General features: G+C 61.6%; 58 protein-coding genes and 2 tRNA genes (1 of these 60 cut by a window edge). 28 read left to right on the top strand and 32 right to left on the bottom strand.

What is annotated here, in order from left to right; translation table 11 throughout:
- The 5 genes from KBX14_RS02480 to KBX14_RS02460 form a co-directional block, all read left to right on the top strand.
- Nucleotides 1-714, top strand: the 3' portion of a protein-coding gene (locus KBX14_RS02480; RefSeq protein WP_070362799.1) for a hemin ABC transporter substrate-binding protein. The gene continues 354 nt to the left of window position 1, outside the view; 714 of the gene's 1068 nt are visible here — the last part of the coding sequence; the start codon falls outside the window, past its left edge; the stop codon is at nucleotides 712-714.
- Nucleotides 711-1754, top strand: coding sequence for an iron ABC transporter permease (locus KBX14_RS02475; RefSeq protein WP_256041783.1), 1044 nt, complete (start codon nucleotides 711-713; stop codon nucleotides 1752-1754). The genes KBX14_RS02480 and KBX14_RS02475 overlap by 4 nt, the downstream gene beginning before the upstream one ends.
- Nucleotides 1751-2530, top strand: coding sequence for a heme ABC transporter ATP-binding protein (locus tag KBX14_RS02470; protein WP_256041782.1), 780 nt, complete (start codon nucleotides 1751-1753; stop codon nucleotides 2528-2530). Before KBX14_RS02475 ends, KBX14_RS02470 begins: the two co-directional genes overlap by 4 nt.
- Nucleotides 2531-2629: 99 nt before the next feature.
- Nucleotides 2630-3418, top strand: coding sequence for an HtaA domain-containing protein (locus KBX14_RS02465; RefSeq protein ID WP_070362802.1), 789 nt, complete (start codon nucleotides 2630-2632; stop codon nucleotides 3416-3418).
- Entirely contained in the window at nucleotides 3415-3558 is a 144-nt protein-coding gene (locus KBX14_RS02460; protein ID WP_168156192.1) for a hypothetical protein, read from the top strand. Before KBX14_RS02465 ends, KBX14_RS02460 begins: the two co-directional genes overlap by 4 nt.
- 85 nt (nucleotides 3559-3643) lie before the next feature.
- Here the strand turns inward: KBX14_RS02460 and ppk2 are convergent, their stop codons facing one another.
- Together ppk2 and KBX14_RS02450 are read right to left on the bottom strand one after the other, a co-directional pair.
- On the bottom strand, nucleotides 3644-4510 hold the full coding sequence (ppk2, locus tag KBX14_RS02455; protein ID WP_070362803.1) for a polyphosphate kinase 2: 867 nt from the start codon (nucleotides 4508-4510) through the stop codon (nucleotides 3644-3646).
- A 47-nt stretch (nucleotides 4511-4557) separates the two neighbouring features.
- A complete protein-coding gene (locus KBX14_RS02450; protein WP_070362804.1) occupies nucleotides 4558-4881 on the bottom strand; it encodes a putative quinol monooxygenase in 324 nt (107 codons plus the stop codon).
- A gap of 171 nt (nucleotides 4882-5052) precedes the next feature.
- Between KBX14_RS02450 and KBX14_RS02445 the strand changes: the two genes are divergently transcribed.
- A complete protein-coding gene (locus KBX14_RS02445) occupies nucleotides 5053-5694 on the top strand; it encodes a GntR family transcriptional regulator (RefSeq protein WP_070362805.1) in 642 nt (213 codons plus the stop codon).
- Here KBX14_RS02445 and KBX14_RS02440 read toward each other — a convergent pair.
- The 5 genes from KBX14_RS02440 to KBX14_RS02420 form a co-directional block, all read right to left on the bottom strand.
- Nucleotides 5691-7505 (bottom strand): ABC-F family ATP-binding cassette domain-containing protein, encoded by a 1815-nt coding sequence (locus tag KBX14_RS02440; RefSeq protein WP_256041781.1) that lies wholly within the window; start codon nucleotides 7503-7505, stop codon nucleotides 5691-5693. The two genes, KBX14_RS02445 and KBX14_RS02440, sit on opposite strands and share 4 nt — an antisense overlap.
- 17 nt (nucleotides 7506-7522) lie before the next feature.
- Nucleotides 7523-8515 carry a 4-(cytidine 5'-diphospho)-2-C-methyl-D-erythritol kinase gene (locus KBX14_RS02435; RefSeq protein ID WP_071573230.1) on the bottom strand — a complete coding sequence of 331 codons (993 nt, stop codon included), beginning with the start codon at nucleotides 8513-8515 and terminating at the stop codon, nucleotides 7523-7525.
- On the bottom strand, nucleotides 8512-9357 hold the full coding sequence (gene rsmA / locus KBX14_RS02430) for a 16S rRNA (adenine(1518)-N(6)/adenine(1519)-N(6))-dimethyltransferase RsmA (RefSeq protein WP_071573229.1): 846 nt from the start codon (nucleotides 9355-9357) through the stop codon (nucleotides 8512-8514). Before rsmA ends, KBX14_RS02435 begins: the two co-directional genes overlap by 4 nt.
- Before the next feature lie 11 nt (nucleotides 9358-9368).
- Entirely contained in the window at nucleotides 9369-10487 is a 1119-nt protein-coding gene (locus tag KBX14_RS02425) for a resuscitation-promoting factor (RefSeq protein ID WP_256041780.1), read from the bottom strand.
- Between the two features lie 188 nt (nucleotides 10488-10675).
- Nucleotides 10676-11515: a TatD family hydrolase gene (locus KBX14_RS02420; RefSeq protein ID WP_256041779.1), complete on the bottom strand. Its 840-nt coding sequence runs from the start codon at nucleotides 11513-11515 to the stop codon at nucleotides 10676-10678.
- Nucleotides 11516-11527: 12 nt separating this feature from the next.
- On the opposite strand from KBX14_RS02420, the gene KBX14_RS02415 reads away from it, so the two are divergent.
- Nucleotides 11528-11938, top strand: a complete 411-nt coding sequence (locus tag KBX14_RS02415; RefSeq protein WP_070362810.1) for a DUF3806 domain-containing protein — start codon at nucleotides 11528-11530, stop codon at nucleotides 11936-11938.
- Here the strand turns inward: KBX14_RS02415 and KBX14_RS02410 are convergent.
- The 4 genes from KBX14_RS02410 to rsmI all read right to left on the bottom strand — a co-directional run bounded on the left by KBX14_RS02410 (nucleotide 11919) and on the right by rsmI (nucleotide 17884).
- Entirely contained in the window at nucleotides 11919-13112 is a 1194-nt protein-coding gene (locus KBX14_RS02410) for an MFS transporter (RefSeq protein ID WP_256041778.1), read from the bottom strand. The genes KBX14_RS02415 and KBX14_RS02410 overlap by 20 nt on opposite strands.
- 27 nt (nucleotides 13113-13139) lie before the next feature.
- Nucleotides 13140-14984: a methionine--tRNA ligase gene (gene metG / locus KBX14_RS02405; protein WP_070363552.1), complete on the bottom strand. Its 1845-nt coding sequence runs from the start codon at nucleotides 14982-14984 to the stop codon at nucleotides 13140-13142.
- 89 nt (nucleotides 14985-15073) lie between these two features.
- Nucleotides 15074-16891 carry a BCCT family transporter gene (locus tag KBX14_RS02400; protein ID WP_256041777.1) on the bottom strand — a complete coding sequence of 606 codons (1818 nt, stop codon included), beginning with the start codon at nucleotides 16889-16891 and terminating at the stop codon, nucleotides 15074-15076.
- Nucleotides 16892-17008: 117 nt separating this feature from the next.
- Nucleotides 17009-17884 carry a 16S rRNA (cytidine(1402)-2'-O)-methyltransferase gene (rsmI, locus tag KBX14_RS02395; protein WP_256041776.1) on the bottom strand — a complete coding sequence of 292 codons (876 nt, stop codon included), beginning with the start codon at nucleotides 17882-17884 and terminating at the stop codon, nucleotides 17009-17011.
- 118 nt (nucleotides 17885-18002) lie between these two features.
- Here rsmI and KBX14_RS02390 point away from each other — a divergent pair, with 118 nt between their 5' ends.
- Nucleotides 18003-19559, top strand: coding sequence for a dolichyl-phosphate-mannose--protein mannosyltransferase (locus tag KBX14_RS02390; RefSeq protein ID WP_070479350.1), 1557 nt, complete (start codon nucleotides 18003-18005; stop codon nucleotides 19557-19559).
- Nucleotides 19560-19563: 4 nt separating this feature from the next.
- On the opposite strand, the gene KBX14_RS02385 is transcribed toward KBX14_RS02390, so the two are convergent.
- Both KBX14_RS02385 and KBX14_RS02380 read right to left on the bottom strand, forming a co-directional pair.
- A complete protein-coding gene (locus KBX14_RS02385) occupies nucleotides 19564-20232 on the bottom strand; it encodes a zf-HC2 domain-containing protein (RefSeq protein ID WP_070479267.1) in 669 nt (222 codons plus the stop codon).
- Nucleotides 20225-20632 (bottom strand): DoxX family protein, encoded by a 408-nt coding sequence (locus KBX14_RS02380; RefSeq protein ID WP_070976133.1) that lies wholly within the window; start codon nucleotides 20630-20632, stop codon nucleotides 20225-20227. Before KBX14_RS02380 ends, KBX14_RS02385 begins: the two co-directional genes overlap by 8 nt.
- Before the next feature lie 53 nt (nucleotides 20633-20685).
- On the opposite strand from KBX14_RS02380, the gene KBX14_RS02375 reads away from it, so the two are divergent.
- Nucleotides 20686-21291, top strand: a complete 606-nt coding sequence (locus KBX14_RS02375; RefSeq protein ID WP_070976131.1) for a DNA-3-methyladenine glycosylase I — start codon at nucleotides 20686-20688, stop codon at nucleotides 21289-21291.
- Here the strand turns inward: KBX14_RS02375 and KBX14_RS02370 are convergent.
- From KBX14_RS02370 to KBX14_RS02345, 6 genes are all read right to left on the bottom strand, one after another.
- Nucleotides 21288-21896: a cation transporter gene (locus KBX14_RS02370; protein WP_256041775.1), complete on the bottom strand. Its 609-nt coding sequence runs from the start codon at nucleotides 21894-21896 to the stop codon at nucleotides 21288-21290. The genes KBX14_RS02375 and KBX14_RS02370 overlap by 4 nt on opposite strands.
- Nucleotides 21897-22126: 230 nt before the next feature.
- Nucleotides 22127-22199: transfer RNA gene (locus KBX14_RS02365), tRNA-Ala, on the bottom strand.
- Nucleotides 22200-22262: 63 nt separating this feature from the next.
- Nucleotides 22263-23432: a gephyrin-like molybdotransferase receptor GlpR gene (gene glpR / locus KBX14_RS02360; protein ID WP_256041774.1), complete on the bottom strand. Its 1170-nt coding sequence runs from the start codon at nucleotides 23430-23432 to the stop codon at nucleotides 22263-22265.
- 94 nt (nucleotides 23433-23526) lie between these two features.
- Nucleotides 23527-24192 carry a GNAT family protein gene (locus KBX14_RS02355; protein WP_336621661.1) on the bottom strand — a complete coding sequence of 222 codons (666 nt, stop codon included), beginning with the start codon at nucleotides 24190-24192 and terminating at the stop codon, nucleotides 23527-23529.
- Nucleotides 24193-24195: 3 nt separating this feature from the next.
- Nucleotides 24196-25497, bottom strand: coding sequence for a gephyrin-like molybdotransferase Glp (gene glp / locus KBX14_RS02350; RefSeq protein WP_256041773.1), 1302 nt, complete (start codon nucleotides 25495-25497; stop codon nucleotides 24196-24198).
- A 26-nt stretch (nucleotides 25498-25523) separates the two neighbouring features.
- The gene (locus KBX14_RS02345; RefSeq protein WP_070362819.1) at nucleotides 25524-26495 is read right to left on the bottom strand and encodes a UTP--glucose-1-phosphate uridylyltransferase; all 972 of its coding nucleotides are present in this window, start codon (nucleotides 26493-26495) and stop codon (nucleotides 25524-25526) included.
- Nucleotides 26496-26559: 64 nt separating this feature from the next.
- Here KBX14_RS02345 and KBX14_RS02340 point away from each other — a divergent pair, with 64 nt between their 5' ends.
- The 3 genes from KBX14_RS02340 to mscL are packed head-to-tail and all read left to right on the top strand — an operon-like array spanning nucleotide 26560 to nucleotide 28234.
- A complete protein-coding gene (locus KBX14_RS02340) occupies nucleotides 26560-27135 on the top strand; it encodes a 5-formyltetrahydrofolate cyclo-ligase (RefSeq protein WP_070976122.1) in 576 nt (191 codons plus the stop codon).
- Nucleotides 27136-27170: 35 nt separating this feature from the next.
- Nucleotides 27171-27776 (top strand): SAF domain-containing protein, encoded by a 606-nt coding sequence (locus tag KBX14_RS02335; RefSeq protein ID WP_070362821.1) that lies wholly within the window; start codon nucleotides 27171-27173, stop codon nucleotides 27774-27776.
- 53 nt (nucleotides 27777-27829) lie between these two features.
- Complete coding sequence (mscL, locus tag KBX14_RS02330; protein ID WP_070362822.1) at nucleotides 27830-28234, top strand: large-conductance mechanosensitive channel protein MscL; 405 nt, start codon at nucleotides 27830-27832, stop codon at nucleotides 28232-28234.
- Nucleotides 28235-28239: 5 nt separating this feature from the next.
- Here mscL and KBX14_RS02325 read toward each other — a convergent pair whose 3' ends face one another.
- The 7 genes from KBX14_RS02325 to KBX14_RS02295 form a co-directional block, all read right to left on the bottom strand.
- Nucleotides 28240-28425 (bottom strand): hypothetical protein, encoded by a 186-nt coding sequence (locus KBX14_RS02325; protein ID WP_141742264.1) that lies wholly within the window; start codon nucleotides 28423-28425, stop codon nucleotides 28240-28242.
- A 48-nt stretch (nucleotides 28426-28473) separates the two neighbouring features.
- Nucleotides 28474-29043 (bottom strand): molybdenum cofactor biosynthesis protein B, encoded by a 570-nt coding sequence (locus tag KBX14_RS02320; RefSeq protein ID WP_070976120.1) that lies wholly within the window; start codon nucleotides 29041-29043, stop codon nucleotides 28474-28476.
- A gap of 64 nt (nucleotides 29044-29107) precedes the next feature.
- On the bottom strand, nucleotides 29108-30316 hold the full coding sequence (locus tag KBX14_RS02315; protein WP_083329488.1) for a S1C family serine protease: 1209 nt from the start codon (nucleotides 30314-30316) through the stop codon (nucleotides 29108-29110).
- Nucleotides 30317-30399: 83 nt separating this feature from the next.
- A complete protein-coding gene (locus KBX14_RS02310) occupies nucleotides 30400-31983 on the bottom strand; it encodes a HAMP domain-containing sensor histidine kinase (protein WP_071573787.1) in 1584 nt (527 codons plus the stop codon).
- A complete protein-coding gene (locus tag KBX14_RS02305) occupies nucleotides 31980-32678 on the bottom strand; it encodes a response regulator transcription factor (protein WP_070362825.1) in 699 nt (232 codons plus the stop codon). The genes KBX14_RS02310 and KBX14_RS02305 overlap by 4 nt, the downstream gene beginning before the upstream one ends.
- A gap of 102 nt (nucleotides 32679-32780) precedes the next feature.
- A complete protein-coding gene (gene rpmF / locus KBX14_RS02300; protein WP_070362826.1) occupies nucleotides 32781-32954 on the bottom strand; it encodes a 50S ribosomal protein L32 in 174 nt (57 codons plus the stop codon).
- A gap of 19 nt (nucleotides 32955-32973) precedes the next feature.
- Nucleotides 32974-33246 carry a type B 50S ribosomal protein L31 gene (locus KBX14_RS02295; RefSeq protein ID WP_038589209.1) on the bottom strand — a complete coding sequence of 91 codons (273 nt, stop codon included), beginning with the start codon at nucleotides 33244-33246 and terminating at the stop codon, nucleotides 32974-32976.
- Nucleotides 33247-33620: 374 nt separating this feature from the next.
- On the opposite strand from KBX14_RS02295, the gene rpmB reads away from it, so the two are divergent.
- From rpmB to rpsR, 4 genes are read left to right on the top strand one after another with little or no spacing between them, the layout of a single operon-like run.
- Nucleotides 33621-33857 carry a 50S ribosomal protein L28 gene (gene rpmB / locus KBX14_RS02290; protein WP_070362827.1) on the top strand — a complete coding sequence of 79 codons (237 nt, stop codon included), beginning with the start codon at nucleotides 33621-33623 and terminating at the stop codon, nucleotides 33855-33857.
- On the top strand, nucleotides 33857-34021 hold the full coding sequence (gene rpmG, locus KBX14_RS02285; RefSeq protein WP_070362828.1) for a 50S ribosomal protein L33: 165 nt from the start codon (nucleotides 33857-33859) through the stop codon (nucleotides 34019-34021). The genes rpmB and rpmG overlap by 1 nt, the downstream gene beginning before the upstream one ends.
- A gap of 3 nt (nucleotides 34022-34024) precedes the next feature.
- Entirely contained in the window at nucleotides 34025-34330 is a 306-nt protein-coding gene (gene rpsN, locus KBX14_RS02280; protein ID WP_070362829.1) for a 30S ribosomal protein S14, read from the top strand.
- 12 nt (nucleotides 34331-34342) lie between these two features.
- Nucleotides 34343-34594, top strand: coding sequence for a 30S ribosomal protein S18 (gene rpsR, locus KBX14_RS02275; protein WP_070362830.1), 252 nt, complete (start codon nucleotides 34343-34345; stop codon nucleotides 34592-34594).
- Between the two features lie 159 nt (nucleotides 34595-34753).
- On the opposite strand, the gene purH is transcribed toward rpsR, so the two are convergent.
- From purH to KBX14_RS02260, 3 genes are read right to left on the bottom strand one after another with little or no spacing between them, the layout of a single operon-like run.
- Nucleotides 34754-36280 (bottom strand): bifunctional phosphoribosylaminoimidazolecarboxamide formyltransferase/IMP cyclohydrolase, encoded by a 1527-nt coding sequence (gene purH / locus KBX14_RS02270; protein ID WP_070362831.1) that lies wholly within the window; start codon nucleotides 36278-36280, stop codon nucleotides 34754-34756.
- Nucleotides 36277-36870, bottom strand: a complete 594-nt coding sequence (purN, locus tag KBX14_RS02265) for a phosphoribosylglycinamide formyltransferase (RefSeq protein WP_070976117.1) — start codon at nucleotides 36868-36870, stop codon at nucleotides 36277-36279. Before purN ends, purH begins: the two co-directional genes overlap by 4 nt.
- Nucleotides 36871-36885: 15 nt before the next feature.
- Complete coding sequence (locus tag KBX14_RS02260; protein ID WP_256000364.1) at nucleotides 36886-38151, bottom strand: DUF6350 family protein; 1266 nt, start codon at nucleotides 38149-38151, stop codon at nucleotides 36886-36888.
- Between the two features lie 232 nt (nucleotides 38152-38383).
- Between KBX14_RS02260 and KBX14_RS02255 the strand changes: the two genes are divergently transcribed.
- Together KBX14_RS02255 and KBX14_RS02250 are read left to right on the top strand one after the other, a co-directional pair.
- The gene (locus tag KBX14_RS02255) at nucleotides 38384-39100 is read left to right on the top strand and encodes a M23 family metallopeptidase (protein ID WP_256041772.1); all 717 of its coding nucleotides are present in this window, start codon (nucleotides 38384-38386) and stop codon (nucleotides 39098-39100) included.
- Nucleotides 39101-39408: 308 nt separating this feature from the next.
- Entirely contained in the window at nucleotides 39409-40098 is a 690-nt protein-coding gene (locus KBX14_RS02250; RefSeq protein WP_070362835.1) for a M23 family metallopeptidase, read from the top strand.
- Here KBX14_RS02250 and pcrA read toward each other — a convergent pair whose 3' ends face one another.
- A complete protein-coding gene (pcrA, locus tag KBX14_RS02245) occupies nucleotides 40099-42429 on the bottom strand; it encodes a DNA helicase PcrA (RefSeq protein ID WP_256041771.1) in 2331 nt (776 codons plus the stop codon). It lies immediately after the preceding gene.
- A gap of 61 nt (nucleotides 42430-42490) precedes the next feature.
- Here pcrA and KBX14_RS02240 point away from each other — a divergent pair, with 61 nt between their 5' ends.
- The 3 genes from KBX14_RS02240 (at nucleotide 42491) to KBX14_RS02230 (ending at nucleotide 45203) form a co-directional block, all read left to right on the top strand.
- Nucleotides 42491-42784 carry a chorismate mutase gene (locus KBX14_RS02240; protein ID WP_070362837.1) on the top strand — a complete coding sequence of 98 codons (294 nt, stop codon included), beginning with the start codon at nucleotides 42491-42493 and terminating at the stop codon, nucleotides 42782-42784.
- A 72-nt stretch (nucleotides 42785-42856) separates the two neighbouring features.
- Nucleotides 42857-44497, top strand: coding sequence for a glucose-6-phosphate isomerase (gene pgi / locus KBX14_RS02235; protein WP_070362838.1), 1641 nt, complete (start codon nucleotides 42857-42859; stop codon nucleotides 44495-44497).
- A gap of 67 nt (nucleotides 44498-44564) precedes the next feature.
- The gene (locus KBX14_RS02230) at nucleotides 44565-45203 is read left to right on the top strand and encodes a DedA family protein (RefSeq protein WP_141742262.1); all 639 of its coding nucleotides are present in this window, start codon (nucleotides 44565-44567) and stop codon (nucleotides 45201-45203) included.
- On the opposite strand, the gene KBX14_RS02225 is transcribed toward KBX14_RS02230, so the two are convergent.
- Nucleotides 45148-45975, bottom strand: coding sequence for a DNA-formamidopyrimidine glycosylase family protein (locus tag KBX14_RS02225; protein ID WP_256041851.1), 828 nt, complete (start codon nucleotides 45973-45975; stop codon nucleotides 45148-45150). The genes KBX14_RS02230 and KBX14_RS02225 overlap by 56 nt on opposite strands.
- Before the next feature lie 10 nt (nucleotides 45976-45985).
- Between KBX14_RS02225 and KBX14_RS02220 the strand changes: the two genes are divergently transcribed.
- Both KBX14_RS02220 and KBX14_RS02215 read left to right on the top strand, forming a co-directional pair.
- Nucleotides 45986-46213, top strand: a complete 228-nt coding sequence (locus KBX14_RS02220; RefSeq protein WP_070362839.1) for a hypothetical protein — start codon at nucleotides 45986-45988, stop codon at nucleotides 46211-46213.
- Nucleotides 46214-46288: 75 nt separating this feature from the next.
- Nucleotides 46289-47719, top strand: a complete 1431-nt coding sequence (locus KBX14_RS02215; RefSeq protein WP_256041770.1) for an HNH endonuclease signature motif containing protein — start codon at nucleotides 46289-46291, stop codon at nucleotides 47717-47719.
- 14 nt (nucleotides 47720-47733) lie between these two features.
- Here the strand turns inward: KBX14_RS02215 and KBX14_RS02210 are convergent, their stop codons facing one another.
- Nucleotides 47734-52365 (bottom strand): ATP-dependent helicase, encoded by a 4632-nt coding sequence (locus KBX14_RS02210; protein WP_256041769.1) that lies wholly within the window; start codon nucleotides 52363-52365, stop codon nucleotides 47734-47736.
- 77 nt (nucleotides 52366-52442) lie between these two features.
- On the opposite strand from KBX14_RS02210, the gene KBX14_RS02205 reads away from it, so the two are divergent.
- From KBX14_RS02205 to KBX14_RS02185, 5 genes are all read left to right on the top strand, one after another.
- Nucleotides 52443-53219, top strand: a complete 777-nt coding sequence (locus KBX14_RS02205; RefSeq protein ID WP_070362842.1) for a 3'(2'),5'-bisphosphate nucleotidase CysQ — start codon at nucleotides 52443-52445, stop codon at nucleotides 53217-53219.
- Complete coding sequence (locus KBX14_RS02200; protein ID WP_070362843.1) at nucleotides 53216-54016, top strand: thymidylate synthase; 801 nt, start codon at nucleotides 53216-53218, stop codon at nucleotides 54014-54016. Before KBX14_RS02205 ends, KBX14_RS02200 begins: the two co-directional genes overlap by 4 nt.
- On the top strand, nucleotides 54016-54507 hold the full coding sequence (locus tag KBX14_RS02195; RefSeq protein ID WP_070976102.1) for a dihydrofolate reductase: 492 nt from the start codon (nucleotides 54016-54018) through the stop codon (nucleotides 54505-54507). The genes KBX14_RS02200 and KBX14_RS02195 overlap by 1 nt, the downstream gene beginning before the upstream one ends.
- Complete coding sequence (locus KBX14_RS02190) at nucleotides 54504-54785, top strand: mycoredoxin (protein WP_256041768.1); 282 nt, start codon at nucleotides 54504-54506, stop codon at nucleotides 54783-54785. Before KBX14_RS02195 ends, KBX14_RS02190 begins: the two co-directional genes overlap by 4 nt.
- Before the next feature lie 80 nt (nucleotides 54786-54865).
- Nucleotides 54866-54938: transfer RNA gene (locus tag KBX14_RS02185), tRNA-Arg, on the top strand.
- Nucleotides 54939-55117 lie beyond the last annotated feature (179 nt).

The raw sequence follows: 55117 nt of genomic DNA, 5'->3' as shown, positions 1-55117 counted from the left end.
ACCGTAAGTTCCTCGGAGCCGTCGCTTGCGCATCTGCCCGTAGTCACGGAAAACGGGCATTCGCTCAACGTCGAGGCCATTCTGAATCTTCGTCCCACCTTGGTGCTTGTCGACCGCTCAGTAGGACCAGTTGAGGCGATCGACCAGCTACGGGCAGCCGGTATCACCACTGTGATGCTGGAGCCGACGCGTTCGCTGGCCTCGATCGCGGAGGACATCACTAATGTGGCAACCCTCGTCGGTGAGCCTGAGGCAGGCCGCCTCCTCGCCGAACGCAGCGAGAAAGAAGTCCAGCAAGCGCTCGACGCAATCGCTGCGGTGGCACCTGAAGAACCACTGCGAATGTCGTTTTTGTATGCTCGCGGCACCGGTGGCGTCTTCTATCTACTCGGGCGTGAAGAAGGAACTGAAGAACTCATCACTGCTCTAGGTGGCAGGGACGTCAATTCCGAGCACGGCATCGGTCAGCCTTCGCCTGCAAGCCCTGAGGCGCTCGCCGAGGTAAACCCCGAAGTGTTCGTCATGATGAACGGTGGGCTCCAGTCCACAGGCGATATTGAAGGCCTCCTCCAACGTCCCGGCGTCGCACAAACCACCGCGGGGCAGCACCGGCGAGTCCTGGCGCTTCCCGACGGTGACTCACTTGCGTTCGGACCTCAAACTGGCGAACTGCTGCTGCGCGCGGCGCACGCTCTCTACGGAGAGCAGCTATGAGCGAGCACCACGGAGCAATCCATGCACGACGCATTGGAAGAACTGTGCTTTTCGCAGCCACCGCTTCCCTGCTAGTGCTCACGGCCATTGCCTCTCTCGTTGTAGGCCAGTTTGAGTTTTCCCCCGGCGAGCTCTGGCCGATCCTTACCGCAGGGCCAATGTCAGCGTCCACACTCGAAGCATCAGTATTATGGCAGATCCGCATCCCGAGGCTCGTTCTAGGACTCTGCGTCGGCGCGGCACTGGGAACAGGCGGGGCGCTCATGCAGTCCGTATTTGCCAACCCCCTAGCAGAACCAAGCGTCGTTGGCGTCAGCACCGGGGCAGGTGTAGGCGCAGCTATCGCCACCGTATTCGGCATCACCACATTCGGAACGATGACCGTGCCGATCTTCGCGTTCGCAACGGGCATATTCGTCACCGTGGTGGTGTACCAGCTGGCGCGTTCAGGTGGCAGAGTCCGCGTCCTGAACCTGGTGCTAGTAGGCATCGCAGCGAACGCTATCTGCGGCGCATGCATTTCAGCACTCACATTCATCGCCCCTACCACGGCGCGGGAGCAGATCGTTTTCTGGCAGATGGGCAGCCTCGCTGGGGCGAGTTGGGCGCAAACTGGGGTGGTAGCTGCCGTCGTCACCTTCGCATTGGCATGTGCCATGTGTTTTGTGCGCAAGCTCGACATCCTCGCTTTGGGCGACCAAGCTGCATTCCATGTAGGCATCAACGTCGCACGCCTGCGCATGTTGGCGATCGCGCTATCGACATTGCTTACGGCCGCAGCGGTCTCCTTCGCTGGGTTGATCGGGTTCGTAGGACTCGTCGTCCCACATATCGTGCGCACTGCGGTCGGCCCGTCCAATACGGTGCTTGTTCCGGCTTCTGCACTCGGAGGAGCGCTCTTGATCGGTGCTGGCGATATTCTCTCCCGCACAATCATTCCATTCGCTGACCTGCCAATCGGTATTTTCACAGCTCTGATTGGCGGGCCGACCTTCTTCTTCCTGCTGCGGCAGATGATGCGAAAGGGCCATGCACAATGACAGTTACCGCTTCACATGTCACAGTCCATAGACAGGGGCGCGAAATACTCCACGATGTCAGCATGTCCGCGCAGAGTGGAGAGGTCACCGGCCTCATCGGCCCCAACGGAGCTGGCAAGTCTACATTGCTCGCTGCGCTCTCCGGCGATACATCCCTCTCGAGCGGAAGCGTCCAGCTTGTGGGTCAGGATGTATCTGGGTGCACCGCTCATCAACTCGCTCGGATGCGTGCCGTCATGCTTCAGGATGTCAGTGTCGCCTTTTCGTTCTTGGTGCGCGACGTCGTCGAGATGGGGCGCCATCCGTGGGGCACTCAGCCTGACGACGCCACCATCGTCAACCAAGCGCTCGCCGCGACGGGCATCACGCACCTCCAGGAACGAGAGATGTTCACGCTTTCCGGTGGTGAGCGCGCCCGTGTGGCCTTTGCCAGAGTCTTGGCACAGCGAACACCTGTGGTGTTTCTCGACGAACCAACTGCCGCGATGGACGTGCGCTTCCAAGAGCAGACGATGGGCGTCGCCCGCACCTTGGCACGTGATGGCGCGACCGTGATCGTCGTGCTCCACGATCTTCAGCTTGCTGCGCGGTACTGCGACCACGTGGTGTGCTTGAAGCAGGGGGCTGTTGCGGCAGCGGGGCCGGTGGCCGAGGTGTACCAGGACCACATTCTGAGCGAGATCTACGACTGGCCTATTACGGTCCTGCACGACGGAAATCGTGTTTTCATCGCGCCTCATGAGGCAAACTGCTCCCCTATGACAGGTGCGACCTAGCCCCATTACCCCCGGCCGTTGACCAAACCCCAACCAATATTTAAGGTTAGCCTAACCTCACCATTCGGTGTGGTTGCGATTACTCATGAAAGGACGTACATGTCTCGCTCCACCACTCTGGCAACCCTCACCGCTGCCTTCCTTGCTTCTACTGCCCTCGTCGCGCCGAGCGCATTCGCGGAAGCCCCAACGCTCGAGTCCGGGCACGCAAACTGGAACATCAAGGGATCATTCCTGAGCTACATCCAGAAGCCGTTTGCCGCAGCAACCATCACGGCGTCCGATGGGGCAGAAAAGGTACTTGACGCGAGCAAGCTGGTTGACTTCGCCTTGCCAGTAAATGCAAAGGAGTCCAAGCTCACGGCAACTGGCGAAGGGGTCATAGACCTCGACGGCGCTATCAGTATCAACGCACACCACGGTGCGATGGATATCCAGCTGTCTGATTTCAAGGTCGTCATCGAAGGGGCTAAAGGGTTCCTCCAGGCAGACTATGTCCGCAAGGGCGCTATGCCCGGTGCAGAGACCACCACGTTGACCGGCGACGATAAGCGCATCGTCGAGTTCGACGTCCAACAGCCGCTGAAGGCTAACAAGAACAACCAATTCGCTGCGACCTTCACCCCGACCAAACTGACAGAGGACGGCTCCGCGATCTTCGATAAGCAGTACAAGGCCGGTGAGCCTTTCGCGGATTCCAAGGTAGCCCTTGCACTGAAATTCAAGGATGCTCCCGCACAGACGACGCCCACTCCCACGCCGGAAGGATCAAGCCTTGGAACCGGCGCGATCGTCGGAATCGTGCTTGCCGCAATCGCGGCCCTCGGTGGCCTTGCATTTGCAGCGAGCCAGCCAGGTTTCCAGGCGATGCTCGGGAAGCTCGTATGAGCGCCGTCGATAACGTCGGCGGACACATCACCACGGTGATCACTTCACTCATGGCGATCGCTGGCGTCGTAATGACCGTCGCCGCACTCGCCCAGGGCGCAGGGACGATTCTCGGGATCCAGCTACCAACGATTCCTTGATATACAGAGATATACAGACCGCAAAACAAGAAACCCAGCCACCTCATGGTATGGCTGGGTTTCTCCATTTGGGCAACGCACCAAACTAGGAGTTCTTCTTGCCCTTCTTCTTTTTCTTGCTGCTCACCTTGGAGAGTTCCAGCTTTGCAGCAGCATCGGGCACGTAACGGAACTCGTCGCGCGGAGGTCGCTCGTAGTCAATAATCTCTGGGCGTTCAGGGATCTCTGGCAGATCAGGGTCAATGTGCTCGTAGGGGATCGTCGACAAGAGGTGAGAAATCACATTGATGCGCGAGCGCTTCTTATCCTCCGACTCAACCGTGTACCACGGCGCCGCAGGAATATCCGTGTGGATAAACATCTCATCCTTGGCTCGGGAGTAGTCCTCCCACTTTGTAATGGACTCGAGGTCCATTGGCGAGAGCTTCCACTGGCGCAGCGGGTCTTCCCGGCGGGATTGGAATCGCTTGTACTGCTCTTCATCCGATACAGAGAACCAGTACTTACGCAGCATGATGCCGTCCTCAACGAGGAGGCGTTCAAAGATCGGTGTCTGGTGTAGGAACCGACGGTATTCCTCCGTGGTGCAGAACCCCATCACGCGCTCAACGCCGGCGCGGTTGTACCAGGACCTGTCGAAGATGACGATCTCGCCTGCGGCGGGGAGCTTTTCGACGTAGCGCTGGAAGTACCACTGCGTCTGCTCGCGCTCAGTTGGCTTCGGCAGCGCCTCAATACGGCAGGTGCGCGGGTTCAGGTACTGGGTGATGCGCTTAATTGCGGAGCCTTTGCCTGCCGCGTCGCGCCCCTCCATCACGATGACAACACGCGCTCCGGTCTTGACGACCCACTGCTGCATTGCCACCAACTCAGCTTGAAGGCGTACGAGTTCTTTCTCGTACGCCTTCTTGGAAAGTTTCGGGGGCTTGGTGGAATTCTTCTCTTCACTCATAGGTACTAACCGTACCCATAAAGCGGGGAGAAATTAAGCCGATTCGGCTAGTCCACCTTGAATTCAGCCATGGTATCCCACTCGGTCTTACCCTCGATCAGGGTATTGATGATGGTCGGGGTTTCCTTCAGAATCTTCGGGAACAGCTCCTGGGCGGCGCGGAAATGATCGGAGTTCACGTGCGCTTCCGCGGCATCGTCGTGGAATGCCTCGATGAGCAGGTATTCGTTCTTATCCTCTTCACTGCGGTACCAGTCAAAGAAGATGCAGCCCGGCTCTGCGCGGGTTGCGTTGGTGAATTCCTCTACCTCTTGACGAAATGTCTCGACGTATTCTGGCAGTGGCTTGTAACGAACGTTGATCAAAATCATGCCACCACCCTACGCATATCTCGCATTGTTGTCAGCCGACGCTTTTGGCTACGAAGCTGCTCAGTTAATTGTTCAACAATAGATGCGTTATACTCGTAACAGTTGTCGGCCGATGGTTCTATTTACCATTGCTGACTAGCTTAAATAAATAGTTCTACACTTACGGATGCCATGCTTGCTCAAAACGTTGCCTCTGAGGTCCGCCGCGCGATTTCGCGTGGTGAGTTCTCCCCAGGCCAGAAGCTCAACGAGGTTGCCCTCGCTGAGCGTTTCGAGGTATCCAGAAATACCCTCCGCGAAGCATTTGCAATGCTTACGTCAGAAGGTCTTTGTGAGCGCATTCCGAACCGTGGCGTATTCCTCGCCACTCCTTCCCCGGACTTCGTCACTGACACCTACCGTGCGCGCGCCGCAATCGAGCCTGCGGCTCTCCTTTGGGGCGAAGAGCTCGATGTTGACCGTCTCGAAAAACTCAACACTGAAGCCCGCGAGGCAATCGCTCAGGACGACGATGACCTGCTGACGGCCGTGAACCAGGCTTTCCACCACGTGGTGCTCTCCGCAATGGGCTCGAAGACCCTCGGCGACACCATGGACCAGCTTGACGCGTTCATGCGCTTGGCAACGCTTCCGATTATTCAGCAGCAGCCGTCGTTTAACCGCCAGTTCATCTCCGTCAACGAGCACATTGTGGAGCTGCTGCGCAAAGAAAAGCGCCACGAGGCTTCCGACTACCTGCAGGAAGCACTCCTCGAGCAGGGTCGTATTGTGAACGACCTGATCGAGAAGATCAATAACGGGTACCCGATTTAGTGCTCGAGCTGCTCCCCAAGCTCAAGCCACTCCATCTCTAGCTCATCGCGGCCATCGTTGGTGCGCTGCAATTCCTGCGTCTTCGCGCCGATCGCTTCGAAATCCGGCGCGTCTTCACCCGACATGTCGGCAATCTGCGCTTCCAACTCCTTGGCACGTGTTTCCGCCGTCGCGATCTTGCGCTCAAGCGCTTTCATCCGCTTCCGGATCTCACGTTCTTCCTGCGATGACAGCCGCGGTTCCTCCACGGGGGCAGCTTTTTCGGAGTTTTCGGTCTTCTCCCCCAAATCGAGTGGACCCGTTTGGGTGTCCATGGCAGCTCGCTGCTCGAGGTACTGCGTGATCCCTCCGGGTAGGTTGCTCAGCGTGCCGTCGCCGAACAGTGCGTAGGTAGAGTCCGCGATGCGTTCAATCAGATAGCGGTCGTGCGAAATCACGACGAGCGTTCCTGGCCAGCCATCGAGTAAGTCTTCGAGTTCCTGCAGCGTATCGATGTCGAGGTCGTTGGTGGGCTCGTCGAGAAGCAATACGTTGGGCTCACTCATCAGCACACGCGTCAGTTGGAGCCGACGACGCTCACCGCCGGAGAGGTCCCCAACAGGTGTGCGCTGGCGCTTCGGGCTAAACCCGAGACGCTCCGCGAGCTGGGATGCCGAAACCTCCTTCTTACCCAACGTGATGTAGTGCGCGACGTCCTCCACAGAGTCGAGCACCGTCCTCGTTGGGTCGAGGTCGTCGAATTCCTGTCGCAGCCACCCAATCCGTGTGGTCAGGCCTTCGATGCGCTTGCCGACGGCAAGCGGGTAGTCACCGGCGAGCGTCCGCAGCAACGTCGTCTTTCCGGAACCGTTGACACCAACAAGACCGATGCGCTCGCCCGGCGCGAGCCGCCACGTGAGGTGGTCGACGAGCGTGCGCCCGTCAGGAGCGTCGATGCGGGCGTCCTCAAACTCGATGACGACGTTGCCCTGGCGTTGCTTGGAAAACGCCATCAGCTCGACCTTGTCGCGTGGTGGCGGGACATTTGCGATGAGAGCTTCGGCTGCTTCGATGCGGTAGCGCGGTTTTGACGTGCGTGCGGGGGCGCCTCGGCGCAGCCACGCGAGCTCTTTGCGCGCTAAGTTCTGACGACGCTGCTCGATGGCGTCGGCCTGGCGGGCACGCTCGGCGCGGGCGAACGTCCAGTCGTTGTAGCCACCCTCGTAGACGTCGACGGTGCCGTCGTGGACCTCCCAGGTCAGCGTAGCGACGGTATCGAGGAACCAGCGGTCGTGCGTAACCACCACGACTGCGAGTTTGCGCTGCATGAGGTGGGATGCCAGCCACTGCACGCCCTCGACGTCAAGGTGGTTCGTCGGCTCGTCAAGCACGACGAGATCTAAGTCCTGCACAAGGGCCGCGGCGAGGCTCACGCGGCGCCGCTCACCACCAGAAAGCTCCCCGACCGGGGTGTCCAGCCCGAGGGCAGCCACGCCTGTTCCTTGGAGAACCTCTCGCACCTTGCTATTCGACGCCCACTCGTACGTCTCGAGCCCCAAGGGTTTGACGACGACGTCGCCGACGGTGGCGTCGTCGTGAATTTCGAAGCGTTGTGTCACCACCGCCATGCGTAGGTCAGAGTTGTGCGACACGCGCCCGCTGTCCGGGGCTTCGATGCCGGTGAGCACCTCAAGCAACGTTGTTTTCCCGCCGCCGTTGACGCCCACGATGCCGATGCGATCGCCGGTCTGGATTCCGAGGGAGACACCGTCGAGCAGTGTTTTTAAGCCCCAGGTTTTGGATACGTTTTCGAGGTTGATCAGGTTCGCCATAGCAAACCCATCGTAGCCTACGCCTCGAGTTGCGCCCCCGCAGACGGGCCGGAAGTACAGAACACCTCGACGCCCTCGACGTTGTCACGAAGCACCGTTTCAAGCGCCCGCGCGGCTTCTTCGTCGAAGCACAGTGCGGCGATCGTCGGCCCGGACCCAGAAACAATCGCGCGGGCTACAAGTTCAGTTTCGGATTCGATGCGTGTGATCAGGGCTGCGATGCGTGGGCGCATCGCCACCGCTGCAGCTTCCAAATCGTTGTGCAGGTGCTTCGCTAGCTCGCGCGGGTCGCCCGTCACGAGTGCCTGCGACAGCGCGGCCGTGTCCAAATGCGGTACGAGTGCCGGGTTGTCGTGACGCAGGTCATCGAGTGTTTCGAAGGCCTTGCCCGTCGAAATCCCAATCTTCGGATTGCAAAACACCCACCAGTACGTGCCGCGCCCGAGGACCTCAACGAGGGCGTCGCCACGCCCGGTGCCAAGCGCTGTGTGTCCGTGGAGTGCAAACGGCACGTCCGCTCCCAGCCCGACTGCAAGGTCGTAGAGATCTTCTTCGCTGAGCCGCTCACCGCAGTACCGCTCCACGTAGGCGTTCGCCGCGACGAGCCCAGCCGCGGCATCTGCGGAACCGCCCGCCATCCCGCCTGCCACAAACACATGCTTGTCGACGACCAGCTTCGCCTTCGGCAACGACAATCCTTGCACGCCACTGCGGGCCCGGACGGCGTCGACGACGGCATCAACCGCACGCCACGTCAGGTTTCGAGGCGTATCGATATCCTCGTCTGGTACGTCCACGTGGAAGTGCGTCTGCATCCCAACGACCACGGAGCCAGATTCGACGCATGCCGACTCATCCTCGACGACGATGCGAACTCGCTCGCGGCGCTCGACGGCCTGGAAAACCGTTACCAACTCGTGGTAGCCGTCGGCACGCGCGTTGCCGACGCCGAGGTGTAGGTTCACTTTGCCGGGCGCTGATGCAACAAACTCCCGCGTGTTGCCGCTCATCGGGCCTCCCCTAGCCTGACAAAGTCCTCCACTCCAAGCTTCTCGCCACGCAGTCCAGGATCGATGCCGACCTCACGCAGGGCTGCCTCGGCCTCCACGGGGGAACCGTACACCGATGCGAGCGTTGAGCGCAGCGTCTTGCGGCGTTGGGCGAAGGCGGCGTCGATAAGTGGGAAAACCTTGTCGCGCACGCTGCGGTCGCGCCCCGGATCGACGTCGATGCGAACAAGCCCTGACTCGATATTCGGAGCCGGCCAGAAGACGTGCTTGCCGATGGTCCCTGCCTGCGACACCTCGCCATAAAACGCCGCTTTTACGCTAGGCACGCCGTAAATCTTCGTGCCTGGCTTCGCGGCAAGGCGGTCAGCGACCTCTTTCTGCACCATCACGAGCACGCGGCGAATGGAAGGGAACTCCGCAAGCAGGTGTAACAACACCGGCACCGAAACGTTGTACGGCAGGTTCGCAACGAGAGCCGTTGGCTCCCCGGGAACATCACGCTGCGTAGTCTTCAGCGCGTCCATGTGCACGATATCCAGCTTGTGCGCGGCCGAAGGTGCTCGAAGCTCCACCGTTTTACCCAGCTGCTGTGCCAGCCTGTCATCGATCTCAAGCGCTGTCACGTGCGCTGCCTCATCGAGCAGGCCAAGCGTCAGTGACCCGAGACCAGGACCGACCTCGACCACGCGGTCGTCTGGGGAAAGCTCCGCTGCGGCAACGATACGCCGCACGGTATTCGGGTCGTGCACGAAGTTCTGCCCCAGCCGTTTCGTTGGGGTGACACCTAGTGCAGCCGCAAGCTCACGGATTTCTACCGGGCCAAGCAGTTGGGTTTCGCTCATACCTGACGAGGTTAGCGCAACCCCATCCGTGCGGTACATGCAGGCCACGCACCCCACCCCTGGGATGCCTGCGTTTTCTGGGCGATTGCGATCTGCTGCTCGCGGGTCGCCTGGTCAGCGGTCGGCGCGTACTGGGTGCCGCCGTACGCTGCCCACGTCGACGCAGAGAACTGCAAGCCGCCGTGGTAGCCATTACCCGTGTTAATGGACCAGTTGCCGCCAGACTCACACTGCGCCAACGTGTCCCATACTGAACCAGCTGCAACAGCAGGAGCATTCGCCGACTCCTTGGTACCGCGTCGCACCTTCGCCGCCTTCGGCGCACGAACCTCGCGCTCACCTGCAATGCCCTCGGATTCAACCTTGCCATTGACCAGAACGGTCTCGTGGAGAATTTCCTTCTCCCCGTCCTTGCCTTCCTCCAGCACCTCTTCGTTGCCGGTTTCCAGCTCTTCATCATCGACGTACTCAACCGGTGCCTCGATTGGCAGGACCTCAGCACGCTTCACCACGTTGACGCGGTCGAGCACGATCTCCATGTTCGGGTACACCGCGGCATCAAGCGGGTGGTTCAAACGATCATCGGAGTCGAAGGTGATGCCACGGTCCGCGAGGAGCTCGCCTACGGTTTTCTTCGCAACCGACGCGTAGGTCACGTTCCCACCGTCATTGATCGCGATGATCTTCGGGGTGGTCACGTCGACATTGAGGCCGTCGACAAGCTTGGTGTCCTTGTTTAGGTCCGACGAGGAAGCCGGGGACACCCCGACCTCGTCCATGACTTCCCCAACAGTCAGCGCTGTCGAGGTGATTTCCTTTGCCACCCCGTCGACGACGACGGCGACTGGCTTCGCAGTACGAACGGTCACGGTATCGCCGTTCGACAGCTTCTCAGCAGGCGCCGGGTACACAACGTCACTGTCCTTGACCTCAACGCCCGCAGCCTGCAACGCACCCGCGACGTCACCCGAGAAGGTCTTCAGCGAGGTCGCCTCACCGTTGACGTCCACAGTGACGTCCTTCTGCGCGGCGAGCGCCGTGGTGGTACCGGCTGCAATGACAACACCTGCGAGTGCCCCGACGGCGATTCGCTTCGTTGCGGTGTTGTTGTGCTGGATACGCGAGCCCATAAAGCGTCATTCCCCTTCGTCACGAAATAATACTTCGATAACAATACGGTAACTTCTACCGTTTTACCAGCACATGTTTGCACACCATGGTGGACACGTTAACTCGCGCCACGCGATTCACACCACTCACAGCCGACCTGGGACAACGCTTACTTGCGCCCAGTGTGTTCCCGGACACGTGCACAGCATCATCCCAGACCATAGACGCGATCGAAGGTAGCGGATACCTCGCTCGCCAGCGTCTCGACGTCCACTCCCCGAGCTTGCGCAACCACGTGTGCCGTATGCCCAATCAGCGATGGCTCATTGCGCGAACCTCGAAACGGCTCCGGGGTCATATACGGCGCATCGGTTTCGATGAGCAGCTGGCCCACCGGCGCCAGAGCCGCCGCCTCCCGCAGCTCCTCATTGCGCTTAAACGTAACGTTGCCGGCAAAGGAGAGCACATAGCCACGCTCAATCGCCTCCCGCGCCACGTCAAGGGGTGAGGAGAAGCAGTGCAAAATCACATGCTCCGGTTTCGGCGCATCCGCGAGAATCCGCATCATGTCCGCATCCCCCTCACGGTTATGGATCATCAATGCCTTGCCGGAGTCCACGGCGAGCTGAATGTGCCAACGAAACGCTTCTTCTTGCGTGGCAAGGTCAGCGGTGTTCTCGGCGTCGTGGCGGATCCAATACGTATCGATGCCTGTCTCCCCCACCGCAACACACCGAGCGTCCGAGGCCATCTGCGTGAGCCGTTCCCGTGTCGCGTCGTCGAGCTCGGCGGCTCGCGTCGGATGGATCGCGCACGCTGCGAACACGCCCTCATGCATGTGCGCGGCAGCAAGCGCCTGCTCTGCTTCCGCGAGCCCATCGCCCACGGTGCATACCCGCTCCACACCGGCGCTCAACGCACGCTCCATAATCGCATCGATATCCGCCTGCGTGGTGGCTCCGGTAGAGGCCAGGTGGGTGTGGGCGTCGATAAGCCCTGGTATAGGGGCTGCTGGTACTGGTGTCGGGCGAGGTTTCTTTTTGCTCATACGATAGAGCCTATGACATTCCACGCGATTGACGCACAGACCCAAACCAGCATCGACAACGCACTCGCCGAGGCAGCGGCGCAGGGGCTCAATGGCCCTGCACGAGTAATCATCGAGCGGTTCGAAGGGTTACTCGAGGATTTCCTTGCACTTCCCCGCGACGCACAACGCAGCTACCCGCGCGGCGACACAGCCCGTATCGTCGGCACCGCCCTCGGCGACGCATTCGTCCGCGACTACGGATTTACCTGGAAACTCCTGAAAGATGACTACGGCACGGACCTCGTCGTCGTCCGCGATGCCGACACCAACTCCCCCAAATACACCGCCCCCATCATGGTTGTCGACGCCCGCTTCGACGACGACGCAACCGGCAAACTCACCACGTTCCTGGAACAGTTCCTCAGCGGCTTGCAGCACTAAGCTCGTCGTCAATAACGACGTGACGCGCCGCCACGATGCCAACAGCCCCCATGACCAACGCCATGATGACCAGCGCGATCAGGATCGGCTGGAACTCCCCGATCTGCCCATAGGCCACGCCAATGAGCAGCGGACCCGTTGCCGCGAGCACGTACCCGACCGGCTGCACAAAACCCGACAGCCGTGCAGTGACTAGCGGGTCGCGTGTGCGCGCCGGGATCAGTGCGATTGCTAGCGGGAAGCAGCACCCGCCGAAGCCCAGGAGGAGGCTCCAGCCCAGCGGTGATGCTGCCGGTGCGAAGTACAAGCCGAGATACCCAGTGGCCGTCGAGAGCGCAAACAGCACCACCAGCGGCGTCAGCGTCCGCGCGCGAGAGATGACCGTCGGCAGCACAAGCCCACCAACCATGCCTACCGCGCCAAGCAGCCCGAGTCCCGTGGCTGCGGTGGAAGGGGCAACCCCGGCGTCAATGAAAATGGCGGGCAACCACCCCATCTGGATATACGCGCTGGTTGACTGCAACCCGAAGAAGAGCATCAAGGCCACCGCAGTGAGCGACTTCCACACCGGCGCTTCTGGCGTAGCAACCGCGCCGTCCTGCGGGGTCGAAGCCTTGCTCCCGGGGATGTCCCTCCCGAATTTGAAGAGCACAAATACCCAAACCGCCAGCTGCACGACAGCCGTCACCTCCCACAGGCCGAGTGCCGACTGCCACGAGGGTGTCACCAACGCGCTGAGCGGGCCAGCCGCCGACGATAAGCCCAGGGTTACGGAGTACACCGTAGTCAGGGCGACGATGTAGCGCCCACCGTGCTGCTTGATCCACGCAGGCAGCAACACGTTCATAAGTGCGATGGCGCCGGCCGCGCCCACCGTCGCGAGTAAGAACATCGCGATATCGGGTGCGAAGGGGCGCAAGCCCAAGCCCGCGGTCAGCAACCCCGCAGCGCCCAGAATGACGGGGGTGAGGCCAAACCGCCGCGCAATCGGTACCGCACAGATACCGACCAGGAAGAAGAGCGTGCCGGGGATCGCCGTGATGACGCCACCGACCCATGCCGGGGCGTCATAGTATGCGATGACCTGGTCAAGTACAGACCCGACGGAGGCAATGCCCGCACGCAAATTCAGTGAGGCACTAATGACAGCGACGAAAAGTACAAGAGCAAACACTCGAAGCACTCTAGCGCTGCCGCAGCGTTACTGCACAGGCGCCCACTCCGGGCCGGTCTCCCCGAGCTCCGGATCGAGCTTCGCCACCAGTGGCTTCGGCTTCGACAGTGCCACGCCGGGCTCCATTGGCACGCGCTTCCATGTCGCCTGCTGCTCGGAGTAGTCGCCGGTGATGGTGAGGTAGGTCTGGCCGCGCTCCGGCAGGCCGACGCCGACGAGATCGTAGTCAGCGTCATCGCGAACCTCAACGATGGACGGCTCTGCCGCCCACACACCAGTCCGGCCGAGGGTCTCGTGTACCTTCTGCGCCGTGTGCGGCAGGAACGGGGTCAGCATCGCATTGCAGTCGCTGACCACCTGCAGTGCGGTCCACAGGACCGTCGCCAGACGAGTGCGCTGTTCCGGATCCTTCGCGAGCTTCCACGGCTCCTGGTCCGCGATGTACGCGTTGGTCTCCCCGACCACGTGCATGATCTTGGTGATCGCGCTCTTAAAGTGAGCCTCGGCCAAGTCCTTGCCTGCGGAAACAAACGTGGATTCCGCCAATTCAAGGATTTTCTCGTCCACTTCGGCGAGCTCTCCTGGTTCTGGAACCTCGCCGAAGTTCTTGTGCGCCATCGACACAGTGCGGTTGACCAGGTTGCCCCAGCCATTCGCCAGCTCGTTGTTCACGCGACGCACGAACTCGTCCCAGGTGAAGTCCGTGTCGTTGTTCTCCGGTCCGGCCACCGCAATGAAGTAGCGCAACGGGTCCGCACCGAACTCTTTCAGGAAGTCCTTGACATAGATGACTACGCCCTTCGAAGACGAGAACTTCGAACCGGACATGGTCAGGAACTCCGAGGACACAACCTCAGTCGGAAGATTCAGGGTGCCCAGCTCGTGTTCTTGCCCACCATGCGAGCCCTTGCCCGCGTAGCCGAGCAGCTCCGCTGGCCAGATCTGTGAGTGGAACGTGATGTTGTCCTTGCCCATGAAGTAGTAGCTCGCCGTTTCTGGGTCCTGCCAGAACGTCTTCCACGCATCCGGGTTGCCGCTTCGCTCCGCCCACTCAATCGAGGCAGACAAGTAGCCGACCACCGCGTCAAACCAAACATAGAGCTTCTTCGACGGGTTGTCCTGCCAGTCCTCGACCGGGATAGGGATGCCCCAGTCGATGTCACGCGTCATTGCGCGCGGACGCATGTCCTCCAAGAGGTTCAACGAGAACTTCAGCACGTTCGGGCGCCACTTCTCACGGGTGCTCAGCCACGTCTTCAACGCGTCGTGCAGCGCCGGGAGATCCAGCATGAAGTGCTCGGTCTCAACAAACTTCGGCGTCTCGCCGTTGATCTTGGAGACAGGGTTGATCAGGTCTGCTGGGTCGAGCTGGTTACCGCAGGTATCGCACTGGTCACCACGAGCGTCAGTCGCGCCGCAGATTGGGCAGGTGCCCTCAATGTAGCGGTCCGGCAGCGTACGGCCATTCGAAGGAGAGATCGCGCCCTGCGTCGTCTCCTTGATCATGTAACCGTTGGCGTACAGTCCCTTAAACAGCTGCTGCACCACGGCATAGTGGTTACGAGTCGACGTGCGAGTAAACAGGTCGTAGGACAGACCCAAACCGGCCAAGTCGTGCACGATCTGTTCGTTGTAGCGGTCTGCGAGCTCCTTGACGCTCACGCCTTCCTTGTCCGCCTGCACCAACAGCGGGGTCCCGTGTTCGTCGGTGCCGGAGACCATCAGGACGTTGTTGCCAGCCATACGCTGATAGCGCGCAAACACGTCAGAAGGTACCCCGAAACCAGCTACGTGGCCGATGTGGCGGGGGCCGTTCGCATATGGCCACGCAACGCACACAAGGATATTTTTTTGAGTCTTCGCAGAAGTCATGCCCTTAAGCATAAGTTATGGCCCCGACACAACCCATGTTTCGGGTCATATCGGGGCCATGAGCGGTATTCACCGCAGGATGTCAGAGCTTAGTTACGCGGACGCAACATGCGCTTGACCTGCTCCTTCTTCCTATCAAGCTCGAGCTGGTCGCGGTGCATACGGCGTTCAATAGCCAACTGGCGGTTGAAGCGATCCTGTTCCTTCTTGTCCAGGTAAATAGTGTCGTTGGACACGTCCTTCACAATCGCGAACATCAGCAAGATCAGGATGAGCAAGAACGGGGTTGCCGCAACAATCGTCACAGACTGCAGCGCGCCCAGTGCGTCAGAGCCGCCAGCGATCAGCAGCGTCAGGCCAACGAACGCGGTGCCAAGGCCCCAGACAGCTGCGATCCATGGGTTCGCATCCGATTTACCGTTCTGCGACATAGACGCCATCACGGTCGAAGCCGAGTCAGCCGAGGTGATGAAGAACGTACCCAGCAGGATCACCGCGAAAATACCAATGTAGAAGCCACCAGGCAGCTGGTGCAGCAGGTTGAAGAGCTGCTCTTCCGAGGTACCCTCGCCGTAAATGGAACGACCGTCCTGCTCGAACTTGATCGCGGTGCCGCCAAAGATGGCGAACCAGACGGTGGACAGGCCTGCTGGAATCAGCATGACGCCAAGGCAGAACTCGCGAATCGTGCGGCCACGGGAAATTCGTGCCAGGAAGGTGCCAACGAATGGTGACCAGGAGATCCACCATGCCCAGTAGAAGATGGTCCAACCGGACAGGAAGTCTCCTGCTTCACCGTTCTGGTTCTCAGCGGTACGGCCAGCCATCTCAAAAAACTGGGACAGGTATGCGCCGACGCCCGTCGGCAAGAAGTTCAGGGTGCTGACGGTTGGGCCGAAGACGAACACGAAAATAGCCAGCAACGCAGCAATCGCCATATTGAAGTTCGACAGCCACTGGATTCCCTTGCCGACGCCCGACATCGCGGACAGCAGGAATGCAAGAGTCAGGACGGACACGATGCCGACCGTCAGCTTCGTCGACGGCGAATCCACAAAGCCGGAAGCGTTCAGGCCCGAGCTAATCTGCATCGCGCCCAAGCCCAGCGAACATGCGGTACCGAAAATCGTTGCAAAAATTGCAAAACCATCAATGAGCTTGCCCCAGAAACCGTTCACGCCCTTTTCACCAATCAGCGGGATGAAGGCGCTAGAGAGCAGTTGCTTGCGGCCGAGGCGGAACGTCGAGTACGCGATCGCAAGGCCCAAGATCGCGTAAATCGCCCATGGGTGCAGGCTCCAGTGGAACATTGTCTGCGCGAGCGCAGTGCCCACTTCGTGTGGCTGGTGGCCAGGGACACCATCGCGGTACATCGCCAGCGGCTCAGACGCACCGTAGAACATCAGACCAATGCCCATGCCTGCCGCGAACATCATCGCAATCCATGACGACGTTCTAAACTCCGGTTGTTCGTCCGACTTGCCCAGGCGGATCGTACCGAAGTTCGAAAACGCGATTACCAAGACAAAGAACACAAAAATCGTGCCGAAGAGCACGAACGCCCAGCCAAGGTTGTTAATCACCCAGCTGAAGGACGTATCAGCAAAGCTCGAGAAACTATCTGTTGCTAACAGGCCCCAAGCGACGACGGCCGCCACCACGACGAGAAGCGGAACAACGATGCTCCAGTCAATCTTCGCGTTTTCGTCCTCCGCAGCAAGCTCAACCTGCTCCTCTGCGTCGACCGATTCTTTACGCTCCCCGCGCCGCTCTGCAACGATGAGCTCGGCAAGCTCGCTCGTCGCAGACGGTGCGGCAATTTCGGTTTCATCGGAATTTATCTGTTCAGTACTCCGAGTGTCTGCATCAGGATCATGCGGATCCTGGGTCAGGTCTCCCTGAGACATGAAAAATTCTCCTCAATTCCATAGAAAATAAGAAAGCTTTAGCAGGTTAACTGAATTCGGCTGCTATATCTAATCCAATTCGTCCACGTAGTGCCCATTTTCAGCCAAAAAGTCTGACTATTCCGCGCTGCGAGCTTCCTGAGCGAGGTCATATAATTCGCCCGATTTCACCCCGTGCTGCTTCGCGATAGTCTTCACTGCATCCTTCATCCGCATACCCCCGCTTACCAGCTCTAAGACGAGTTCCACAAGGTCTTCGGGCTCCGCTGTTGCGGCGTCACCGCCCTCGATGACAACGGTGACTTCTCCCCTCACTCCGTCCTTGGCCCACTCGGCGAGTTCACCAAGTGTCGCGCGCTTTACTTCTTCGTACGTTTTTGTCAGTTCGCGGCACACCGCTGCACGTCGATCGCGGCCGAGGACCGAAGCGGCGTCGGCAAGCGTCTGTGCCAGTCGGTGCGGTGATTCGAAGAAGCACACGGCGCGCGGTTGGTGCACAAGCTCCTTGAGCCAGGCTTCCCGCGCGCCTGCCTTGCGTGGAGCAAAGCCATCGAAGATGAAGTGCCCTACATGCAGGCCCGAGAGCGCAAGCGCCGTCGTGACAGCAGAGGGACCAGGCAGGCAAGTCACGGGGACGCCGGCATCGTGTGCCGCTGCAACGAGTGAAAGGCCGGGGTCGGACACAATCGGCATGCCGGCGTCCGTCACCACGAGCACAACGCCATTGCGAGCAGCCACGAGCAACTCGGCCCGCCGCTGCTCTTCGTTGTGGTCAAAATTCGAGATGATCTTCCCACGCGGTTCCACCCCCAAGGCTGCCGCTAGCGCGCGGGTGCGCCGCGTATCCTCCGCCGCAATCACGTCTGCGTTCGCGAGTGCGTGCTGAAGCCGCTGCGAGGCGTCATCAATATTGCCGAGCGGCGTAGCGGCCAGCACTACCCCACGTGTTGGAAACTGGTGTTGCAACGTCGCTTGAGTGTCTGCACTATCCATGCATTAGATACTAGGTGCAGCTACAGATAATGCGGCGAACACAGTAGTATCCATTCACGTGAATACCAATGCGCCCATCGATACCGTCCAGAGTGAAGCGTCGCCAACGCCCGCGTTGATGAAGCCTGGCAGGCCCCAGCCGGGAGCACCAGTCAGTGTGCCATGGCATCGCAGGGACACCGTGACGCTGACGGTACTGACGGTCCTCGCGCTGTTCACGCGCTTCCTCGGGCTGGTGCAGCCGACGTCTTCTGGCACCCCGGTCTTCGATGAGAAGCATTACGTGCCGCAGGGCTGGGACATGGTGCGCAGTTCCTTTAACCCAGTGCTGGGCGGTATCGAGTCCAACCCCGGCTATGGGCTGGTGGTGCACCCGCCGCTGGGCAAACAGCTCCTCGCGCTTGGTGAAACCGTCTTCGGCTACACCCCGATGGGTTGGCGCATCATGACAGCGCTCTTTGGTACCGCAGTCATCGTGTTCACGTTCCTGCTCGCCCGACGCGTGAGCCAGTCGACGTCGATCGCAGCCATCGCAGGCGTCATCGCGCTTTTCGACGGCGTGCTGCTGGTCGCAGCCAAATTCGGCATGCTGGACATCTTCCAGGTGCTGTTCATCGTCGCCGCCGCGTGGACGCTCGCAGGTGACATGCGCCAGGTACACCAGCGTTGGCACGACGCCTGGCTATCAGGTGCTGTGCAGTCCTCGGGTCCGTACGGGCCGCGCCTCGGGTTCCGCTGGTGGCGCTTCGCTACCGGTGTGTTGCTCGGACTCGCCCTGGGTGTGAAGTGGTCGGGGTTGTATTACATCGCGTTCTACGGCCTGATGTCTGCGTTTTGGGATCTGTGGCTGCGAAAGCGTTATGGCGTCGAGAAGCCACTGGCTGGCGCACTGGTGCGCGACGTGCCCTCTGCACTCGCCTCGATCGTGCTGTTGCCCGCACTCCTCTATATCTGGTCGTGGCGCGCATGGTTCGCCTCTGAGACTTCTGTGTACCGCCACTCCCTGGCGGACGGCACGATCGCAGGATCCGACTGGCCATGGCTGGCCAACCTGCCGGATGCCGCTGCTGGATGGCTGTACTACCACTTCTCCGTGCTTGAGTTCCACGGCTCCCTCACGAGCTCTAGCGGGCACTCGCACCCATGGGACTCCAAGCCGTGGGCGTGGCTCGTCGCAGCACGCCCGATCCTCTACTACTCCTCCACCGACATCGAGTGCGGCGACGGCAACACCTGCCGCGAAATGATTTCGCTGTTCGGCACCCCGGCGATCTGGTGGCTCACCATCCCCGTGTTGCTGTGGGCAGCGTGGGTCTGGATTACCCGACGCGACTTCCGCGTCATCGTGCCAGTCATCGGCTTCGCCGCAGGCTTCCTGCCGTGGCTTGCGGCGTTCGACCGCCAGATGTACTTCTTCTACGCCACCGCGCTCATTCCGTTTACCGCAGTGCTGCTCGCGCTGGCGCTCGGAAACATCGCGAAGAAGGGCACGCTACGGGAACCTAAGTGGCTGGTGAAGCTGACCGGCGCCCCGATTCGCACCGGCCAAATCATCGTGATTGTCTACCTCGCCGTTGTGGCGGCAAGCTTCGTCTACTGGGGTCCGATCCTGTACGGCCTTCGAGTCACCGACGGCTACTACGAGTCCCTCATGTGGTTCCCGAGCTGGAAATAGTTCGCTAGAGGCCGGTCGGGTCTGCGTTGAGCAAGTGCCACGCGCGGCGCATGGCCACGCCTTTGTCCGCGATCCACGTCCAGGCGAGCGCCAACAACGCGATTCCCGGAGCGATGACCGTCATCGGTGCCACTGCTCCGATACGCTGCACAGCATCAAGCACCGCAAACCCCAGGGTAAACGTGAACATCGTCCCCACGATCAACACGATGCCGGGGATCTGGGCAGGCTTCCAGGACGCGAGCCCCAACGACAGGCCCACGCCGAAGCGGACCGCAACCCCCATCAGCGTGGCTGCGGCGACCTCGGGAGTCTGCGCCAACGCCTCGCCCACACCGACGACCCCAACGATGGCCCACACAATCCAGCACACCGCGATCGCACACAGCGCGGCCCTGCCAATCATCACGTTGACTTGTCGGCGCTGCATCATCGCGTGCCACGGGTCGTTGACCCCGGCGAGGATCGCGTCAGCGAGGTCGCTCGGAGGAGCCACATTGCCGTCAACCTCTGCAAAGCGCACCGTCTGCGACAAGGAAAGCGCCTGCTCCCAAAACGCGGCGCACTCCTCGCACTGCGCCAGGTGGGCGTCCACGATGGCGTCGTCAAGCGATGGTTGCTCCCCGTCGAGCCGCGCGGACAGGCAGGCCTGAATCTCGTCATGGCTAATCACGTGTGAGCACCCCGTCCAAGCTTGCGCGCCCCGGCCCAAACACGATGACCACGAACAACGCCGCGGCGAGCACCATCGTGTACTCAATACCGCCATCGGCAATGAAGAAACCGTTGCTCAAATGCACGAAGTAGGTTGCCGCCACCGCCAATAATGCAAGTACCGACGCGACGATCGTAGTCAGCAGACCAATGACGAGGAACGCACCCCCAACCAGCTCAACGAATCCCGCCAGGTACGCCGACAGCGTCGGCTGAGGCACCCCAATCGCCGCAAAGTCCTCCGCAGTGCGCCGCATTCCCAGCTCAAACCAGCGCTGGTACCCACGCGCAACAAACACGATCCCGAGCACCGCGCGGATGACTAAGAGCGCAAAATCTCGAACTGCTGGCCTGTTCATGCACACTAGAGTACTCAAGGAACCGAACTAGACAGAAAAACGTCAAACTACGTATGGATAAAGAAACGAAGCAACAATTCCCAATCACCGGCGACGACGGACTCAGCCGCCCACCCTGGGCCGCACACGATCCGCTCCTACGCCACTACTACGACACCGAATGGGGCATGCCCATCCGCGACGAGGCCGGAATGTTCGAGCGCCTCTGCCTCGAGGGGTTCCAAGTCGGATTGTCGTGGAAGCTCATTCTGCAAAAGCGCGACGCCCTACGCGAAGCCTTCTACGGATTCGACCCCGACGCCCTCGCACGGATGGACTCAATCGAACATCTTCTTGACGACGCCTCCCTGATCCGCAACCGGCGCAAACTCCAGGCGGTGCTCACCAACGCGTCCGCCACCCGCGAGTTGCGGGAATCCGGCACGGATCTTGCAACCTTTATCTGGTCCTACCAGCCAGAAACCACACCTGCACCCCGCACAATGGAGGAGGTTCCAACGCAGTCTGAGGAGTCACGCCGCCTCGCGCGCGATCTGAAGAAGCGCGGCTTCACCTTCGTCGGCCCCGTCACGATGTACGCGCTCATGGAATCCACCGGCATCATCGACACGAACTTGGTCGGCACGCACCGGCGAGGAGCCTCCGGGGTGTGGAGCTAGTCCTCATCCATCTCTGCGAAGGCTTCCTCCACCGAGTCGTACTCCTCGCGGGACGCCTCCCAGACTTCCTTCGCAGCTGAGAAGTTCACCGCTGCGATGATGGCGCCAACGATGATGTCGAACCAGGCAGTGGACCACACGAACGTCAGCAACCCGGCCGCAATGATGAGCAGGTTCGCCAGTGCGTCGTTGCGCGCCGCCAGCCACGCCCCCGTCGCCAACGACGACCCCTGGTCCCGCAGCCTCAGCAGAATCACCGCGCACACGACATTCACCACGAGCGCACCAACCGCGACCCCCGTAAGGCCCTCCGGCGATGGCGGCTCCGGGTCCAGCACCTTCGCAACAACGGTCACCACCGCCGCGACCGCCGGAATCAGAATCAACGCCGCCAACACACTGCCCGCCGTACGACGCCGCGATGCCGGCCAAGCGACCGCGAAGAAAACCAGGAGGTTAATCGCTGTATCCTCCAGGAAGTCCGCCGAGTCCGCAAACAACGACGCCGACCCAATCGAGACAGCCGCCACAAACTCAACGAAGAAGTACGCCAAGTTCAGCAGCGCAACCACCAGTACTGCTCGGCGGATCCGTTCTGTAGCCACGAGGTTCTCCTTTTCTTCGGCTGTCTTGCGTGTAGCACTCCTGTAGCACTCTAGCGACGTTGGTTGCTCTGTTCTAAGCGTTCCTGAACGTTGGCTGGGCACCGCAATCCACTAGCCCAATCATGCGACCTGGGCTTTTGCCAGCCCGCTTGCCGAAAACCCGGAATTTGGAGCCAGCACAAACACAACAAAACCCCAGGCCACCAACGACCTGGGGTTTTACGGAACTGTGGAGCTAAGGGGAATCGAACCCCTGACCTTCGCATTGCGAACGCGACGCTCTACCAACTGAGCTATAGCCCCTCGCTGGAGAAAACGTTACTCCTCTTCTCCGCTGATGCTAAATCGTCCGGGTACCCAGGCGATTTAGCTCGCCCGTGGGGCGCGGTTGTCGTCCTCGCCGTATGGGTAGTGGGGGGAATCCGTGTGGTCCTCGAAGATTGCGGAGGATGCTTCGGGGAGGTCGGTGAAGTCGGGGTGGGCGTCGTCAAGGTCGAGGGCTACGGATTCTCCGTATCGACGCGGCCACTCCTGCCTGGGGTGCGTCGAATCTGCAGTGGCGACGCCGAGGCGCGCGCGGCGCAGCTGGCGCATGCGGCGGCGATGCAGCGCACGCTCCTGACGGACGACGCTGCGCAGCACAACCATGAACCAGGTGGTCAGGGCGACGGAGGCCGCAGGCAGGATCCATGTCCAGCCGCCTGCGACGAACGCGATCACAAACGTGACCACGCAGGCGATGATGAGGCCCAGGAAGGTGCGCTGACGGCGCATAAAGCGGTCTTCGCGTGCCCGGCGTGCACGGTCTGGGTCCCAGCCGCCACGGCCGCGGCGGGCCTCTGCAAACGCGAGATCTTCGTCGGTGACTGCGACCTCTTCATCTGGAGCGTCCTGCTCGTCCTCGGTTTCCTCGGCAGTGAGCTCTTCGGCGTCCATCTCTGCCGTCACGCCAGTGTCGTATCCGAAGTCAGCTGCGGAGTAGTACGAGTCGGGGATGCTTTCGGCTTCTGCTACCGAGGCCTCCGGATCCTCCGCAGTCTCGAGTGCTACCGCATCGGCGTCGTCTGAAGAATCGTCTGAAGCCTCATCCACTTCATCGGCGGACTCAGTCTCAGCCTCAGCGGACTCTGCTTCAACTGCCGCATCCTCGACTGGCTCCGCTTCGATGACCTCTCCCTCAATAACGTTTGAGTCGGTATCTTCTTCGGAGCCAGCGTCTTCCTGGTTCTTCGAGAAGAAGTTTCGGATGACCGCACTGTCATCGATGAGCACTTCGCTGGCAGCTGGCTCGTGTTCGACGGCTTCGACGAGTTCCACGTCCGCAGTGTCTTCGTCGTGCAGGTGCACGTCCGCAGCGGTCACGCGTGGGCGGCGACGAACCTCCATGGGTTCCGTACCACCGGTGTGCAGGACCCTCGTCTCGTCGTACCCTTCGCCGGAGCGGCGAATTGGTTTGTTGTTGCCAAATACGAGTGGTGCCAGCACGATGACCCACACGACGATCATCAAGATAATGATCAAGCTCGGGCTACCCATACAGCGAAGCCACCTTCCTAAAACTACCCTCGAAACTGACCTTTAACGGTAGCGAGCAATCCGCTCTTCCGGCCCGAGCCACGCCGGGGCCGCGTCATCGAATTCGGCCGGAACGCCGCAGCCTGTCTACGGCCGTGGTCGGGTAGTCATCTTCGGTCATTGCGACGAAGTAGTGGTCGCGCCAACGGCCGTCGATATGAATGTTTCCCCGCATGAATCCTTCTTCGCGGAAACCCACGGTCTGCAGGACGTGGCCGCTGGCCGGGTTGTCTGGAAGGTACGTCGCAGTCACGCGGTGCAGGCCCACCCGCGCAAAGGTGTGGTCAACGCCCAAGGCGCACGCGGCCGTGGCGACGCCGCGCCCTTGATACGGGCTGTGCACCCAGTAGCCGATCCAGCACTCGTCGACGGTTCCGCGCTGAATACCGCCGAGGGTCAGTTGGCCGGCAAAGTGGCCGTCGACCTCTATCACCATCGGTACGACGGTGCCATCTGCAGCCATTTCTTTGAGCATCGTCCACTGCCCCGCCCAAGCGCTCTTGGTGTGAGCAGCTTCCCATGTGGAATGGATCGTTGGTTCTACCGGCTGCAACCACTGCTGGTCGAGCAGGCGGGTACGGCACCATTCCCCGCCATCCTGCAAGCGCAGGGGCCGCAGCGTGACGGTTTCTCCACTCGGAAGTCTGACGAACGGGGTGCGTTCGGGCCAACCAGGTGTGGGTCCGTGCAGCCAAGTTTCAATCCTTCGCAGCAGGCCCAACGTCTATCCCCGCTGCTGGAGGAATTCGACGTCCACCACGTCGCCTGGGCGGATCTCCGCGGTGGACTCCGGCAGGCGAATCATGGCGTTGGCTTCCGCGAAGCCTGCGAAGAGGTGGGAGGTTTCGCCACCGGCACCGCCGAGGCCTTCGACTAAGTAGTCGCCGGTCTCCGTGTCTCGCATGAGGCGTGCACGGATGTAACCACGCCGCCCCGGCTGCGAGGTAATTGCCCGCATCGAGCGTGCGCGAACCACCGGGCGCTGCCAAGACTGCTTGCCCAGCGCTTGGCGGATTGCCGGTCGCACGATGGTTTCGGCGATCACGAGCGCGGCCGTCGGATTGGACGGCAGCAGGAAGACCGGCACATGTTCCTCACCCAGCGTGCCGAAACCCTGGACGGACCCGGGGTGCATGGCCACTCGAGTGGTGTCGATTTCCCCGAGGTCATGCAGCACTTCTTGGAGTGTCTGCGCGCCTGAACCACCAACCGCGCCGGTGATCACTATCATCTCGCTGCGCCCAATGTAGCCAGCCAGGATTTCCCGCATTTTCCGCGGTTCAGCGTTCATGATGCCGGCACGGTGTACATCTGCACCCGCTTCTTCGGCGGCAGCGGAAACGACGTAGGAGGCGACGTCGATAACTTGGCCCAAGCCTGGCTCTCGTTCGATGTCAACGAGTTCCATGCCGAAACTCAGCACGGTGACCCTCGGCCGGGGATACACCAGTACTTTTGTGCGCCCAGCAGCGGCTAGCAGCCCAATTTGTGCAGGTCCGAGGACCGTGCGGGGGCGCACTGCGATGTCGCCTGGCTGGATATCAGCCCCCGGCTTGCGTACGAACTCGCCACTTGCAACTGGGCGTTGCGGCGTAACCCGCTTGGTGCCCCGGTCGCTCCATTCCAGTGGCAACACGGCGTCGGCAAGTGTGGGAAGCGGGGCACCTGTTGCAACCCGCACCGCTTGGCGTGGCTGCAGGCGCAACGGCTTCTGGGAACCGGCGGGAACCTCCCCCACCACGGGTAGAGCACGATCGGCGTTGGTGCGTGGGCGCGAATCGCGCTCCGGCTCGCCGTCTTCTTCCGCCTGGCGCGGCTTCACCCGCAGGCCTGCGGATCCTCCGACGTCGACCGCGCGGACGGCGTAGCCGTCGATGGCTGCTTGCGAAAAGCCGGGCAGCGCGCGTGTCGCTACGACTTCCTCGGCGCACATCAGCCCCAGCGCGTCGTCGATCCCCACTCGGATCGGCTCGGGGGTCCGGATTGCGTCGCCAATTATGGCAAGCTGCTCATCAACACCGCGCATCAGCCACGCCTCTTTCTACGCCTTCGTTAGCGTTGTTCATCACCCGTGAGTTCGGGGTGTTCGGCCTCAAAGTCGTTCATGATCTGCTTGAGTGCCGTGTACAGTGCAGGTCCGTACTTCGGGTCGTGCAAACCAAAGTCCACATTAGCGGGAATGTAGCCGCCCGGGTTGCCCAAATCGTGGCGCTTGCCGTGGTGCACCACGATGTGCACTGGATGACCTTCCTGGATCATCAGCTCGATCGCATCGGTCAGTTGCAGCTCCCCGCCCTTGCCCGGCGTGATGCGACGCAGCGCATCAAAAATTGCCCGGTCAAGCAGGTAGCGTCCGGTGGCCACGAGCGTCGACGGCGCGTCTTCCACGGCTGGCTTTTCCACCATGCCCTTCACGCGCTTGACCTCGACGCCCTCAATAGTCTCGTCGACGTCTTCGACATCAAACACGCCGTAGTTAAAGACTTCCTCCGGCGTCACGTTGAACGCACACAGCACGGAGCCGCCGAGCTTCTCGCGGGTGCGCACCATTTTCTCCATCACGCCGGTGGGAAGCACAAGGTCATCTGGCAGCATGACGGCGACAACGTCCTCGTTTTCGTCGAGGGCAGATTCCGCGCAGCTCACCGCGTGGCCAAGGCCCAACGGCTTCTCCTGCGTCACGGCGACTGCATTAATAAGGTCCGCGGCGCGGGCGACCTTCTTCACTTGGTCGTCTTTCCCGCGCGCCGCGAGGGTCTCGCGCAGCAGTTCGAACTCGCCGAAGTGGCGCATGATTTCTTCTTTTGCCGGAGCTGTCACGATCACCAATCGGCGAGCGCCGAGCTCTGCCGCTTCCTCGGCAATCAGCTCGATACCGGGTGTATCCACCACGGGCAGGAGTTCCTTAGGAACAGTCTTCGTAGCTGGCAAAAACCGTGTACCCATGCCAGCTGCCGGCACCACGACGGTCTTCACGCCACGCGACGCAGGCTGCTGGGAGGTTTCTTCATTAGACTTCCGCATAAAGATCTACTTTACCTCTGTATGGCCCGACTATCGTTTCCGACTCGTGAGGAGGCTCCCCCACTTGCACACCAAGCAAACTATCCGCGAAGCACACACTACTTTTCGACGCCACCTCGCCAGCAAACCCGACGAAAAGCGTCAACGCGACGCCAGCATCCTCCAGCACACGCTCAAGGCTCTCGATCACTTCGGCGCCGTGGGCAGTGAAATCAGCGCCTACCACCCGTTGCGCACGGAACCCGCTGCAGCTGACTACCCGCTGCAGCTCGCCCAACACGCAAGAACGGTGTGGCTGCCAATTTCGCTTCCTGGCGGTGTGTTGCAATGGGCCGCGTGCACCGAAGAACAGCAGCCGGGCGCGCTTGGCATCGCGGAGCCAGTCGGTTCCCGGTTCTCAAGCGAGGTGCTCAAAGGTTGCGCTGCGCTGGTGATCCCGGCGCTCGCTGTGGACCGCCGCGGGCAACGTTTGGGTAAGGGCGCCGGCTATTACGACCGGGCGCTTGAGCAGGTCCGCGACCACCGCATCCCTATTGTTGCGGTGGTGTTTGACGAAGAGGTCGTCGACACGCTGCCAGCGCAACCTCACGATGTGCCCGTCGATGCAATCGTGACAGACCGCGGATTTTTCCCACTCTAAGGAACCTTCCGGGCCACACCCGCGTCTAAAGACGCATGAAGCCCGCCTCATTCCTTCGCGACCTCCGCATGCCCGGTTACCACCGCACCGTCACAGTGCGCCGCACGATCGCAGTAGTGTTGCTGCTGGTAGCAGGCGCAAGCATACTTTTCGACGCCCGCTCCGCCGACCCACCCGCTGTTGTCTTCGCCCGCGACGTTGAGGCCGGCACAGTGCTCACCACGGCGGACGTGGAGCTTCGCAGGCTGCCGCCCTCTGTTGTTCCCGCGAACGCCTTGGGCAGTACAGACCTCGCCGTCGGACAGGTCCTCGCGGCTGGTGCATCCGCGAACGAAGTAGTTACCAACACCCGTCTTGTCGGACCGGACCTTAAAGCTTCGCTGATCGAAAGCGATGACGACCCGCACGACTTCACCATGGTTCCGGTCACGCTCGCGGAACCGGAACTCATCCCGATGCTGCATCACGGCGCCGGCGTAGACGTGGTCGCGCCAGGCCCGCGAGTTATTGCGCGTGGCGGAAGGGTGGTCACGACGAACGAGGAGGGGTCAATCCTGGTACTGCTGCGCAGTGTCGATGCAGCCAACGTTGCGGCCGCATCACTGACGGACCCGTTAACAGTTGTATTGACCACACGATAGTTTGTTGCCTATAGTTTTTAGGTCCAAATCCAAACCTTACAAAGGAGACCCTAATGCTTGAGGGCTTTAAGAACTTTATTCTGCGCGGCAACGTTATTGACCTCGCAGTCGGTGTTGTTATTGGTGCTGCGTTCACCGCAGTTGTTACCGCTTTCTCCGACAACATCATCAACCCGCTGATCGCTTCCGTCGGTGGCGCTGATTACTCCGGCCTTGGCTTCCACATCATTTCCGGCAACGACGCAACTTTCCTCGACTTCGGCGCGCTGATCACTGCAGCGATTAACTTCCTGCTGATCGCGGCAGTCGTCTACTTCGTGATCGTCGCTCCGATGAACAAGCTCGACGAGATGCAGAAGCATAAGCGCGGCATCCAGCCAGACGCCCCGGCTCCGACCGAGACCGAGCTGCTCACCGAAATCCGCGACCTGCTCTCCGAGAAGCCCGCGCAGCAGTAGTACTGCTATTCTCCGTAATGGGGTGGTCGCTCGTACTCATAAAAGGCTTTGCCTGTGAGTTCTGGCTCGCCGTCGCCGTCGATATCGACGCTGCGCCCGGCATCATAGCCCGTCCGCCCAGAAGCCGCGTCACCAAATAGTTGCGTGCGTTCAGGACTACGGTCGTACTCTGCTTCCGACCGTCGCTCCACGCGCCTCCGCTGGTGGCGCGGCTTTTTCATGCTCGCCATCGTTCCTGATTACGACTGTACGGAGTAGGTATTCAGCTCGCCGATCAGGTGCTGGACTAGTGGTGCGATCGTCGATACGCCGTCGCGTATCGCTTGGCGGCTTGCAGCAAGGTTGACCACCACGGTCGAACCAGAGACGCCACACACACCGCGCGACGTGCAGGCATCCACCGCTCCACACGCCTGGCCCGACGAACGAACCGCCTGCGCTACGCCCGGCACGTTCTTGTCGATCACAGCCTTCGTCGCCTCTGGAGCCGTATCACGTGGCCCGACGCCAGTGCCACCGACGGTCAGCACCAGGTCAACCCCACCAACGACACCGGTTTCGATCGCTTTGCGGATCTCCGCCTCGCTCGAATTGACGTGCACCACCGCGTCAACGGTAAACCCGAACTCGCTGAGCAACTCGACGAGCATGTCACCCGTGGTATCCCCTTCTGAGCTGTATCGGCGGTCTCCCACCAGCACCGCGATGGCCGCAGGAGGCGTCGGAGTCTGCTCGGCGAGCTCTGCGGCCTTCAGCGATGCTTCGTCGGGCTCCCCAACCGTGTCAAGCAATACTTCTGTCGTTGGCATGCCAGGTCTCCTGTCGTGTCGTTGCGAAATCGCACAGTTTCATTTTCATTGTTTGCTTCAAAACTTACCCGTTGCTCAGGGTTACATCTACGGAATGAGGAGCTTCTTCTCCCTCCCCCAAGACTTCAAGCTGAACGACCTGCCCGAAGTCCTTCGACCGCGTCGCCGCAATCAACGCATCCGCTGAATCAATCAGCCGACCGTCCAGTTTGGTAATCACATCACCTTCTCGGATACCGGCCTTTTCTGCTGGACTACCAGGCTCAACTCCGGCGACCACGGCGCCGTCGATACGAGTGCCGCGAATCGAAACGCGGACGCCCAACATCGGCTGCGACGCCTTGCCGGTTTCAATGAGCTGCTGCGCGACACGCTTGGCAAAATTCGACGGAATCGCGAACCCGAGACCAATCGAGCCCGACGACTGCTCGCCACCAAAGCCGCCCGCCGAGAGCGAAGCAATAGCCGAGTTCATCCCGATCAGGTGCCCCTGCATATCCACGAGCGGGCCACCCGAGTTACCGGGGTTAATCGCAGCGTCTGTCTGCAGCCCGTCCATCAACGAGCTCTCCCCACCGCCCTGGGCCGCACGCACCGGGCGGTTCTTCGCCGAGATGATGCCACTGGTTACAGTCGCCGAGAGCCCAAGTGGAGAACCAACTGCGACAACCTGCTGGCCAACCTTCAGCTCGTCCGAGTTGCCGAAGTCAAGCACAGGGAGATTTTCGACGCCATCAACCTTCAGCACGCCAATATCAGTGTTGACGTCCGACGCTACAAACGTAGCCGAGTGCTTCGAGCCGTCGTTGAACACCACCTGAATCTCGGACCGTTCGGTCGCCGCAGCGCCGATCACGTGGTGGTTCGTCAAAATGTAGCCGTCGGAGGAAATAATCGACCCCGACCCTTCCGCGATACCATTCGGCGTCGCCACAGTGATGGATACAACCGAAGGCAGCACTGCGGCCGCAACCTGCTCAACGGAGCCATCAGGCGCAGTCTCTGGCGATGCGAGGCTCGGGTTCTCAAGTGCGTTGTAGTGCTGCTGTTCGCCGTTATCGTTCGCAGCGACGACTGCGTACCCGGCGCCGGCGCCGGCCAACAGCGAAAGCACTACGGAGCACGCCACTGTAGCCGCCCCCAGCCCACGCCGCTGCTTTTGCTGCGGTGCAGACTGCACGAATGCGGTTTCCGGGAAGGCCTCCTGTGGATAGGAGGTCTCGTACGGGTTTTGTTGTGGCGTATTTGATTGTGGTGAATACGGGTTCGTCATGTGCAGTAGTATGCACGACGCCACTGTGGTAGCACTAAAAAGTAAACTCGTTCTCTCGCAATGTTTCCTGAATGTTCACTGTGTTAGCTGAGCTGGGATTTGTTCGGCAATCGCGGAATTTCGATGCCTTCTTCTTCCAGATAAAAATCCTCATCAGCATCCGGAGCCTTCCCCGGGAAGACCACACGGAAGCGCGCCCCGTGGTCATCCGACTCCTCCACGAAGATCCGGGCACCATGCCGGTCCATCACCTGCTTGACGATTGCAAGCCCCAAGCCCGAACCAGGCATCGAACGCGACTCCGCCGAACGGTAGAAGCGTTCAAAAACCCGCTCACGCTCCTCCGGAGCAATGCCCGGGCCGGAATCGTCGACAACCAACACTGCGTACTTCTTCGCTGCCTTCAACGAAATCCTTACCGTTCCGCCTTCTGGCGACCACTTGGCCGCGTTGTCGATCAGGTTTAGCGGAGCGCGGCCCATCGCGAACCGATCACCCATAATCAGCCACGGGTCAGCGTTGAACTGGAACGTAACGTCAGGCCGACGACGCTCAACACGCCGCACAGCCTCCTCCAGGATCACATCCAGGCGGATCTCCTCAAACTCAACGTTCGAGGAATCCTCCCGCGCGAGATCCACCAGGTCTCCGATCAGCGTCGACATTTCTGTCATCTGCGCCAGCACATCCCGCTCAAGATCGGCGCGGTCCTCCGCACTAATCTGATCCTGCCGATCAGCGGAGTACATCATCATGAGCAGCTCAATATTGGTACGCATGGAGGTCAGCGGCGTTTTCAGCTCGTGGCCGGCGTCGGCAACAAGCTGTGCCTGCCTGGTGCGCGAATCCTGCAGCGAAGCCATCATGTCATTAAACGCGTTCGTAATACGCGCCATCTCATCATGGCCCTGCACCGGAAGCGGCTTCAGCTCCTTCGTCCTGGTCACTTCCTTCAGCGCAAGGTGCAATTTACGCAGCGGGCGCATACCGGAACTCGAAACCAGGAACGCCACCAGCGTCGACACTATCCAGCCCAAGCTGAGCAGCACCAACAGCGCCGCGGCAATACTGCGCTGCAGCTGACGCGTCGGGTCGACCGCCTTCGACAGGGCCACGACTGTTCCATCATCCAGCCTTGTAACCAGCACACGGTTACCGTGCAGGGTGCGTGCGGAGACGTCCGCTCCGTAGTTCATTCGAGCAAAGTCCCCACCCACGGGAATTTCATCTCCCACGAACCGGTTCGACTCCGCGCGTGAAGCCGTGGCGAGGATGTGAGGGTTGCGGCGTCGAAAAGTCTCGACCTCAGCCGCCAGCTCCTCATCGCTGGACATTTCCTGCGAGTCGTACGCGAGCATCGCGCCCTGCGTGCGCAGATCGTTGTCCATCATGCCGATAATCGACGTCGACGACGCCCAGTAGCTCACCGATGCCGTGACCAAAATCGTAAGGGCCACGAGCACGCCTGTCAGCACCGCAAGCTGCTGGCGAAGCGTCATCTCCGACCCGAGGTACGCACCACGAATATAGGTATCGAACAGGATCGTCGGCAGGTTCGGACGCGGGGGTTCCTGATCCTGCTCGGCTGCCGACACTTGGCGATCCACCCCCTCAAGGGACATGCCCGTAGTGCGCTCAAAGTGATCCGCCGACTGGCGCAAAATCACAGTGCAGTCTCCCGAAGCACGTAGCCAACCCCACGGACCGTATGGATCAGGCGAGGCTCCCCGCCCGCCTCAGTTTTCTTACGGAGGTACCCGATGTAGACCTCCAAGGCGTTGCCGGACGTCGGGAAGTCGTATCCCCACACCTCTTCAAGAATCTGCTGGCGCGACAGCACCTTGCGCGGGTTCTCAATCAAAACGAGAAGGAGCGCGAACTCGGTACGGGTCAAGGAAATAGCGCGGTCGCCGCGGAAGACGTCGCGGGTATCGGTCTCTACAGACAAGTCCTCAAACTCGTACTTTGTTTTCGGAGCAGACTGCGACTGGATGGCGTCTGCCTGAGCGCGGCGCAGCAGCGAGCGTACGCGTGCCAACAGCTCCTCAAGCGCGAAAGGCTTCGGCAGATAGTCATCAGCGCCGGCATCCAAGCCCGCTACACGGTCCGCGACTCCATCTCGCGCTGTCAGCATCAACACAGGACGGTCGTATCCCGAGGAGCGCAATGTGCGGCACACGTCGAGCCCATCGATCTTCGGCATCATCACGTCCAGAATCGTCAGATCGGGCTGTTCGTCACGGATGACATCGAGCGCCTCCTCGCCGTCGGAAGCAAGCAGTACATCATACCCGTTGAAGCGAAGGGAACGCCGCAGGGATTCACGAACGGCTTGCTCATCATCGGCAACAAGAATCTTCATACGCCCATTATTGCCTATCTGAGAGACTTTTAACACCGGACTGTCAGATACATGAAAAAGCCGGGCCCGTTGGGCCCGGCGAACGCTTATAGTAAGGCGCTTTTAGAACTGCTCGACGTCAATCAAGCCAGCCTGTGCAGCCTTGAGCAGGCGACGTGGGATACGTACTTCCTGGCCGTCAACCTTCGCGGTGATCAGCGGCGCATTGTCAGCCTTCCACTGCGAACGACGCATACGGGTGTTCGCGCGGGACTTCTTAAACTTAGGGGTTGCCATTGTTGTTTCTCCTTACGCCCTATTTTGCGGTCTTCTTCTTGCGGCGAGCCATACCGCCGAAGCGCTGGTTGAACTTCTCAACGCGGCCAGCGGTGTCCATGAGACGCTGTGCGCCGGTCCAGAACGGGTGGGACTCAGCGGTCACATCAACGACGATGAGCGGGTACTCGTTGCCGTCTTCCCAGGTATCGGTGCGGTCGGAGGTCTTGGTGGAGCGCGTCAGGAACTTGTGGCCCGTGTTCGCGTCCTGGAAGATTACCGGGTGGTAATCCGGATGGATATCCTTTTTCATATGTGAGTTCGTCTCCCTCAGGATTGATACTTCAGGTCGGTTCCCCACTTGGGGATCGTGCCTGAGTTGGGTGCGAATGATTCATGTCCGCCCAGCTGTTCACTGGACAACTTTGCACATATTACAGGGTGAATCCGGTTTTACATAATCAAGTTCCACCAACGCCACCGACAAACAACCGGTAGGTGTGCGAAATAGAATTATGCATTTCCTTGCTGGACGTGTATTGTTGACTCTCGCTGTTGTCGAAGTACACGTATACGCCTACGTCAACCGATTACTCAGATACTTTGTCGCGGACCCTCACTCCGCATTTCCGTATCTAACTTTTCAGTGATCAGTGCGTGGGCGGCAGAAGAGAAAGAAGTCAACCCATGTCGGCACATTGCCAGGTCACGGGACGGAAGCCACAGTTCGGCAAGACCGTCTCCCACTCGCACCGCCGCCACTCGCGTCGTTGGAACCCCAACGTACAGAAGCGCCGGTTCTACCTGCCCTCCGAGGGCCGTACCATCACCCTGACCGTTTCCACGAAGGGTCTGAAGGTCATCGACCGCGACGGAATTGAGTCCGTCGTAGCTAAGATCCGTGCACGAGGTGAGAAGATCTAATGGCACGCAACGATATTCGCCCGATCATCAAGCTGAAGAGCACTGCGGGCACAGGTTTCACCTATGTAACCCGTAAGAACAAGCGCAACAACCCAGATCGCATCTCTCTGAAGAAGTACGATCCGGTTGTTCGCAAGCACGTCGAATTCCGCGAGGAGCGATAAGTTATGGCTAAAAAGTCCAAGATCGCCAAGAACGAAAAGCGCAAGGAGATCGTCGCTCGCTACGCTGAGCGTCGTAACGAGCTGAAGGCAATCATCCGCAACCCGGAGACCTCTGACGAGGACCGTCTGGACGCTCAGTTTGAGCTGAACCGCCAGCCTCGCGACGCCTCCCCTGTTCGCGTGCGCAACCGCGACTCCCGCGATGGTCGCCCACGTGGTTACCTCCGTAAGTTCGGTATTTCCCGTGTCCGTATGCGCGAGATGGCTCACCGCGGTGAGCTGCCTGGCGTCCGTAAGTCTTCGTGGTAAGGAGGATGACCAATGAAGCGCAATAATAACCATCGCAAGGCGCGCATGGAGCAGTCCCGCCGCCCGAAGAAGAACCCGTTGAAGGCCAAGGGCATCGAGAAGGTCGACTACAAGGACCTCGACACCCTTCGTCTGTTCATCTCTGATCGTCACAAGATCCGTTCCCGCCGTGTTACCGGTCTTTCCCCACAGCAGCAGCGTGAAGTTGCTACTGCGGTGAAGAACGCACGCGAGATGGCTCTTCTGCCGTTCACCAGCCGCTAAAGTTCGGTTGACGATAACAGCGTAGAGTCTTTCGACGAACTCCCGCCCCCTGGTTTCCAGGCGCGGGAGTTTTTTCATCCCCTGTTGAAGCTGACACGCGGCACGACAAAAGGCCCCCACGTCCGTGGGGGCCTTCGGTATGTCTCGGGTTAGGCGATACTAGTGCGCAAAGTGGCGCGTACCGGTCACGTACATTGCGACGCCAGCGTCTTCTGCGGCCTTAATGACTTCCTCGTCGCGGATGGAGCCACCAGGCTGCACGACGGCACGCACTCCGGCGTCCGCGAGGATCTGGAATCCATCTGCGAATGGGAAGAACGCGTCGGAGGCGGCGACGGCACCGTTGGTACGGTTGCGGCCCTCGTCGAGCGAGTTAGCGCGGTCGACGGCCAGCTTCGCGGAATCGACGCGGTTGACCTGCCCCATGCCGATGCCGACGGTAGCGCCGTCGTGCGCAACGAGGATTGCGTTCGACTTCACGCAGCGTACTGCACGCCACGCGAACACGAGGTCCGACATGGTTGCGTCGTCGACGGCTTCGCCTGCCACTAGCTTCCAGTTTTCTGGGTTATCGCCCTCGGCCTGGAACGCGTCGCGCTCCTGGAGAAGGAAGCCGCCGGAGATCTGCTTGATCTCCTCGGTGTCTTGGCCTGGCTCCACTTCGAGGATGCGAAGGTTCTTCTTGGTCTGCAGCAGCTCGAGTGCATCCGGCGCGTAGGAAGGCGCGATGATGACCTCGGTAAAGATTGGCTTGACCTGCTCGGCAAGCTCGAGCGTGACCTCGCGGTTCGTCGCAATGACGCCGCCGTACGCAGATACAGGGTCGCAGGCGTGCGCCTTTCGGTGCGCGTCAGCGATGGACACCCCAGATACTGCGACGCCACACGGGTTGGCGTGCTTGATGATTGCGACGCACGGTTCTTCGTGGTCCCAGGCTGCGCGCCACGCGGCGTCGGCATCCTGGTAGTTGTTGTAGCTCATTTCCTTGCCGCCGTACTGAGTGGCGTCGGCAAGGCCCCAGCCCTCGTTGATGACGCTTGCCGCCTGGTGCGGGTTCTCACCGTAGCGCAGCGCACCGTCCTCGTCGTCGCCGAGCTGCTCCGCAAACCAGTCTGCAACGGCGGCGTCGTACTCTGCGGTGTGCGCGAACGCCGCAGCCGCCAGTTCGCGGCGCTGCTCGAGGGTGAATCCACCCTGCTCAACTGCTTCTTGCGCCAGCTGGTACTGGTCCGGGGAGGTCAGGATCGCCACTGATGGGTGGTTCTTCGCTGCTGCGCGGACCATGGAAGGACCGCCGATGTCGATCTGCTCGACGCATTCATCGAACTCCGCGCCGGACGCAACCGTTTCCTCGAATGGGTACAGGTTGACCACAACGAGCTCGAACGGTGCAACTCCGAGTTCCTCGAGCTGTTGCTTGTGGCTGTCCTTGCGGAGGTCTGCCAGGATGCCTGCGTGCACGTGTGGATGCAGCGTCTTCACGCGGCCTTCAAGTACCTCTGGAAATCCGGTGACTTCCGATACTTCGGTGACGGGCACACCGCTTGCGGCGATCTTTTTAGCAGTCGAACCAGTAGAGACAATTTCCACACCGGCCGAGTGGAGCGCCTTGGCAAGCGGCTCAAGATCGGTCTTGTCGTACACGCTCACGAGCGCTCGACGAATAGGTGTGCGTTCGTTGTTCATTCGAAAGTGACCTTTCCTTCATGTATCGAAGCAGTAGCTAGTAGCTCAGTAACCTGACGGCGCTCTTCTTGCTTAATCCGTTCGTGCAGCGAGGACTCCGTATCCCCTGGCTGCACCAGCACGGGGCGCTGCGCAATGATGCGGCCTGTGTCCATCCCGTCGTCGACAAAGTGGACGGTGCAGCCGGTGACCTTGACGCCGTAAGCGAGGGCGTCGCGCACCGCGTGCGCTCCTGGGAAAGCAGGCAAGAGCGAAGGGTGAGTGTTAATTGTTTTACCTTCGTAGACATCCAAGAATGGGCGCCCCAAAATGCGCATAAACCCTGCGGAAACAACAAGGTCCGGGCTGCAACTAGAGACGGTTTCCGCAAGGTGGGCATTCCACGCGTCACGGTCCTTTTCCATTTCCACGATTGCAGTCGGGATGCCTGCGTTCTTCGCCCTCTCGATTGCCGGACACACTTGGTCCGCAACAACTAGGTCAACACGGTATACACAAGGGTGGGCGTCCTGGTAGTCCATAATCGCCCGCAAGAGCGTTCCAGTACCAGAAACAAGGACGGCCACAGATAAAGCTTTATCAGCACTCACGGTTCATCAGTGTAGTCATTCTTCTTCCGCGTGTGAGCGGTTCAAGAAAGTTCGCACAAAGCGCACAAGCCACACCAATCCGCCCACGCCGACGGTCCATATAAAGAGGAAAAGCACTGCGGAAGCTAGGTCAGCGCCAACGACGCCGTACGCCCCCGCGTGCCCACGCGCGAGTAGGAGGCAGACGGCGAACATCGCTGCACTCCACGAGCCAATGGCGGCGACTTCTACCATCGTTGACGTCCGCCGCACGAAGAACGCGCACAGGATGGTCACGGGCACGGCGAGGAGGACGGCTGCCCACGGCGCGACTGTCGCAGGGATTGCCGCGAAGAGTGGGAACGGGGGTAAGGGGACGGAGAGGACGTCGAAAAGCGACACTTCCCCTCTGCCGACGTGGAAGGAACCGCCGAGAAGCACTGCGAGCGTGCCCACGACAGCATTCGGAAGGTACAAGATGCTCAGGACGAGCAGCATGATGGCGCTCCCCCACCCGGAGTTGGGGTATGCCGCGTAGGCTTCGCCAATGCTTGGGTAGCGCGCGGCGAGCACGAGGAGCAGCACAAGTCCGCACCCCGCGCATAGAAAGAGGAGAAGCAGGCTCGCAGCGCGGGCCGTATCGACGGCCACCACCGGCACACGGACCGTGGTGGCGAGGGCCTGCCAGAGCACATGCCGAATGCCAAAGAGGAAGCCGATGAGATGGATGCAAGGCGGTAGCACTAGCGCTTGCCATGCGGGTGGTGGTTCTATCGCGAAGACTGCGGAGGCGTCAGTCACCATGAACAGCGCCATCGCGCTTGCAAGCAGCGGCAGCACAATCACCAGGCCAGCGATCACCGCGAGATCCAAGATGCTGACCTGCTTCGCGGTTGCGGCACGTACTCGCCACGCCATGAGGGCGGCGATCCCAATGGCTGGAAGCAGCGGCACCTGAGACAAGTACACGCCGTCGATCGTGAGGGATACTCCGTGAAGGGCAAACCATGTTTGCCCGATTGCGGCGGGCAGGTACGCAGTCTTCCATCCACCAATCAGGAGCGTCGCGGCGCAGACTGCAACGATGCCAAGGATGACATCGAGCGTCGGGATACCTATATAAGGGAGGTACGTCCGAATACGCGTCTTCCAGGTGCGCTCCTCCGGCGGAACGGTGTCGGCATCAGGCTTTCTTTTCGACGCCCACTTCGCACCGCGCCGTGCATTACTCAGGAAACCGCGACCGCTGCCCCGCGAGGAGCGGTCCACCGGTGATGATTGAGGTCTTGTTTTCTTCGACATTGCGCCTTATATTGCCATTGGTTGACCATTTTCTGCCGTTCGACACTACCGCATTCCACTCACTGCCTGGCGTTTTAGGCGATGTAACGTAATACACAAAGAAAACGATTAAGAAATACTCAGGTTATAGCTTGCCTTAGCGCATTCGATTCATTACAGTTACCTCTCGTAGATAACAGGAAGGTTACAAACGTTACAGTTCTGTAACCAACGGGAAGTCTAAAGAGGGTCCATGCTCCACTCAACGAAATCAGCTGGCAAGCACCGCAAGCAGTCCCCTAACAAGGGTCGCGTCGCAATGGTTGCCGTTGCCACTGGTGCCGTCTCCACCGCTGGACTCTCTGGCGCTGCCGCAGCTGCGCTTCAGGGCGATGGCTCCCAACAAGCTGACAGCTACACCCTCGCCGCAGATACCGACCAGCTCACGGCACTGACCGATGAGGCTGCTCCACAGATCCTCGCTATCGCGGAATACAAGCCGGTTGAGAACCTTGCGGATCAGCTCGTGAAGGCAGTCGCACATTCCGAGGAGGTCGCACGCGCCGATGAAGCCGCTCGCGCACCGCTGGTTGTGAAGCCAGCTGAGGGCGTGTTCACCTCCGGATTTGGCCCTCGCTGGGGTTCCTTCCACTCTGGCGTCGACATCGCCAACGTGAATGGCACGCCAATCCTGGCAGTCATGGACGGCACGGTCATCGACTCCGGCCCGGCACAGGGCTACGGCAACTGGATCCGCATCCGACACGAGGATGGCTCTGTCTCCGTATATGGCCACATGGATTCCCTCTACGCTTCCGTCGGTCAGGTTGTGCACGCTGGCGAACTGATCGCCGGTATGGGTAGCCAGGGCTTCTCCACCGGCTCACACCTGCACTTCGAGATCCACCCAGATGGCAACACTCCTGTTGACCCGGCGACGTGGCTCGCAGAGCGTGGCATTCAGCTCTAAATCCAAAACTTCAGACCGCTGTGGCTCATATATGAGTCACGGCGGTTTTTTCTTTTTCGACACACCAGCCGGGGGTACCGTCACCTACCCCCGCCATAAACCACATTGGTACCATTGTTCCCATCTGCCACATTCGTCACGGGCGCCCAGCCAGCGAGTTTGCGGTTGTTCTAGAAGCATTCGAACATACTTTTCCCTCCCTACCTGCGGTTACGCATTGCTAAGCCCACGGGAGGTGACTAAGTTTTTTCGCTGTATGTGGCTGCAGCGTGGCCACCCGGATTTTTTAGAAAAGGTTGCTTCTCCGTATGAATCGCACAGTACTTTCGGCACTTGCCGTCGCGACTGCGTCCATGCTCACTCTCACCGCTTCCCCTGCGAACGCTGTAGGTCTCACGCTGAACGGCGCTCCGATTGACCACAATCAGGCCGTGAAGGCTGTTGCGCAAGCAGCAGACACGATTCTGGATAGCGGTGCAACCCTGCGCGTCGGAGAGTACTCACTCGTGTACGACCCGCGCGTCATTCAGGAAAACCTCGGTCTCTCCTTCCAGCAGGAAGGCGCGAACGGTGGCGTCCGCTACCAGCGTGGCCGCACCGCCGATGGCCGCACGGTCGTCACCCCGGCAACGGGGACGTTTACGTCCGGGTTCGGCCCACGCTGGGGCACAGTCCACCAAGGCATCGATATTGCGAACAACCTCGGCTCCCCGATCTACGCCGTGATGGATGGCACCGTCATCAACGCCGGCCCGGCCCAGGGCTTCGGCAACTGGGTCGTAATCAAGCACGACGGCGGCGAGGTCTCCGTTTACGGCCACATGGCGGTCTACAACGTCAGCGTCGGGCAGCGCGTGACCGCCGGCCAGCAGATCGCGCAGATCGGCAACGAAGGCTTCTCCACCGGGCCGCACCTCCACTTCGAGATCCACCCAGATGGCGTGACACCAGTAGACCCTGTGCCGTGGTTCGCGCAGGCCGGTATCCGCATCCAGTAGTTAGAGCTTTTCCATCGGGACTCCGCCGATCAGCATCAGGCGGACTGTCCCGGAGGAACCAAAGTCTATCGTCACGGTTTCTCGCACTCCCGCGCCATCGACGGCCAGTACGGTACCCAGCCCGTACTTTGCATGGTTAACCCGGTCCCCGACCGCCAGCTGCAGGTCCTTGTTCACCTTGGTCCTGCTGCTACCGCCGCGCGACTGCGACCGCCCAAACCCGTTGCCACGGCTCCGACCACCAGTGGACCACGGTGAATGCGAAGAGCCCGAAGAATACGTGGGCTCCTCACGCTTCCAATCGATGAGTTCCTGCGGAATCTCCCCAAGGAATCGGCTCGCCGGGTTTGTCACCGGGCTCCCCCATGAGGACCGCACCATCGCGCGCGTCAGGTAAAGGCGCTTACGCGCACGGGTGATGCCGACATACGCCAGGCGACGCTCTTCGGCGAGCTCCGCCGGATCCCCCAAGGCGCGCAGGTGCGGGAACTGCCCGTCTTCCCACCCAGTCACAAACACGACGGGGAACTCAAGACCCTTTGCGGTGTGCAGCGTCATCAACGTGACTACGCCCTGATCGTTCTCAGGAAGCTGATCGGCGTCAGCGACGAGCGCCACCTTCTCCAGGAAGGCTTGTAGAGTTCCTGGCAGCGGTTCACCCTCGTCGAAGATCTCCGAAATTTCCTCGTCGCTTAGGTACGCCAGCTGCAGTGCAGACTCCGAGGAATACTCGCGCGCGACGGACACCAACTCATTCAGGTTGTCCAAGCGCGTCGCGTCCTGTGGGTCGTTCGACTGCTCCAACTGCGCTTTGTACCCGGTGACGTCTAGAATCGTGGAGACCAGCTCCCCGAGGTCACTGTTGCCAGCCTCTTCCTGCTGGTCCGCTGCCATTTCCTCGCGCAATTCATCCATCATGGTGACAAAACCATTGATGGCGTTCTTCGCGCGCGTACCCAGTGCGTCAATGCCGCCATCTGCCGCAACCCGCAGCGCTTGGCCGAAGCTCACCGAGTAGGTCTGCGCGTACAGCGCCACCGTGGACTGCGCCTTATCCCCGATGGCACGCTTTGGCTCGTTAATAATCCTGCGTAGGCTGACCGTGTCGTCCGGGTTTTCTAGCGCCTTGAGGTAGGCCACGATATCGCGAACCTCTTTGCGCTCATAGAAGCGCGTGCCGCCTACCACCTTGTACGGGATCCCGGTGCGAATGAAGATGTCTTCCAACGCACGCGATGCATTGTTGGTGCGGTACATGATCGCGATGTCGGAGTAGGGCACTCCACTGTCTGTGAGCCGGTCGATCTCGCCAGCGATAAACCGGGCCTCGTCGTGCTCGTTGTCCGCGACGTAGCCGACGATCTGGTCGCCGGTGCCGTGGTCCGTCCACAGCTTCTTCGGGCGCCGCCCGGTGTTCTGGGAAATCACCGCGTTGGCGGCGTCCAAGATGGTTTGCGTCGAGCGGTAGTTCTGCTCCAGCACGATGGTGGTTGCGTCGGGGTAGTCGCGCTCAAACTCCTCGATGTTGCGGATCGTCGCGCCACGGAACGCGTAAATGGACTGGTCGGAGTCGCCGACTACGGCAAGCTCAGAAGCCTCAGGCCCCTTGCCCACCAGGGTGTGGATGAGTTCGTACTGCGCATGGTTCGTGTCCTGGTACTCGTCCACGAGTACGTGGCGGAAGCGGCGTCGATAATAATCCGCAACCTGCGGGTGCTCCTTGAAGATCCGCACGATCTCCCCGATGAGGTCGTCGAAATCGACGGCGTTCGCGGCGCGCAGGCGGCGCTGGTACTCAGCGAACACCTTGGCCACAGTGGAGTCGAAGGGGTTGTGGGTGCGCTGTGCGTCATCGGCCGCCTGCTGCTCGTCGATGAGCTCGTTCTTGAGGTTCGAGATCGCGTTTGCGAGCACCCGGGGTGAAAACTTCTTCAGGTCGAGATTGTTCTCTTTGGCAATCATCGAGAGCAGCCGGCGGGAATCGTCGGCGTCATAGATACTGAAGTTCGTGTTCAGCCCAGGAACGAGCTGGGCCTGCTGGCGGAGGATCCGCACACAGATCGAGTGAAAGGTTGCCACCCACATCCGCTCGGTCTGCGGCCCGATAAGCGCAGCGACGCGCTCCTTCATCTCCGCGGCAGCCTTGTTAGTAAATGTAATCGCCAGGACCTGCCAGGGCGCGACGCCTCGCTCCTGCAGCAGGAATGCGATGCGCCTGGTCAGTACTGCGGTTTTGCCCGACCCAGCGCCCGCGACAATCAGAAGAGGCGAGCCGCTGTGGCGCACGGCGGCTTCCTGTTGTGGGTTGAGTCCTAGCGTCAGATCATTCATGTCACACACCCTAACTCACACCCCGGACACAACCGCTGGAGCAGTGGCATAATGAGCAACCATGAGTGACTTCGAAATCCGCATGCCGTCCGGGACGGACGATCCGCTCTCCGATGCGGAGATCCAGCAGTACCGCAAAGAGATTGACCGCCTCGACCGTGTGATTTTGGACGCGATTAAGCGTCGCACCAAGGTGTCGAAGGCGATCGGCAAGACGCGGATGGGGTCAGGCGGCACAAAGCTTGTGCACACCCGCGAGGTCGCGATCATTAACCAATTCCGCGATGAGCTTGGGGAGGAAGGCCCGGCGCTGGCAAATATCTTGCTGCGCCTGGGACGCGGAAAGCTGGGCTAGCCCCAACAAAGCACTCCCCAACTTTCGTAGTACCATATCAAGGCAGACAACCATCCGTTTCAAGGAGGAACTATGTCCGATATCACCGCCACGCCAGCCTGGTCTAACTTGGAGAAGCTCCACGCCTCCAAGGCTGATACGACCCTGCGCGAGCTCTTCGACCGCGACGCAGACCGCGCGAAGAAGCTCACCTTCGACGCAGCAGGGCTGCACGTTGACCTTTCCAAGCAGCTTATCGACGCCGACGTCGTCGATGCGCTCGTCTCCCTCGCAGAAACCGCACAGCTTCGCACCAAGATCGACGCGATGTTCGCGGGCGAGCACATCAACGACACCGAGGACCGCGCGGTGCTGCACACGGCGCTGCGCCTTCCGGTAGAGGCCAACCTTGAGGTCGACGGCCAAGACGTAGCGGCGGACGTGCATGAGGTGCTGGGCCGGATGCGTGACTTCGCATCGGCGCTTCGCTCCGGCGAATGGCTGGGCCACACCGGACACACCATTAAGAAGATCGTCAACATTGGTATTGGTGGTTCGGACCTGGGCCCTGCGATGGCAACCAAGGCGCTGCGCGCCTACGCAACCGCGGGCATTACCGCAGAGTTCGTCTCCAACGTCGACCCAGCGGACATCGCCGCAGTCCTCGACCGTTGCAACCCGGAAGAGACGCTGTTCGTCATCGCATCGAAGACGTTCACCACCCAGGAGACCCTGACCAACGCACACGTGGCGAAGCGCTGGCTCATCGAACAGTTCAACGGCGACGCCTCCGCTGTGGCGAAGCACTTCGTCGCAGTGTCTACGAACGCGGAAAAGGTCGCCGAGTTCGGCATCGATACCGCGAACATGTTCCCGTTCTGGAACTGGGTCGGCGGCCGCTACTCCATGGACTCCGCGATTGGCCTGAGCCTGATGGCCGTCATCGGACCGATGGACTTCATGCGCATGCTCGAGGGCTTCCACGCCATGGATGAGCACTTCCGCACCACCGAGTTCTCCCAGAACGTGCCGGTGCTGATGGGCCTGCTCAACGTCTGGTACCGCAACTTCTACAACGCCGAGACGCACGCCGTCCTGCCGTACTCCGAGGACCTTTCCCGCTTCCCTGCCTACCTGCAGCAGCTGACCATGGAGTCCAACGGCAAGTCCGTGCGCCACGACGGCACCGCGGTGACCTACAACACCGGCGAGATTTTCTGGGGCGAGCCAGGCACGAACGGCCAGCACGCATTCTTCCAGCTGCTGCACCAGGGCACCTCGCTCGTGCCGGCGGACTTCATCGGCTTCGCCACCCCGAAGGAAGACTTCCCGACCATGACCGGCGAAGGCTCCATGCACGACCTGCTGATGGGCAACTTCTTCGCACAGACGAAGGTGCTCGCGTTCGGCAAGGACCAGGCCGCCATCGAGGCCGAGGGTGTCGACGCCACGCTGGCCCCGCACAAGGTCATGCCAGGCAACCGTCCGACCACAACTATCCTGGCCGAGGAGCTGACCCCGTTCACGCTCGGCGCACTCATCGCGCTCTACGAGCACATCGTGTTCACCGAAGGTGTGATTTGGGACATCAACTCGTTTGACCAGTGGGGCGTCGAGCTCGGCAAGCAGCAGGCAAACGACCTGGCCAAGGCAGTCGCGGGCGAAGAAACTCCAGCAACCGGCGATGCTTCCACCGACGCACTGATTGGCTGGTACCGCGAAAACCGTCGCTAGCGCTTGGTGCATCACTCCTTAGTAGGGCAAGATAGGCAGTTGTTTTACCTACAACTAAGGAGTGAACGTGCAAGCCATCATCGACTGGATCGTCAACCTGATGGAGCTTCTCGGCGCCCCCGGCGTCGGGATAGCGATTTTCTTGGAGAACGTCTTCCCACCGATCCCCTCCGAGGTAGTGCTGCCGCTGGCCGGCTTCACGGTCGCGCAGGGCTCGCTGAGCTACCCGGCGGTGTTCATCTGGTCGGTGATGGGTTCCGTCGCGGGCGCGTTCTTTCTCTACGGCCTCGGTGCCTGGCTGGGCGCCGAACGCCTGCGCGCGATCGCTGACTGGATGTGGTTGGTGAAGGCGTCGGACGTCGATAAGTCCCTCGAGTGGTTTGATAAGCACGGCCGATCCTCAGTCTTCTTCGGCCGCCTGATTCCGGGGGTGCGCTCCCTCATCTCGATTCCTGCAGGCCTGGACCGCATGAACCTCGCGATGTTCGCCCTGTGGACCGGGCTCGGCTCCGCAATCTGGAACGCAATCCTGATCACGCTCGGCATGTACCTCGGCGAAAGCTGGGAGACGGTCTCCCATTACGTGGATACGTACTCGACCGTGGTCTACGTCCTGCTGATCCTGATCATGCTCGGCTTCCTGGCGTACTTCATTCGCCGCTCCATGAAGGAGAAGGCGGCTGGCACTGAGGGCACCACCAAATAACTCGCTCTAAGTCTCCCGCTCCCCCGAGAAACCCCTTCGCGATGAGCGTGCCGCACCGCCGACACGGCTTGTTGTTCCTTCCAAATACGTAGCTGGTCTCCCCGGCGCGTTTGATCCCTGTGGTCACTCGCACCGGGGAGTCTTTGTTTGCCCACATGAGGCGCCGCGCGATCGCCACATGCTTTTCGACGTCCACTTCACCCACCGTGCGCGACGGGTGCGTACCAGCGATGAAGTGAATTTCTGCGCGGTACTCATTGCCGATGCCCGCGACGAAGCGCTGATTGAGCAGCGCGCGCCCCATCTCGAGGTGCGGGTGCTCGCTGATCCTGCGCACGACCTCTTCCTGGTCGAAGTCGGGTGCCAGCATGTCCGGGCCCAGGTAGCCCATCCGCTGCGGGTACTCGCGCGCGGGGAACACCTCAACGAGGCCTAACGAATGCCCGACGAGCTCGATATCAGGCTTCGGCGCGTCCGCGAGGCGCAGCACCACCCGGGCAGTGTGGCCGGGCTTGCGCCAGCGGGTGCCCGCTCGATGGATCGCCCATGTGCCTTCCATCTTGAGGTGCGTGTGTAGCACTTGTGATTCGTGGCCTTCGCGGGAAAACTCCATGAAGAGGTGCTTGCCGTAGGGCCAGACGCGCTCGCAGATCATGCCGGTGAAATCGACGGTGGCGAAGCGCGGCACGCGAACACTCGTGGCAGTGACCTCACGGTGTTGCATCCACTGCAGGCGCTTTGACAGCTGATAGACGGAATCCCCTTCAGGCATAGTGGTATCCATGTTCCGCTTCTTACAAAACCTTTTCAACTACGGCCCCACGCCGGAGGAGTCGCTCGTCGGGTTCTTCCCCGACATGGATGCCGCCACCGAGTGGGCGCGGGGTGTGCTGGCAGAGACCGGCACCGACCCCGAAGCCGAGTTTGTTCGCGCCGTGAAAGACGTGCGCGTGGCGAACCCACGCATCGGCCTGGCCGCGGCAGCACACCTGGTCAAGCAACTGCTTTAGAATCTTTGTTCGAATCTCATTTTTTCATGTCTGACACGTCTGTATAGTCGCCCTTAGCTACTTGAAGGAGGGGACATGAACGACGTGACCAAGCTCGTTGACCAGGTCATTAACGGCCTGACGCAGCTACGCATGCTTTTCGACGACCCCTCCCCCCTCCGCCTTTCCGCCATCGCCGAAGACATCGCACGCCTCGAACACGCGATGGACAAGAAGGCCTACATCGATGCCGCCTTCGCGCAGGTCTGCGCTATCGCCGACGCCGGCAAACTCGTCGGCGCCAACTACCCGGATACCTACCTCATGGAGAAGTTGGGCATCTCCAAGGGTGAGGCATATAACCGGCTCGCGCGCGCCAAGGCGATGTTCGCTCCGGTGACGGAGCCGGACCGTGGCGATCTGCTCGATGTGGAGGAGGCGGAGCGGCGTCGTAAAGACCAGGTCCAAGCTCGCCGCCACGCCGACGCGGTTCCCGCGGCCAAGCAGGACATCATCCGGCGCGAGACCGACAGGCTGCTCAAGGCCGCCGAGGGCGAGCACATGAGCATTTACGCCCACGCCATGGAGGAAGCGAAGACCCGAGACGAGCAGGACCTGCGCCTCACGGTCAAGCGCCTCGTGGATAAGGCGAACCGGCCACACGCGAAGAAGAACCCCAACGCGGGCTTTGAGAAGCGCGAGGCCACCCTGGGCAAGGAGAACTCCGATGGCACCTATTACGTGCGCCTGGACATGACAGCAGGCGATTACGCGCTCTACAAGGCGCTGACTGACAAGGGGCTTGCGCCAAACTCCAATATCCCGCCCGATCGCCAGCAGGACCGCGACCCCCGCACCCGTGGCCAGCGCCGCTACGACCAGTTCATGGCCATCATGCGCCAATACGAGCACGGCGAGCAGGCCACTCACGGTGGCGCCGCCTCCGTGGTGGTCTCAGTGACGCTCGACGACCTCGCCGACGCCGACGCCACCACACTGTTCCAAACCAACGTCGGCGTGGAGCTGGACGCCTTCGAACTCGTGCGCCTCGGCATGGATGGCACGTCTGACTTCCTGCTCACCGTCGACGGAATCACCGGCGTGCCGCTGCACCTGGGCAGGTCCAAGCGGCTCGCCTCTGTTGGGCAACGCATCGCCATGTTTGCTATCCAGGGCGTGTGCTCCTGGGCCGGCTGCACCACCGCAATGAGCGAGTGCGAAGCCCACCACATCATTTCCTGGCTGCGCCACGGCGGCACCGACATCACCAACCTCACCGGCCTGTGCCCCACCCACCACCGGTGCAACAACGACCACCGGGACGGCTCCTTCAACAAGGGCTACATGGACTACGACTCCACCACCGGCACCGCGTTGTTGGTCAAGGCCGACGGCACCCGCCACACCAACACCTCGGACCCCGCCATGCACTCGGCGGTGAATCGGATCCGGAACAAACGGGCGATGCGGGCAGGGCCACCGGGGACTACTCACCGGCCGGTGCCTCGCGTGATACTGCGACCCTAAACCCAGCCGAAACACTAATCGTCGAAGGAGAGCCCGTCCAGATCCCCTAGGGCCTCCGTCATGCTGCGCCCGCGCCGCTTCGGAGGCGCGGCCTGCTTGCCTCCGATTCTTACGCCCTTGTGCGTCACCGCCACGCCAAGATCGCGGAGCCGGAACGCGGGCTCGCCGTTGACGGTTTCGACGTTGAGCTGGCGCATCCTCCCGGCGGCGACGGCATCCGATAGTGCGTCGATGACAAGTGGTAGCGGATCTTCGATGCCTTCCGGGAAGGTCTCGAAGAAGGTGGTGAGCTTCTTGCCGCCACGGGTGATGTGGGCCGCCAACAGCCCGTCCACGAGCACCACCATCGCGCCTGCCGATCTGGTCGGGCCGGTCACGGGCCACGGCAGCGCGGCCCCGTAGGGGTTGGCCGGGTCGGTGGCGGCGAGCACGTACACCTTTGGCTCACGCGCACCCGATGGCCAACCGGCGACGTCGTCGCTGTCCTGCTGGCCACGCAGCCGATCAATCGTCGCAGGGGTGGAGAACTGCGCTGCGCCAAGCCCCTCGATGAGGTAGCCGCGCAGCGCCTTGCCGGAGTCCTCGAACCCGGAGAGCACCTTGTACGCCAACGCGAAGCCGCCGATGACATTCTCTGCGACGACGGCGCCCTTGGTCACCACCCCGTAGCGATCCAGCCATGCCTCCCCAAGCGCGAGCGAGCGCCGGGTCGGGTCGGTGTCGGGGTGCGGGGTGGCGGCCCAGCGTCCCACCATGTCTGGCGGGGCGGTTTGCGTAAACGAGGTCCTGCCGGAGCGGATGCGGGAGCGGGACGGTCGCCGCTTCGCGCGGTGCGCGGCCTTACCACCGGCAAGGCGTGCGCGCAGCGGCGCGAAGGAATCCGGTGAAACGTGGCCGGCCTCGACAAGGTCCCACATGGATTCGCGTAGCTCTTCGGCAGTCGTCGCTGGCGTGAGCAGGTCGCTGAACAGGTAGCCTCCACCTGCTGCGAGCGTGTCCATGATGTGCTGCTGCGTGAGCGAGAGCAACGGCGGGTCGACTTGCGGCAAGAGCTGCGCGGCGTAGTCACTCGGCAGCAGCATGATCCACGGATCGTTCGCCCCCGCCGACCCAGCGCCCACAATGATGACCTCGCCGGAGGCAGTCAGCTCATCCAACATGATCGGCGAGTAGTCCCCCACCCGCGACGGCAAGATGTGGGACTCCCACGCAGAGGCCGGCAGCCGCACGCCCGCGAGCTGCTCGATGACGGAGTACACCCCGTCGGCGCCGCGTAAGGGAGGCACCGTTCCCGCCGCGGCGACGTTACTCCACGCTGGCAGGAAACGCCCGTACGCCGACGCCGATACCGGCCGGGCCTGCGCCCGCGCGACCGCCAAGGAGCGGGAACGGATCACGCGCAGGACCTCGTGCGCGACGTACTCCTGGTCGTCGACGCCTTGGCGGAAGCGCCCCTCGATGACGGAGTTGGCGTCGACAAGCGGTTGGAGCACCGCGTAGGCAGCGCCGAGCGCGAGCCCGAAGGCATCGGCAAGCGCGCGCAGCGTGAAGGGGCCGCGGGTGCGCACCCAGCGGCGCACGAGCTGGGCGAGTGCATCGGGGATGGTGGCCACCTGTGCTGCCACCCCAGGCGGAACCGGCACGCCAAGGCCGTCGCGCAGCAGCGGTGCGTCGAGCGCCTGCGCAACGTGTTCCCTGCCGCCGATGCGCACCCGCATCACGCGTGGCCCGAGCGACGCCTCCACCCCCGCGAGCGGCACCGAGGTGTACACCGCGAGCTCGTCCACAGGCACCGGGCCGGTCAGGCGCAGGGTGTCGGCGAACTGCTCCGGTGTCTCGGCGCGGCCGACCCGGCGCAGCGACGCGTCCACCTCGGTGATCACCTCCGCGTCCAACAGCTCGCGCAGCTCCACGGTGCCCAACAGTTTGGCTAGCAGTGACGGGTCCAGCGCGAGTGCCGCCGCCCGCTTCTCCGCGAGCGGAGTGTCGCCCTCGTACATGAACGCGCCGGTGTAGTTGAACAGCAGCGATGAGGCAAACGGGCTCGGCTGCTGCGTGGTCACCTCCGCGATGCAGACCCGGCGCGTCTGCAGGTCACGGATGACTTCTTGCAGGGCGGGCAGGTCGTAGACGTCCTGGAGGCACTCGCGCACCGTTTCCAGGATGATCGGAAACGACGGGTAATTCCGGGCCACATCCAACAACTGCTCGGCGCGCTGGCGCTGCTGCCACAGGGGCGCGCGCTTGCCGGGGTTGCGGCGCGGCAGCAGCAGGGCGCGGGCGGCGCACTCGCGGAACCGGGAGGCGAACAGAGCGGAGTTTCCCACCTGCTCGGTGACGATGTCGGTGATCTCGTCGGCGTCGAATTGGAACAGGGCCCCGGAGGGTTCGTGGTCGCCTTGGGGCAGGCGCAGAACGATGCCGTCGTCGCCGGCCACGGCCTGGGCGTCCATCCCGGTCTCCTGCGCGATCCGCCACCCGGCAGCCAGCGCCCACGCGGCGTTCACACCCTTGCCGAACGGCGTGTGCAGCACCACGCGCCAGTCCCCAAGCTCGTCGGTGAAGCGCTCGAGCACCAGCGTCGTCTCGTCCGGCAGCACGCCGGTGGCTTCCTCTTGCTCCTCGAGGTAGGCCCGCAGATTGTCGCGCGCGTACGCATCGAGCGAATTATCGACGCCCGCTCCGCCGCGCACCTCCCTCCTGAACGCGCCGAGCGCCTTGCCGAGTTCGTACGGGCGCCCGACGCCCTCCCCCGACCAAAACGGCAGCCTGCCGGTATGCCCCGGCGCGGGCGAGACCTGCACTTGGTCGCGCGTGATGTTTTCAATCCGCCAGCTCGTCGCTCCGAGCGTGAACACGTCGCCGACGCGGGACTCGTAGACCATTTCCTCGTCGAGCTCGCCGACGCGGCGCGGCGCCCCGCCCTCTGCTTCGGAGCCGACGAGGAAGACGCCGAACATGCCACGGTCCGGGATGGTGCCGGCATTTGTCACGGCGACGCGCTGCGCGCCCTGCAGCGCCTTGAGCACGGTACCGTCGAGCCAGGCGCGCGGCTTGAGCTCCGCGAAGTCCGTCGAGGGGTACACCCCGGTGACCAGGTCGATGACGGCGTTAAAGACATCCCGGTCGAGTGACCGGTAGGGCCAGGCGCGGGTGACGGTCTCGTACCAGTCATCGAGCTCGAGGTCCTCGACTGCCACCGCGGCCACCGTCTGCTGGGCGAGCACGTCCAGCGGGGAGCGTGGCGTGCGCAGCTCCTCGATGAGCCCGTCGCGCATCCGCGGCACGGTCACGGCCGTTTGCACCAGGTCGGAGCGGTGCTTCGGATAGAACGAGCCGTGCGAGATCGCGCCTACCGTGTGCCCGGCGCGCCCGACGCGCTGCAGCCCGGAGGCAACCGACGGCGGGGACTCCACCTGGATCACCAGCTCCACCGCACCCATGTCGATACCCAGCTCCAGGGAGGACGTCGACACGACCGCTTTGAGCGTGCCCTCTTTCAGCATCGTTTCCGTCGTGGCCCGCTCATCTTTGGACACGCTGCCATGGTGGGCACGCGCGATCACGGGCGCCGCCTCCCCCGCGAGGTCGACCCCTTTGCCCAGCTGTGCAGGGGGGCGTCGAGTAGCGGGGCTGAGCGCTTCGGGGTCGTGCTCTTTGGCCCACAGCTCGTTGAGCTGGCTGGTGAGCCGCTCCGCTGTGCGTCGCGAGTTCACGAACACGATCGTCGAGCGGTGCGCCATGACCTCCCGGTACACCGATTCCGCGATGTGCGGCCAAATCGACTTCGGCGCCGGTGGCATCAGCGCCGCGGTCTCCCCGCCGAAGTCCAGGGCGTCGTCGACGATGGCATCCCCAATTGTCGACGCCTCCTCCGGCACCGGCAGGTCACTCATATCGGCCACCGGCACCCGCACCGCGAGGTCCCAGCGCTTCTCCCCCGGCGGCTGGATGATCGTCGTGCGAGGCCCGAGGAAGTCCGCCACGGCCTCCAGCGGGCGCACCGTCGCAGACAACCCGATGCGCTGAAAGTCCCCCGCGAGGCGGCCGAGCCGCTCCAGCGACAGTGCCAGGTGCACGCCGCGCTTCGTGCCCGCGAGCGCGTGAATCTCGTCCACGATTACGGTGTCCACGGTCCGCAGGATGCCCGCGGCCTTCGACGTCAGCATCAAATACAGCGACTCAGGCGTGGTGATCAGGATGTCCGGCGGCTTGCGCACCTGGCGGGACCGCTCCGCTTGCGGGGTGTCGCCCGAGCGCACCGCCACCGACACATCCGGCATGTCCAGCCCCATGCGCTGCGCCACGCGCCCAATCCCGCCGAGCGGGGCCCGCAGGTTATTTTCGACGTCCACACCAAGGGCTTTCAGCGGCGAGATATATAAGGTGTGCACGCCGCCGTGGCTGCTGGTGTTCGCCCCGTCGATTGGCAGGGCCTGCTGCCCGTCGCGTTCCACGAGCGAATTCAGCGACCACAAAAAGGCCGCCAACGTCTTACCGGAGCCGGTAGGCGCTACCACCAGGGCGTTGCCGCCGTCGGAAATCGTGGCCCACGCCTGCTCCTGCACTGGCGTTGGCGCCTCGAATACTTCTTCAAACCAGGTCGCCACCTGCGGTTTGAAGCGTTCGAGGATTCCTTTGGCCATGCCCGCCAGAATACAGATAGTGCAGGCAGGCGAAAAGAAATGGTTCCTTTGGCTGGTTTCGCGCTAAAGTCGAAGCCATGACTGCTCAGTATTCAGACTCTCGGCTGACAAACTTAATCGCGCAAGGCACCGGCGAGATCCTCAAGGGTATTCGCGGTGTTGGCCTTCTCCGCGGACGTGAACTTGGAGAAGCCGGCGACGACCTGGCACAGAACTGGATCGCACGCGTGCTTGAGCAGCACCGCCCGGGCGATGCATTTCTGTCCGAAGAGGCAGCCGACGACCACTCCCGTCTCAGCAACAACCGCGTCTGGATCGTTGACCCACTCGACGGCACCAAGGAGTTCGCAACCGGCCGCCAAGACTGGGCCGTGCACATCGCGCTCGTCGAAGACGGGGTACCAACCCACGCTGCGGTAGGCCTGCCGGACCTTGGCGTCGTCTTCAAGTCTTCCGACGTGCGCCACGTCTCGGGGCCGTTCGCAAAGAAGATCGCTATGTCGCGCAACCGCCCGCCGGCGATCGCCCCGTTCGTTGCTGACGCCCTCGGCTTCGAGACCAGCCCGGTCGGCTCCGCAGGCGCGAAGGCAATGCACGTCCTGCTCGGTGACTTCGACGCCTACGTACACGCCGGCGGCCAGTACGAGTGGGACCAGGCAGCACCAGTTGGTGTTTCCATGGCTGCGGGCCTGCACTGCTCGCGCCTCGACGGCTCGCCGCTGAAGTACAACAACAAGGACACCTACATCCCGGACCTGCTCATCTGTCGTCCGGAGCTTGCCGACGACATCCTGGAAGCCTGCGCGAAGTACTACGACGAGCACGGCTCCTTCGAAGGGGTCGTCGCGAAGTGAGCCTGGTGACTCCGTACGAAGACCTCCTGCGCGACGTCCTGGAAAACGGCACCGATAAGGGCGACCGCACCGGCACCGGCACGCGAAGCGTCTTCGGCCGCCAGCTGCGCTACGACCTTTCCGAGTCCTTCCCCCTGCTGACCACCAAGAAGGTGTACTTCAAGGGCGTCGTGGGCGAGCTGCTGTGGTTCCTCCGCGGCGACTCCAACGTGACCTGGCTGCAGGAACACGGCGTGCGCATCTGGAACGAGTGGGCCGACGAAAATGGCGAGCTCGGCCCGGTCTACGGCGTGCAGTGGCGCTCCTGGCCCACCCCCGACGGGCAGCACGTCGACCAGATTTCACGGGCGCTCGAGCTTTTGAAGGACGACCCCAATTCGCGCCGCAACCTGGTGTCCGCGTGGAACGTCTCCGAGCTCGAGCACATGGCGCTGCTGCCGTGTCACCTGCTGTTCCAGCTGTATGTAGCTGACGGCAAGCTGAGCCTGCAGGTGTACCAGCGCTCCGCCGACATGTTCCTGGGCGTGCCGTTTAACATCGCCTCCTACGCGCTGCTCGCGCACATGTTTGCACAGCAGGCAGGTCTCGAGGTCGGCGAACTCATCTGGACCGGCGGCGACTGCCACATTTACAACAATCACTTCGACCAGGTGCGCGAGCAGCTCTCCCGCGAGCCTCGCCCCTACCCGCAGCTCAAGCTGCGGAAGGCAGAGTCGCTGTTTGACTACGACTTCTCCGACATCGAAGTCGTCGGCTACGACCCGCACCCGACGATCAAAGCGCAGGTGTCCGTCTAATGCTGGGCGCGATCTGGGCCGAAAGCATCGACGGCATCATCGGCGACGGCGTGGGCATGCCCTGGCACCTGCCTGAGGACCTGCGCCACTTCAAGGAGATCACGCTGGGCCACCCGATCATCATGGGGCGCAAGACTTGGGACCACCTCCCCATCAAGCCGCTGCCGGGCAGAACAAACCATGTGTTGTCCTCGCGCGAGCCCGGCGAGTGGTCCGACGGCGCCTTCGTGTCCCGCGACATCCCAGATTTGAAGACGTCCGCCTGGATCATCGGCGGTGGCCAGATTTACGAAGCAACCATCGACGAAGTAGACGTCATTGAACGCACGATCGTCGATGTCCACGTCGCAGACAAGCTCGGAGCGTCCGCCGTCCGCGCGCCCCGCGTCACCGATGACTTCGCTATCGTTTCTGATGGACCGTGGCAAACCTCCGCCAATGGCACCCGTTTCAAGCACCAACGCCTCGAAAGGTTAGGCCCAAAATCATGACCACTCCCGAAACCTCTTCCCACGTCACCATCTTCGCAACCGATTGGTGCCCGTTCTGCAAGAAGCTTCGCGAGCGCCTCGACCGTACCGAAACCCCTTACGACGTCGTTGACATCGAAGCCGAAGGCGCCAAGGACGCCGCCGCGTGGGTCGAGTCCGTCAACGACGGCAACCGCGTCGTCCCCACCGTCCTCTATTCTGACGGCACGCACGCGACCAACCCTGCCGCGTCCGCTGTTCGCGCGAAGCTGCGCGAACTGACCGGCGAAGAGGCCTAACACCCGGGCAAATAGCGATGCCGTCGCGGGCGCCCGCGACTTTGGCAACACTTCTGTCCTGCGGTACTGTTAGTCGAGTTGCCCCAGTAGCTCAGGGGATAGAGCACGGCTCTCCTAAAGCCGGTGTCGGAGGTTCGAATCCTCTCTGGGGCGCAAAACACCCCCGCGGCCTGCGCAAATAGGCTGCGGGGGTTTCGCATTTCTGCAAAGAACGCGAATGCACTAGCTTATCTACCCTCTTTGCGCAAGATTTGGGGGTTAAGCGACAAAATGTGTGCTTTTCTCGGCGTGTCGACTTAAGTGACAAAATGTGTGCTTTTTCAGGGGTTGGG

The sequence above is a fragment of the Corynebacterium sp. CCUG 61414 genome (assembly GCF_024453945.1).
Taxonomy (GTDB): Bacteria; Actinomycetota; Actinomycetes; order Mycobacteriales; family Mycobacteriaceae; genus Corynebacterium; species Corynebacterium pseudogenitalium.
The sequence above is the reverse complement of the archived record's forward strand: the minus strand, read 5'-3'. Positions and strand labels throughout refer to the sequence as shown.

Excerpts from the sequence above, each read along its gene's own strand:
- KBX14_RS02240 (WP_070362837.1), top strand. The coding sequence starts at position 42,491 with ATGAGTGACTTCGAAATCCGCATGCCGTCCGGGACGGACGATCCGCTC.
- rpmF (WP_070362826.1), bottom strand. The coding sequence starts at position 32,954 with ATGGCAACCCCTAAGTTTAAGAAGTCCCGCGCGAACACCCGTATGCGT.
- KBX14_RS02435 (WP_071573230.1), bottom strand. The coding sequence starts at position 8,515 with ATGAGCGGCAACACGCGGGAGTTTGTTGCATCAGCGCCCGGCAAAGTG.
- KBX14_RS02335 (WP_070362821.1), top strand. The coding sequence starts at position 27,171 with ATGAAGCCCGCCTCATTCCTTCGCGACCTCCGCATGCCCGGTTACCAC.
- KBX14_RS02315 (WP_083329488.1), bottom strand. The coding sequence starts at position 30,316 with ATGACGAACCCGTATTCACCACAATCAAATACGCCACAACAAAACCCG.
- KBX14_RS02390 (WP_070479350.1), top strand. The coding sequence starts at position 18,003 with ATGAAGCCTGGCAGGCCCCAGCCGGGAGCACCAGTCAGTGTGCCATGG.
- KBX14_RS02425 (WP_256041780.1), bottom strand. The coding sequence starts at position 10,487 with ATGGGCTCGCGTATCCAGCACAACAACACCGCAACGAAGCGAATCGCC.
- purH (WP_070362831.1), bottom strand. The coding sequence starts at position 36,280 with ATGAACAACGAACGCACACCTATTCGTCGAGCGCTCGTGAGCGTGTAC.
- KBX14_RS02475 (WP_256041783.1), top strand. The coding sequence starts at position 711 with ATGAGCGAGCACCACGGAGCAATCCATGCACGACGCATTGGAAGAACT.
- ppk2 (WP_070362803.1), bottom strand. The coding sequence starts at position 4,510 with ATGAGTGAAGAGAAGAATTCCACCAAGCCCCCGAAACTTTCCAAGAAG.
- KBX14_RS02210 (WP_256041769.1), bottom strand. The coding sequence starts at position 52,365 with ATGGCCAAAGGAATCCTCGAACGCTTCAAACCGCAGGTGGCGACCTGG.
- glp (WP_256041773.1), bottom strand. The coding sequence starts at position 25,497 with ATGCGCGGTGTTGATGAGCAGCTTGCCATAATTGGCGACGCAATCCGG.
- KBX14_RS02465 (WP_070362802.1), top strand. The coding sequence starts at position 2,630 with ATGTCTCGCTCCACCACTCTGGCAACCCTCACCGCTGCCTTCCTTGCT.
- KBX14_RS02400 (WP_256041777.1), bottom strand. The coding sequence starts at position 16,891 with ATGTCTCAGGGAGACCTGACCCAGGATCCGCATGATCCTGATGCAGAC.
- KBX14_RS02295 (WP_038589209.1), bottom strand. The coding sequence starts at position 33,246 with ATGAAAAAGGATATCCATCCGGATTACCACCCGGTAATCTTCCAGGAC.
- glpR (WP_256041774.1), bottom strand. The coding sequence starts at position 23,432 with ATGGGTAGCCCGAGCTTGATCATTATCTTGATGATCGTCGTGTGGGTC.
- KBX14_RS02380 (WP_070976133.1), bottom strand. The coding sequence starts at position 20,632 with ATGAACAGGCCAGCAGTTCGAGATTTTGCGCTCTTAGTCATCCGCGCG.
- KBX14_RS02255 (WP_256041772.1), top strand. The coding sequence starts at position 38,384 with ATGCTCCACTCAACGAAATCAGCTGGCAAGCACCGCAAGCAGTCCCCT.
- KBX14_RS02195 (WP_070976102.1), top strand. The coding sequence starts at position 54,016 with ATGCTGGGCGCGATCTGGGCCGAAAGCATCGACGGCATCATCGGCGAC.
- KBX14_RS02305 (WP_070362825.1), bottom strand. The coding sequence starts at position 32,678 with ATGAAGATTCTTGTTGCCGATGATGAGCAAGCCGTTCGTGAATCCCTG.
- KBX14_RS02205 (WP_070362842.1), top strand. The coding sequence starts at position 52,443 with ATGACTGCTCAGTATTCAGACTCTCGGCTGACAAACTTAATCGCGCAA.
- KBX14_RS02450 (WP_070362804.1), bottom strand. The coding sequence starts at position 4,881 with ATGATTTTGATCAACGTTCGTTACAAGCCACTGCCAGAATACGTCGAG.
- rpsR (WP_070362830.1), top strand. The coding sequence starts at position 34,343 with ATGAAGCGCAATAATAACCATCGCAAGGCGCGCATGGAGCAGTCCCGC.
- KBX14_RS02250 (WP_070362835.1), top strand. The coding sequence starts at position 39,409 with ATGAATCGCACAGTACTTTCGGCACTTGCCGTCGCGACTGCGTCCATG.
- metG (WP_070363552.1), bottom strand. The coding sequence starts at position 14,984 with ATGACTTCTGCGAAGACTCAAAAAAATATCCTTGTGTGCGTTGCGTGG.
- KBX14_RS02375 (WP_070976131.1), top strand. The coding sequence starts at position 20,686 with ATGGATAAAGAAACGAAGCAACAATTCCCAATCACCGGCGACGACGGA.
- rpmG (WP_070362828.1), top strand. The coding sequence starts at position 33,857 with ATGGCACGCAACGATATTCGCCCGATCATCAAGCTGAAGAGCACTGCG.
- rsmI (WP_256041776.1), bottom strand. The coding sequence starts at position 17,884 with ATGGATAGTGCAGACACTCAAGCGACGTTGCAACACCAGTTTCCAACA.
- rsmA (WP_071573229.1), bottom strand. The coding sequence starts at position 9,357 with ATGAGCGAAACCCAACTGCTTGGCCCGGTAGAAATCCGTGAGCTTGCG.
- KBX14_RS02190 (WP_256041768.1), top strand. The coding sequence starts at position 54,504 with ATGACCACTCCCGAAACCTCTTCCCACGTCACCATCTTCGCAACCGAT.
- KBX14_RS02260 (WP_256000364.1), bottom strand. The coding sequence starts at position 38,151 with ATGTCGAAGAAAACAAGACCTCAATCATCACCGGTGGACCGCTCCTCG.
- KBX14_RS02215 (WP_256041770.1), top strand. The coding sequence starts at position 46,289 with ATGAACGACGTGACCAAGCTCGTTGACCAGGTCATTAACGGCCTGACG.
- KBX14_RS02220 (WP_070362839.1), top strand. The coding sequence starts at position 45,986 with ATGTTCCGCTTCTTACAAAACCTTTTCAACTACGGCCCCACGCCGGAG.
- pgi (WP_070362838.1), top strand. The coding sequence starts at position 42,857 with ATGTCCGATATCACCGCCACGCCAGCCTGGTCTAACTTGGAGAAGCTC.
- KBX14_RS02440 (WP_256041781.1), bottom strand. The coding sequence starts at position 7,505 with ATGGCGAACCTGATCAACCTCGAAAACGTATCCAAAACCTGGGGCTTA.
- KBX14_RS02470 (WP_256041782.1), top strand. The coding sequence starts at position 1,751 with ATGACAGTTACCGCTTCACATGTCACAGTCCATAGACAGGGGCGCGAA.
- KBX14_RS02445 (WP_070362805.1), top strand. The coding sequence starts at position 5,053 with ATGCTTGCTCAAAACGTTGCCTCTGAGGTCCGCCGCGCGATTTCGCGT.
- KBX14_RS02345 (WP_070362819.1), bottom strand. The coding sequence starts at position 26,495 with ATGCGGAAGTCTAATGAAGAAACCTCCCAGCAGCCTGCGTCGCGTGGC.
- KBX14_RS02320 (WP_070976120.1), bottom strand. The coding sequence starts at position 29,043 with ATGCCAACGACAGAAGTATTGCTTGACACGGTTGGGGAGCCCGACGAA.
- rpsN (WP_070362829.1), top strand. The coding sequence starts at position 34,025 with ATGGCTAAAAAGTCCAAGATCGCCAAGAACGAAAAGCGCAAGGAGATC.
- KBX14_RS02415 (WP_070362810.1), top strand. The coding sequence starts at position 11,528 with ATGACATTCCACGCGATTGACGCACAGACCCAAACCAGCATCGACAAC.
- KBX14_RS02420 (WP_256041779.1), bottom strand. The coding sequence starts at position 11,515 with ATGAGCAAAAAGAAACCTCGCCCGACACCAGTACCAGCAGCCCCTATA.
- mscL (WP_070362822.1), top strand. The coding sequence starts at position 27,830 with ATGCTTGAGGGCTTTAAGAACTTTATTCTGCGCGGCAACGTTATTGAC.
- rpmB (WP_070362827.1), top strand. The coding sequence starts at position 33,621 with ATGTCGGCACATTGCCAGGTCACGGGACGGAAGCCACAGTTCGGCAAG.
- KBX14_RS02225 (WP_256041851.1), bottom strand. The coding sequence starts at position 45,975 with ATGCCTGAAGGGGATTCCGTCTATCAGCTGTCAAAGCGCCTGCAGTGG.
- pcrA (WP_256041771.1), bottom strand. The coding sequence starts at position 42,429 with ATGAATGATCTGACGCTAGGACTCAACCCACAACAGGAAGCCGCCGTG.
- KBX14_RS02460 (WP_168156192.1), top strand. The coding sequence starts at position 3,415 with ATGAGCGCCGTCGATAACGTCGGCGGACACATCACCACGGTGATCACT.